General features: G+C 71.7%; 55 protein-coding genes, 1 pseudogene and 2 riboswitches (1 of these 58 only partly in view). Of the genes and pseudogenes, 28 read left to right on the forward strand and 28 right to left on the reverse strand.

The annotated features are described in order from the left end of the window. On the reverse strand, positions 1 to 1240 hold a 1240-nt coding region (locus tag ACYVPE_RS20235; RefSeq protein WP_461035059.1), incomplete at its 3' end, for a cellulose-binding domain-containing protein. Positions 1241 to 1634: 394 nt separating this feature from the next. On the opposite strand from ACYVPE_RS20235, the gene ACYVPE_RS20240 reads away from it, so the two are divergent. Beyond that, a complete protein-coding gene (locus ACYVPE_RS20240; protein ID WP_461035060.1) occupies positions 1635 to 3359 on the forward strand; it encodes a glycoside hydrolase family 6 protein in 1725 nt (574 codons plus the stop codon). Positions 3360 to 3425: 66 nt separating this feature from the next. On the opposite strand, the gene ACYVPE_RS20245 is transcribed toward ACYVPE_RS20240, so the two are convergent. The 4 genes from ACYVPE_RS20245 to ACYVPE_RS20260 all read right to left on the reverse strand — a co-directional run bounded on the left by ACYVPE_RS20245 (position 3426) and on the right by ACYVPE_RS20260 (position 6011). Beyond that, positions 3426 to 4283, reverse strand: coding sequence for a bifunctional 5,10-methylenetetrahydrofolate dehydrogenase/5,10-methenyltetrahydrofolate cyclohydrolase (locus ACYVPE_RS20245; protein WP_461035061.1), 858 nt, complete (start codon positions 4281 to 4283; stop codon positions 3426 to 3428). Positions 4284 to 4305: 22 nt separating this feature from the next. Continuing rightward, positions 4306 to 4390, reverse strand: a riboswitch (ZMP/ZTP riboswitch). Further along, positions 4391 to 4924 carry a 2'-5' RNA ligase family protein gene (locus tag ACYVPE_RS20250; protein ID WP_461035062.1) on the reverse strand — a complete coding sequence of 178 codons (534 nt, stop codon included), beginning with the start codon at positions 4922 to 4924 and terminating at the stop codon, positions 4391 to 4393. A 5-nt stretch (positions 4925 to 4929) separates the two neighbouring features. After that, on the reverse strand, positions 4930 to 5145 hold the full coding sequence (locus ACYVPE_RS20255) for a DUF397 domain-containing protein (protein WP_461035063.1): 216 nt from the start codon (positions 5143 to 5145) through the stop codon (positions 4930 to 4932). An 8-nt stretch (positions 5146 to 5153) separates the two neighbouring features. After that, positions 5154 to 6011 (reverse strand): helix-turn-helix domain-containing protein, encoded by an 858-nt coding sequence (locus ACYVPE_RS20260; protein WP_461035064.1) that lies wholly within the window; start codon positions 6009 to 6011, stop codon positions 5154 to 5156. Positions 6012 to 6159: 148 nt separating this feature from the next. On the opposite strand from ACYVPE_RS20260, the gene ACYVPE_RS20265 reads away from it, so the two are divergent. From ACYVPE_RS20265 to ACYVPE_RS20300, 8 genes are all read left to right on the forward strand, one after another. Next, complete coding sequence (locus tag ACYVPE_RS20265) at positions 6160 to 6531, forward strand: hypothetical protein (RefSeq protein ID WP_461035065.1); 372 nt, start codon at positions 6160 to 6162, stop codon at positions 6529 to 6531. A 98-nt stretch (positions 6532 to 6629) separates the two neighbouring features. Then, on the forward strand, positions 6630 to 6881 hold the full coding sequence (locus ACYVPE_RS20270) for a hypothetical protein (protein ID WP_461035109.1): 252 nt from the start codon (positions 6630 to 6632) through the stop codon (positions 6879 to 6881). Next, positions 6853 to 7374, forward strand: a complete 522-nt coding sequence (locus ACYVPE_RS20275; protein ID WP_461035066.1) for a DUF6879 family protein — start codon at positions 6853 to 6855, stop codon at positions 7372 to 7374. Before ACYVPE_RS20270 ends, ACYVPE_RS20275 begins: the two co-directional genes overlap by 29 nt. 27 nt (positions 7375 to 7401) lie before the next feature. Next, positions 7402 to 8250 (forward strand): helix-turn-helix domain-containing protein, encoded by an 849-nt coding sequence (locus ACYVPE_RS20280; RefSeq protein WP_461035067.1) that lies wholly within the window; start codon positions 7402 to 7404, stop codon positions 8248 to 8250. A gap of 63 nt (positions 8251 to 8313) precedes the next feature. Further along, positions 8314 to 8565 (forward strand): DUF397 domain-containing protein, encoded by a 252-nt coding sequence (locus ACYVPE_RS20285; protein WP_461035068.1) that lies wholly within the window; start codon positions 8314 to 8316, stop codon positions 8563 to 8565. Positions 8566 to 8573: 8 nt separating this feature from the next. Next, positions 8574 to 9044 carry a hypothetical protein gene (locus ACYVPE_RS20290; RefSeq protein WP_461035069.1) on the forward strand — a complete coding sequence of 157 codons (471 nt, stop codon included), beginning with the start codon at positions 8574 to 8576 and terminating at the stop codon, positions 9042 to 9044. Positions 9045 to 9047: 3 nt separating this feature from the next. After that, on the forward strand, positions 9048 to 9929 hold the full coding sequence (locus tag ACYVPE_RS20295; protein WP_461035070.1) for a JmjC domain-containing protein: 882 nt from the start codon (positions 9048 to 9050) through the stop codon (positions 9927 to 9929). A gap of 28 nt (positions 9930 to 9957) precedes the next feature. Beyond that, positions 9958 to 10785, forward strand: a complete 828-nt coding sequence (locus ACYVPE_RS20300; RefSeq protein WP_461035071.1) for an SOS response-associated peptidase — start codon at positions 9958 to 9960, stop codon at positions 10783 to 10785. Positions 10786 to 10807: 22 nt separating this feature from the next. Here the strand turns inward: ACYVPE_RS20300 and ACYVPE_RS20305 are convergent, their stop codons facing one another. Further along, a complete protein-coding gene (locus ACYVPE_RS20305) occupies positions 10808 to 11233 on the reverse strand; it encodes a hypothetical protein (protein ID WP_461035072.1) in 426 nt (141 codons plus the stop codon). Positions 11234 to 11551: 318 nt separating this feature from the next. Between ACYVPE_RS20305 and ACYVPE_RS20310 the strand changes: the two genes are divergently transcribed. From ACYVPE_RS20310 to ACYVPE_RS20330, 5 genes are all read left to right on the forward strand, one after another. Next, on the forward strand, positions 11552 to 12181 hold the full coding sequence (locus tag ACYVPE_RS20310) for a sigma-70 family RNA polymerase sigma factor (RefSeq protein ID WP_461035073.1): 630 nt from the start codon (positions 11552 to 11554) through the stop codon (positions 12179 to 12181). Continuing rightward, entirely contained in the window at positions 12178 to 12519 is a 342-nt protein-coding gene (rsrA, locus tag ACYVPE_RS20315) for a mycothiol system anti-sigma-R factor (protein WP_461035074.1), read from the forward strand. Before ACYVPE_RS20310 ends, rsrA begins: the two co-directional genes overlap by 4 nt. Before the next feature lie 279 nt (positions 12520 to 12798). Next, positions 12799 to 13791, forward strand: a complete 993-nt coding sequence (locus ACYVPE_RS20320) for a tetratricopeptide repeat protein (RefSeq protein WP_461035075.1) — start codon at positions 12799 to 12801, stop codon at positions 13789 to 13791. Between the two features lie 81 nt (positions 13792 to 13872). After that, positions 13873 to 14502, forward strand: coding sequence for a peptide deformylase (gene def / locus ACYVPE_RS20325; protein WP_461035076.1), 630 nt, complete (start codon positions 13873 to 13875; stop codon positions 14500 to 14502). Between the two features lie 101 nt (positions 14503 to 14603). Then, positions 14604 to 15338, forward strand: coding sequence for a D-Ala-D-Ala carboxypeptidase family metallohydrolase (locus ACYVPE_RS20330; RefSeq protein WP_461035077.1), 735 nt, complete (start codon positions 14604 to 14606; stop codon positions 15336 to 15338). A 38-nt stretch (positions 15339 to 15376) separates the two neighbouring features. On the opposite strand, the gene ACYVPE_RS20335 is transcribed toward ACYVPE_RS20330, so the two are convergent. The 4 genes and pseudogenes from ACYVPE_RS20335 to ACYVPE_RS20350 form a co-directional block, all read right to left on the reverse strand. Then, entirely contained in the window at positions 15377 to 16201 is an 825-nt protein-coding gene (locus tag ACYVPE_RS20335) for an intradiol ring-cleavage dioxygenase (protein ID WP_461035078.1), read from the reverse strand. A gap of 333 nt (positions 16202 to 16534) precedes the next feature. Further along, the gene (locus ACYVPE_RS20340) at positions 16535 to 16852 is read right to left on the reverse strand and encodes a helix-turn-helix domain-containing protein (protein WP_461035079.1); all 318 of its coding nucleotides are present in this window, start codon (positions 16850 to 16852) and stop codon (positions 16535 to 16537) included. Further along, positions 16849 to 17209 (reverse strand): annotated as a pseudogene (locus tag ACYVPE_RS20345) (type II toxin-antitoxin system RelE/ParE family toxin). Before ACYVPE_RS20345 ends, ACYVPE_RS20340 begins: the two are co-directional and overlap by 4 nt. Positions 17210 to 17270: 61 nt before the next feature. After that, the gene (locus ACYVPE_RS20350; RefSeq protein ID WP_461035080.1) at positions 17271 to 18164 is read right to left on the reverse strand and encodes an SDR family oxidoreductase; all 894 of its coding nucleotides are present in this window, start codon (positions 18162 to 18164) and stop codon (positions 17271 to 17273) included. Between the two features lie 99 nt (positions 18165 to 18263). Between ACYVPE_RS20350 and ACYVPE_RS20355 the strand changes: the two genes are divergently transcribed. Then, positions 18264 to 18842, forward strand: a complete 579-nt coding sequence (locus ACYVPE_RS20355; RefSeq protein WP_461035081.1) for a TetR/AcrR family transcriptional regulator — start codon at positions 18264 to 18266, stop codon at positions 18840 to 18842. Positions 18843 to 18917: 75 nt separating this feature from the next. On the opposite strand, the gene ACYVPE_RS20360 is transcribed toward ACYVPE_RS20355, so the two are convergent. From ACYVPE_RS20360 to ACYVPE_RS20390, 7 genes are all read right to left on the reverse strand, one after another. Further along, positions 18918 to 19874 (reverse strand): ribonucleotide-diphosphate reductase subunit beta, encoded by a 957-nt coding sequence (locus ACYVPE_RS20360; RefSeq protein ID WP_461035110.1) that lies wholly within the window; start codon positions 19872 to 19874, stop codon positions 18918 to 18920. A 65-nt stretch (positions 19875 to 19939) separates the two neighbouring features. Continuing rightward, on the reverse strand, positions 19940 to 22312 hold the full coding sequence (locus ACYVPE_RS20365; RefSeq protein WP_461035082.1) for a ribonucleoside-diphosphate reductase subunit alpha: 2373 nt from the start codon (positions 22310 to 22312) through the stop codon (positions 19940 to 19942). Positions 22313 to 22491: 179 nt separating this feature from the next. After that, positions 22492 to 22619, reverse strand: a riboswitch (cobalamin riboswitch). Between the two features lie 209 nt (positions 22620 to 22828). Continuing rightward, complete coding sequence (locus ACYVPE_RS20370; RefSeq protein ID WP_461035083.1) at positions 22829 to 24307, reverse strand: DUF2079 domain-containing protein; 1479 nt, start codon at positions 24305 to 24307, stop codon at positions 22829 to 22831. 156 nt (positions 24308 to 24463) lie between these two features. Further along, a complete protein-coding gene (locus ACYVPE_RS20375; protein ID WP_461035084.1) occupies positions 24464 to 24961 on the reverse strand; it encodes a GNAT family N-acetyltransferase in 498 nt (165 codons plus the stop codon). Between the two features lie 238 nt (positions 24962 to 25199). Beyond that, the gene (locus ACYVPE_RS20380; protein ID WP_461035085.1) at positions 25200 to 25391 is read right to left on the reverse strand and encodes a CstA-like transporter-associated (seleno)protein; all 192 of its coding nucleotides are present in this window, start codon (positions 25389 to 25391) and stop codon (positions 25200 to 25202) included. Further along, positions 25388 to 27520 carry a carbon starvation CstA family protein gene (locus ACYVPE_RS20385; protein WP_461035111.1) on the reverse strand — a complete coding sequence of 711 codons (2133 nt, stop codon included), beginning with the start codon at positions 27518 to 27520 and terminating at the stop codon, positions 25388 to 25390. The genes ACYVPE_RS20380 and ACYVPE_RS20385 overlap by 4 nt, the downstream gene beginning before the upstream one ends. Positions 27521 to 28281: 761 nt before the next feature. Beyond that, positions 28282 to 29064 (reverse strand): GntR family transcriptional regulator, encoded by a 783-nt coding sequence (locus tag ACYVPE_RS20390; RefSeq protein ID WP_461035086.1) that lies wholly within the window; start codon positions 29062 to 29064, stop codon positions 28282 to 28284. 270 nt (positions 29065 to 29334) lie between these two features. Here ACYVPE_RS20390 and ACYVPE_RS20395 point away from each other — a divergent pair, with 270 nt between their 5' ends. From ACYVPE_RS20395 to ACYVPE_RS20415, 5 genes are read left to right on the forward strand one after another with little or no spacing between them, the layout of a single operon-like run. Then, the gene (locus ACYVPE_RS20395) at positions 29335 to 30600 is read left to right on the forward strand and encodes an extracellular solute-binding protein (protein WP_461035087.1); all 1266 of its coding nucleotides are present in this window, start codon (positions 29335 to 29337) and stop codon (positions 30598 to 30600) included. A 22-nt stretch (positions 30601 to 30622) separates the two neighbouring features. Then, positions 30623 to 31612, forward strand: coding sequence for a carbohydrate ABC transporter permease (locus ACYVPE_RS20400; protein WP_461035088.1), 990 nt, complete (start codon positions 30623 to 30625; stop codon positions 31610 to 31612). After that, entirely contained in the window at positions 31609 to 32436 is an 828-nt protein-coding gene (locus ACYVPE_RS20405; protein WP_461035089.1) for a carbohydrate ABC transporter permease, read from the forward strand. Before ACYVPE_RS20400 ends, ACYVPE_RS20405 begins: the two co-directional genes overlap by 4 nt. 9 nt (positions 32437 to 32445) lie before the next feature. Continuing rightward, positions 32446 to 33999 (forward strand): glycoside hydrolase family 3 protein, encoded by a 1554-nt coding sequence (locus ACYVPE_RS20410; protein WP_461035090.1) that lies wholly within the window; start codon positions 32446 to 32448, stop codon positions 33997 to 33999. Between the two features lie 44 nt (positions 34000 to 34043). Beyond that, entirely contained in the window at positions 34044 to 35069 is a 1026-nt protein-coding gene (locus ACYVPE_RS20415; protein WP_461035112.1) for an SIS domain-containing protein, read from the forward strand. Positions 35070 to 35099: 30 nt separating this feature from the next. On the opposite strand, the gene ACYVPE_RS20420 is transcribed toward ACYVPE_RS20415, so the two are convergent. Continuing rightward, on the reverse strand, positions 35100 to 35858 hold the full coding sequence (locus ACYVPE_RS20420) for an SDR family oxidoreductase (protein WP_461035091.1): 759 nt from the start codon (positions 35856 to 35858) through the stop codon (positions 35100 to 35102). An 80-nt stretch (positions 35859 to 35938) separates the two neighbouring features. Here ACYVPE_RS20420 and ACYVPE_RS20425 point away from each other — a divergent pair, with 80 nt between their 5' ends. Together ACYVPE_RS20425 and ACYVPE_RS20430 are read left to right on the forward strand one after the other, a co-directional pair. After that, complete coding sequence (locus ACYVPE_RS20425) at positions 35939 to 36598, forward strand: TetR/AcrR family transcriptional regulator (protein WP_461035092.1); 660 nt, start codon at positions 35939 to 35941, stop codon at positions 36596 to 36598. 324 nt (positions 36599 to 36922) lie between these two features. Then, positions 36923 to 38422 (forward strand): sensor histidine kinase, encoded by a 1500-nt coding sequence (locus ACYVPE_RS20430; RefSeq protein ID WP_461035093.1) that lies wholly within the window; start codon positions 36923 to 36925, stop codon positions 38420 to 38422. 295 nt (positions 38423 to 38717) lie between these two features. Here ACYVPE_RS20430 and ACYVPE_RS20435 read toward each other — a convergent pair whose 3' ends face one another. Both ACYVPE_RS20435 and ACYVPE_RS20440 read right to left on the reverse strand, forming a co-directional pair. After that, positions 38718 to 38975, reverse strand: coding sequence for a WhiB family transcriptional regulator (locus ACYVPE_RS20435; protein ID WP_062206726.1), 258 nt, complete (start codon positions 38973 to 38975; stop codon positions 38718 to 38720). A gap of 340 nt (positions 38976 to 39315) precedes the next feature. Then, positions 39316 to 40287, reverse strand: coding sequence for a diacylglycerol/lipid kinase family protein (locus tag ACYVPE_RS20440; protein WP_461035094.1), 972 nt, complete (start codon positions 40285 to 40287; stop codon positions 39316 to 39318). A gap of 62 nt (positions 40288 to 40349) precedes the next feature. Between ACYVPE_RS20440 and ACYVPE_RS20445 the strand changes: the two genes are divergently transcribed. Continuing rightward, on the forward strand, positions 40350 to 40793 hold the full coding sequence (locus ACYVPE_RS20445) for a hypothetical protein (RefSeq protein ID WP_461035095.1): 444 nt from the start codon (positions 40350 to 40352) through the stop codon (positions 40791 to 40793). A gap of 47 nt (positions 40794 to 40840) precedes the next feature. Here ACYVPE_RS20445 and ACYVPE_RS20450 read toward each other — a convergent pair whose 3' ends face one another. The 4 genes from ACYVPE_RS20450 to ACYVPE_RS20465 form a co-directional block, all read right to left on the reverse strand. Further along, positions 40841 to 41842 (reverse strand): RNA polymerase sigma factor SigF, encoded by a 1002-nt coding sequence (locus tag ACYVPE_RS20450; protein ID WP_461035096.1) that lies wholly within the window; start codon positions 41840 to 41842, stop codon positions 40841 to 40843. Continuing rightward, positions 41731 to 42144 carry an ATP-binding protein gene (locus tag ACYVPE_RS20455; protein ID WP_311598832.1) on the reverse strand — a complete coding sequence of 138 codons (414 nt, stop codon included), beginning with the start codon at positions 42142 to 42144 and terminating at the stop codon, positions 41731 to 41733. The genes ACYVPE_RS20450 and ACYVPE_RS20455 overlap by 112 nt, the downstream gene beginning before the upstream one ends. 276 nt (positions 42145 to 42420) lie before the next feature. Beyond that, a complete protein-coding gene (locus ACYVPE_RS20460; protein WP_461035097.1) occupies positions 42421 to 42906 on the reverse strand; it encodes an NUDIX domain-containing protein in 486 nt (161 codons plus the stop codon). A gap of 10 nt (positions 42907 to 42916) precedes the next feature. Further along, on the reverse strand, positions 42917 to 43540 hold the full coding sequence (locus ACYVPE_RS20465; protein WP_461035098.1) for a TetR family transcriptional regulator: 624 nt from the start codon (positions 43538 to 43540) through the stop codon (positions 42917 to 42919). Between the two features lie 86 nt (positions 43541 to 43626). Here ACYVPE_RS20465 and ACYVPE_RS20470 point away from each other — a divergent pair, with 86 nt between their 5' ends. Both ACYVPE_RS20470 and ACYVPE_RS20475 read left to right on the forward strand, forming a co-directional pair. Then, positions 43627 to 44523: an SDR family NAD(P)-dependent oxidoreductase gene (locus tag ACYVPE_RS20470; protein WP_461035099.1), complete on the forward strand. Its 897-nt coding sequence runs from the start codon at positions 43627 to 43629 to the stop codon at positions 44521 to 44523. 150 nt (positions 44524 to 44673) lie between these two features. Further along, complete coding sequence (locus ACYVPE_RS20475; protein ID WP_461035100.1) at positions 44674 to 46932, forward strand: HelD family protein; 2259 nt, start codon at positions 44674 to 44676, stop codon at positions 46930 to 46932. A gap of 11 nt (positions 46933 to 46943) precedes the next feature. On the opposite strand, the gene ACYVPE_RS20480 is transcribed toward ACYVPE_RS20475, so the two are convergent. Then, positions 46944 to 49367: a SpoIIE family protein phosphatase gene (locus tag ACYVPE_RS20480; protein ID WP_461035101.1), complete on the reverse strand. Its 2424-nt coding sequence runs from the start codon at positions 49365 to 49367 to the stop codon at positions 46944 to 46946. Positions 49368 to 49642: 275 nt separating this feature from the next. Then, the gene (gene sodN, locus ACYVPE_RS20485; protein WP_461035102.1) at positions 49643 to 50038 is read right to left on the reverse strand and encodes a superoxide dismutase, Ni; all 396 of its coding nucleotides are present in this window, start codon (positions 50036 to 50038) and stop codon (positions 49643 to 49645) included. A 159-nt stretch (positions 50039 to 50197) separates the two neighbouring features. On the opposite strand from sodN, the gene sodX reads away from it, so the two are divergent. Continuing rightward, positions 50198 to 50581: a nickel-type superoxide dismutase maturation protease gene (gene sodX, locus ACYVPE_RS20490; protein WP_461035103.1), complete on the forward strand. Its 384-nt coding sequence runs from the start codon at positions 50198 to 50200 to the stop codon at positions 50579 to 50581. Here sodX and ACYVPE_RS20495 read toward each other — a convergent pair. After that, positions 50494 to 51114 (reverse strand): CGNR zinc finger domain-containing protein, encoded by a 621-nt coding sequence (locus tag ACYVPE_RS20495; RefSeq protein WP_461035104.1) that lies wholly within the window; start codon positions 51112 to 51114, stop codon positions 50494 to 50496. The genes sodX and ACYVPE_RS20495 overlap by 88 nt on opposite strands. 100 nt (positions 51115 to 51214) lie before the next feature. Here ACYVPE_RS20495 and ACYVPE_RS20500 point away from each other — a divergent pair, with 100 nt between their 5' ends. Next, complete coding sequence (locus ACYVPE_RS20500) at positions 51215 to 51988, forward strand: class I SAM-dependent methyltransferase (RefSeq protein ID WP_461035105.1); 774 nt, start codon at positions 51215 to 51217, stop codon at positions 51986 to 51988. 627 nt (positions 51989 to 52615) lie between these two features. On the opposite strand, the gene ACYVPE_RS20505 is transcribed toward ACYVPE_RS20500, so the two are convergent. After that, the gene (locus tag ACYVPE_RS20505) at positions 52616 to 53836 is read right to left on the reverse strand and encodes an NAD(P)-dependent malic enzyme (RefSeq protein WP_461035106.1); all 1221 of its coding nucleotides are present in this window, start codon (positions 53834 to 53836) and stop codon (positions 52616 to 52618) included. A gap of 545 nt (positions 53837 to 54381) precedes the next feature. Between ACYVPE_RS20505 and ACYVPE_RS20510 the strand changes: the two genes are divergently transcribed. Further along, positions 54382 to 55179, forward strand: the 5' portion of a protein-coding gene (locus tag ACYVPE_RS20510) for an ABC transporter substrate-binding protein (RefSeq protein WP_461035107.1). It continues 150 nt past the right edge of the window; the window shows 798 of its 948 coding nt (coding positions 1-798); the start codon lies at positions 54382 to 54384; the stop codon falls past the right edge of the window.

The raw sequence follows: 55179 nt of genomic DNA on the forward strand, positions 1-55179 counted from the left end.
CGTCCTGGATCCAGTGCATCCCGTAGATGTCACTCGTCCCGTACGCCGACCGCAACTCCGCCGCCAACGGGTCGGAGCCCACCGGGATGTTCGGGTCGAGGCGGGCCGGGTAGTTGGCCGGGTTGGTGGACTCGGGCGCGTACGTCGCCGGTGACGAGGCGTTGTAGAAGCTGTTCGTCGGCTGCTCACTCGCCTCGGGGATCATCCACTCCTCCATGATCCCCCAGGCCTGGTTGAACGGGCCCCAGTCGCTGGTCACCCGGCCGTACTGGGCCTCCAGCCAGATCAGGTAGGAGTACGCCTCGGACGTGGTCTCGTGACCGTGGTCCGGCGCCTCGACCAGCAGCGTCTCCACCGAGTGGTACGGGATCCCCTCGTCCGAGAAGTACCCGTTCGCCGGATCCTTGATCTCCCGGTAGAGGTCGAGGAACCGCTGCTCGTACTCGCCGTCCGCCTGGCCCAGTTGGGTCGCCGTGACGGTGGCCGCGGTGTGGCCGGGAGCCGAAGCCGTGAACACCGCGGAGCCGCTGCCGGTGGCCGCGGCGGCGATCGTGATGTTCTGCGTGATGCTCCAGTTGGCCGGCGTGAACGTCCTGGACGACGCGCCCGAGACGCTCAGCCCGGTGTTGCCGCTGGTCCTGGCGACGCTCACCGTGACGTTGGAGGTGGGCTGGGTGTTCAGCCGGATCCCGAAGCTCGCGGACTGGCCCGGCTGGATGGCCAGCGAGGCGGGCGTGGCGACGACCGCGGCCTGCCCGACCGGGTCCTCGCCGCACACCGTGCCGTTCAGCCGGAAGGTGGTCGGCGCGGTGTTGCTGCCCGAGTAGCTGAAGTTGGCGCCGGCCGAGGTCGAACCGCCGGCCGGGATGGTGCCGTTGAAGCTCTCGTTGGTCACCGTCACCGTCTGGCCCGACTGCGACCAGCGGCCGTTCCAGCCCTGCTGGAGTCGCTGGTTGCCGGAGTACTCGTACGACAGCGTCCAGCCGTTCATCGCCGCTGTCGTCTCGTTGTGGATGGTGACGTTGGCCGTGAAGCCCGAACCCCAGTCGTTGGCCGAGTAGTCGACGCTACAGGTGGCGGCCGCGGCCTGGACGTCGCCGCTGTTGCCGAGGCCGGCCGTCAAGGCCAGCGGCAGCGCCAGCGCGACCAGTGCCGCCAGGCGCCCGCGCCTGGCGGCACGCCGGCGTCGGACCTCGGATGGGGGCGACGCCCCCGCTGGTGCTCGTCTGCGAACCCGCATGACAGCGGTCCCTCCTTGCGGCTCGTCGGGGGGTGAGGAAGGTGCCTGGTGCCGGTGGTCGCGGTGTGGCGAGAGCGAAGCCGAGTGGCAGGCTCTGTGAACACGAAGAGTGGGAGCGCTCCCAAGAATGTGACTGCGACGAGTACGCGTCAAGACCTTTGACACCATGACGTGTGGAGGCGGTGACTTCCTTGTCTTTGCTGGGGACTCTGGTCATGAGCCCGACACATTTCTTGAACGGAACTATGGCGAACCGGTGAGTTGGCCGCTACCTTCCCTTCAAAGAGTGGGAGCGCTTCCAAGGGCCGGACGCCGCGGACGGGCGTCATACCGGTCGCTATGACACCCGGCACACGCGCGGCATCGGACACCTGCAACCACCGAAAGGAACTCCATGAGCCGCACCAACCCCCCACCCCGTCGCAGACGCGGCGCCCTGTTCACGGCGGGCGTGCTCGCCGCCACGGCGCTCGGCACCGGCGGCCTGATGCAGGGGACGGCGTCGGCCGCCGCCTTCGCCTGCTCCGTCAACTACTCCGCGAATGACTGGGGTTCTGGCTTCACGGCCAACGTCACCATCAACAACGTGGGGGACACCGCCACCACCAACTGGACCCTCGCCTACGCCTACTCGGGCAACCAGCGACTCCAGTCCGGCTGGAACGGCACCTGGTCGCAGTCCGGGCAGAACGTCACGGTCAGGGACGCGGGCTGGAACGCCCGCATCGCGGCCGGCAGCTCGGTGACGGCCTCCGCCAACTTCAGCTACTCGGGCACCAACGCGGCCCCGACGAGCTACTCCGTCAACGGCATCGCCTGCAACGGCACCCCCGGTGGCCCCGGCCCAGGGGACCCGGGCACGCCCGGCACGCGGGTGGACAACCCGTACGTCGGCGCCGACGTGTACGTGAACCCCGAGTGGTCGGCCCGCGCGGCCGCCGAGCCCGGCGGCAGCCGGATCGCCAACCAGCCCACCGGCGTCTGGATGGACCGGATCGCGGCCATCAACGGCGTCAACGGCGGCATGGGCCTCCGCGACCACCTGGACGAGGCCGTCGACCAGGCCGGCGGCGACGACTTCGTGTTCCAGGTCGTGATCTACAACCTGCCGGGCCGCGACTGCGCGGCGCTCGCCTCCAACGGCGAGCTCGGCCCGACGGAGATCAACCGCTACAAGAGCGCCTACATCGACCCGATCGCCGACATCCTCGCCGACCCGGCCTACGCCGACCTGCGGATCGTCACCGTGATCGAGATCGACTCGCTGCCGAACCTCATCACCAACGTCAGCCCGCGGGAGACCTACACCCCGCAGTGCGACACGATGAAGGCCAACGGCAACTACGTCGAGGGCGTCTCCTACGCGCTCTCGGAGCTGGGCAACATCCCGAACGTCTACAACTACATCGACGCCGGCCACTACGGCTGGATCGGCTGGGACGACAACTTCGGCGCCTCGGCCGACCTCTTCTACCAGACCGCCACCCACGGTCAGGCCACGGTCGACGACGTGCACGGCTTCATCGTCAACACGGCCAACTACGGCCCGACCACCGAGCCGTACTACACGATCAACGACTCGGTCAACGGGACGTCGGTCCGACAGTCGGACTGGGTGGACTGGAACCGCTACGTGGACAACCAGTCCTTCGCCCAGGGCTTCCGGCAGGAGCTGGTCGGCAACGGGTTCCGATCCGGGATCGGCATGCTGATCGACACCTCGCGCAACGGCTGGGGCGGCTCCGACCGGCCGTCCGGGCCCGGTCCGCGCACCGACGTGAACGCCTTCGTCGAGGGCAGCAGGCTCGACGGTCGCATCCAGGCCGGCAACTGGTGCAACCAGTCGGGTGCCGGTCTCGGCGCCCGACCCACGGCGGCTCCGGCCTCCGGGATCGACGCCTACGTCTGGATCAAGCCGCCGGGCGAGTCGGACGGTTCGAGCTCCGCCATCCCGAACGACGAGGGCAAGGGCTTCGACCGGATGTGCGACCCGACGTACCAGGGCAACCCCCGCAACAACAACAACCCGTCAGGCGCGCTGCCCAACGCGCCGCTCTCCGGCCACTGGTTCTCCGCCCAGTTCCAGCAGTTGATGACCAACGCCTACCCGCCCCTGTGATGCGGCGGCACGGCTGACGACCAACCCCTGAGAGGGGCTGGGGCACTCGCCCCGGCCCCTCACCCCTCACCCCGCGTGCTGCCGAGCGGCGGCGGAGACCGTCTGGGCCAGCAGCACCGCGATCGTCATGGGCCCGACGCCACCGGGCACCGGCGTGATCAGCCTGGCCCGGCCCATCGCCGCCTCGGTGTCGACGTCGCCGACGTTCCCCGGGCTGTAGCCGGCATCCACGACGACGGCCCCCGGCTTGATGTCCTGGCCGCCGATGAACCTGGCCCGCCCGACCGCCGCCACCAGCACGTCGGCCTCCCGGACCACCGAGGAAAGGTCCTCCGTGCGCGAGTGACAGTAGGTCACCGTGGCATCCCGGGCGAGCAGCAGCATGCCGACCGGCCGTCCCAGAATGGGGCTGCGCCCCACGACCACGGCGCGCTTCCCGGCGAGATCCACCCCGTACTCGTCCAGCAGCCGCATGATGCCGCCCGGGGTACACGAGACGAAGCCGGGCAGACCGAGGCTCATCACCGCGAAGGAGTGCGCCGTGACGCCGTCGACGTCCTTCTCGGGCGCGATCGCCTCGAACGCGGCCCGCTCGTCGATGCCAGGACCGACGGGATGTTGCAGCAGGATGCCGTGCACCTCGGGATCTCGCGACAGGTCGCCGATCGCCTCGACGAGCTCCGCCGTGGTGGTCGTGGCCGGCAGCCGCGTGTGCCGCGACCGGATGCCGACCTTGGCACACCTGGCCTGCTTCATCCGGACATAGGTCACGGAGGCGGGATCATCGCCCACCAACACCGTGGCCAGACAGGGCTCGACGCCCGTACGCCTGGCGAACTCCACGGCCCTGTTGGCGGTTTCCGCCAGAACGCGCCTGGCCAAACCGGTCCCGTCCATGAGACCTGCGGTATGAACGTGGGGCATGACGACCTCCCGAGCATCGCGACGACAACGCCCAGGCGCACGGCATGCGACTCCTCGGAGCCGCTCCCCGGTGGTGCTCCACCTCAGCGCCAGTCACGGCCCGCTCGTCACTGTAGCGGAGGTCCGCTCAGCGGGAACTCGGCCCGCTGGTGCCAACGGTCGCCGTCGCTCACCCACAGGCTCACGGCCTCGACGTCGGCGATCAACGGCAGTCGCGCGGTCAGTGTGGCCTCCACCTCGTCGAACACCACCCCCGACTGGCGCTGGGCGACGGTCAGGTGCGGGGTGACGTCCTCGAACAGCCCATCATACGGGGGCACTTCGGCCCACCGCGCCACGACGGCCTCGGTCAGCGCCCGAAAGGGCTGGTCGGGCCCCGGCACGAGGTACAGGATCTCCGGGAATCGCCGGCACTCCTCGAACCGGACGCTGAACGGCCGGTGCGCGCCGAACAGCGCCTCCAACTCCCCGAGCACGCCGGCATCGATCCGATCCACGCCGAGGAACGGCACGAGCACCGTCACATGCGCCGGAACCCCGGCCCCAGCCGAACGGTCAAACCGCCGCCGCCACTCGCCGACCAGCGGCTCGGCTTCCTTCACCACGACCAACAAGGCCGTCTCACCGACGCGGTACGGCATGCGACTCAAACCCCCCGGCCGAACGACCCCACCCGGGCCGCGCCGACGAACCCCCGCCAGGCGCCGGGCGTGAGGACCAGGGCTGCCCGGTCACGATCCTTGGTATCCCGGACCGCCTGGGTCCCGTCGGCCAACCTGCCATGCTCCAGGCAGTTGTTGCCGCTGTTGCTGTAACTGCTGACGTGCCACCGCGCGCCGGCCAGTTCGCGCTGTGCTGTCATCCTCGCCCCTATGCCTGCCTGTGGTATTCCTCCATGAGCGCTTCGATGTGCGTCCTGGAGTCCGCGGGCGACATTGCCGCAGCGGTGTGATCGTCCCACGCGCGCGAGTACCGGCGCACGTGATGCTCCTGCTCCAACAACGTACTCGCGGACAGGTGCTCGAGCCAGACATAGTCAGCCTGCGGTGCGCCTCTCATGCTGAGGATCGAATACGGCGTGTACTGGTCCGGAGGGAGGCTGCGTCGGAGTGGAAGCACTTGGATGTTCACGTTGCGGCGCCGGCTCAGCCCGAGCAGATGGTCAAGCTGGTCCGCCATCGTCCGTGCCGAACCAACCATGGAGTGCAACGCCGTGACGTCCAGTACCGCACGGAGCCGGACCTGACGGCTCTCCAGCAGCTCCTGACGCTTGCGGCGGGTCTCCCGCATCACCTTGGCGTCCGACTCGGTGCGCTGATGGCGGAAGATCTCGTCCATGTACTCCTCGGTCTGTAGCAGCCCGGGCACGAGTTGATTCTCGTAGGTGCGGATCAGCGAGCTGTCCGCCTCCAGCGTCAGGTAGTCCCTCAGGTCGTTGTGGAGCAGCGGGCCCTGCGATGTCCACCAGTCCCGCTGGCGCAGTTGCGCCGCGAGGCGTCTGAGGTTCTGGCGGTCCTTCGCCTCGTCGACGCCGTACAGCGTCATCAGGTGGTCGAGGTCGAGCGGGCGGACGCCCTGCTGACCGGCCTCGATCTTGCTGATCTTGGGCTGGCCGCTCTGTAGCTCGCGGGCCGCGTCTCCCATGGTCAGCCCGGCGGCTTCGCGTAGCCGTCGGAGTTCGTTCCCGAGTCGACGGCTGCGCATGGTGGGCATCTGGGTCTTGGCCATGGGGTTCATCATGGTCGCGAAATCCCGTGTTCAACAACGGGTGTTCAGGTGTTCGCTGGTTCGCTCGAATCTAAAAGGAATACTTGCGATTCGAATCAGGATCACGCCACGCTTGAGGCCGACAACCTCTGCGTAGGGGAGGACTCACGTGAACGAGAGGACGGCGGACGACGTGCGGGCGGAGCTTGGGCGCCTGCTGGCTAACGCCCGCATCGGACTGCCCGAGCTCGCGAAGGGCGGTGGCGGAGAGCCGGACGGATCGATCCACCTGGGCAGCTGCTCGCTGGCCTCGGCCCGTCGCCTGGCCGAACTGCTGCGTCGCGCACCGGCGGCGATGCCCGCCGAGGGGACCCTGGTCTTCGACGAGGACACCCGGATGGTCGCCGTCGTCGCCGAGTGCGTGACGCAGTATGTGTGGCTGCGGTTGCCCGACGCCGAGGAGTGCCGATGGCAGGCGGAACCAAGCCTCGTCCGGCTGATCGCCCCGAGCGAGATCCCGGGCCGTGGCCCGGCCCTCTGAACATGGCCGGATCACGCGCCGTCTGCGGCGTGGAGCGAGTACATAGAGAAGACATCAGTGTTGCAACCATGCGCAACCACATCACAGGGGAGGCAGTGATGGCACTGCTCTTCATCGGGATTGATCCGGAGACCGGCGGAGGGAACTGTCCGGCGGTCTGGGTGGACACGGTCAGGAAGGCTGAGCCGGAGCTCTTGTTCCAGGGCTGGCTGGCAGACGCCGCGACCGAGGCCGAGTGTCTGACGGACAGTCCCAGGCCCGATACCGAGGCCATCGTCCGACTTCCGGCCCGGATGGTGCCGCTCATCAGGGAGGCATGCGATGCCGCGGAACGTGCCTGGGTTCGATGAACTGCTCGACTCGGCGGTGCACATGGCCGCGCACCTGGAGCTGCGTGACCACTATGGCGTCGACGAGGAGCGGCAGGTGGTGTCCGCCTGGCGGGCCAATGACGTCGTGCCCGCCTACGACTCGGAGTTCTGGCGACCTTGGGTGCCGCTCATCGAGCGGACTGTGGCGCGCGGTGTCCAGGTGCGGCGAGCGCGGGTCGTGTCCGAACCGGTCACCGAGTACATCCGCTTCGAGCATGCCATCACCGAGGTGAATCTGCGAGCCGGAGAACAGGTGCGCTGGCTGCCGAGGCGGCTTGCGTCGGATCTGGCGCTTCCCGGGAACGACTTCTGGCTGATCGACGATACGATCGTGCGCTTCAACATCTTCTCTGGTGATGGGGTGGCCCTCGAACCCGAGATGTCCGAGGACACATCGGTGATCAAGCTCTGCGCCGATGCTTTCGACGTGGTGTGGGAGCGGGCTGTTCCGCACGCGGAGTTCACCGTCTGACACAGCACGCACCGGGATAGCCAGTCAATGACCGCTTCACCCTCGTCCGCAGCCCAGGCCGCACGTGAACGACTCGCGTCGCGGCTTGTCGATCTTCGGAAGACGGCGGGGCTCAAAGCGGTCGAGGTCGCTGCCCGGTGCGGTTGGCACAAGTCGAAGGTCTCCCGCATAGAGAACGGGCGGACGCTTCCCTCGGACTCGGACATCCGCGCCTGGTGCCGAGCGTGCGGCGCCGACGAACAGGTTCCCGAGCTCGTTGCCGCGTCCCGCACGGCGGATGAGATGTACGTCGAATGGAAGCGAATTCACCGCACCGGGATTCGGCGGCGCCAGGAGACAGACGTCCCGCTCTACGACCGGACCGAGCTCTTTCGCGTCTACTGCTCCAATGTCGTGCCAGGGCTTCTCCAGACACACGGGTATGCCGAGGCACTGCTCGGCACCATCAGTGAGTTCCAGGGGACTCCGAACGACGCGTCCGAGGCGGCGTCGGCGCGGTTGGCGCGTTCGCGGGTCATCTTCGAGGGGCGGCATCGCTTCGTCCTTCTCGTCGAGGAGCCGGTGTTGCGTTATCGGATCGGCAGCCCGGCAGTGGTGGCCGGTCAACTCGGTTACCTGCTGGAGGTCATGTCGCTGCCGGCCGTGGCGTTCGGCGTGATTCCGTTCAGTGCGCCGCGCACGCTGTGGCCCGTCGAGACCTTCATGATCTTCGACGACGAGCGCGTCCAGGTCGAGACGTTGTCCGCCGAGATCAACATCGCCTCGCCGGTCGAGATCGGGCTGTACGTCAAGGCATTCTCCGAGCTGCACCGGATGGCTGTGTACGGTCCCAGAGCCCGGTCCCTGGTCACGGCGGCGATTGACGCTCTCGGGTGACGTCGGCGCAACTTCATAGAACTTCGTTGAGGCCGGATTCGGCGCGCTTCTACCGTCGCTCGTATGAATCGAGACAAGCCGTCGAACCTCTACGAACTGCCCCTCCAAGAGCCTGAGTTCGTCGCCTTCTGCGGCGGCAACCTCGGCGGGGAGCACGAGACGTGTCTCGCCGTCGCCGAGATCCCCGGTGCGGCTGACGGCTACGTGCTGCGCGACACGAAGCGGGAGGGGTCCCGCCACGAGGTTCGGGCCACCGTCCAGGAACTTGACGCCTTCGCCCTCGGCTGGGCCCGGCGGAGGGGGCTGACGCTCTGAACCGGAACATGACCGGCGAACGTTGGCTGGGCCACTGGCACGGGTACGGCCCCTGGCTCGGCAGCGGCAGGGAGTACGGCGACGAGAGACTGCGCCGCCCTGGCCCATCCGCCGACGATGAACAGACTCGCCAGTTCCTCGACGCGACGGTGCCCCCCATGATGACCGGACACTGGCTGCTCCGCCGGCGACAGACCGCCGCCCACCGCACCTGGCCCACGGCATCCGGCGCTGTCGAGTGGCTGAGCGGGCGGTACGGGGTCAACCCACCGGCCGTTCGTGAGGACGGCCATCCCACTTGCTTCGGCCTGGCCGTCAAGGCCGCCCATGCGATCGATGCGCTGACCAGGGGGAATGACGTGGCCTGGGTGTACTGGACCACGACCGGATCCCTCACGGCCAGCTCCGTGGTGTCGTGCCCCAACCGTCACCACCCGAGGATCGCGTGCCCGCTTCCCCTGCGCACCATGGAGGAGTGAACGATGTCGCTTGATCTCCTGGTGCGCAACGGCTCCGAAGAACTGGTGGGTTCATGGCCCGCCGAACCCCGGCTGACCCGCAGGCCGAACACGCTTCTCGAACGCGCGGTCACCATGGCCCTCCTGGACACCTATATCGACCATGGCCTGTTGGCGCCGCAGCACGTTGCCGTGGTCAAGGATGGGCAGGCCGTTCACCCGGGGCGATACTCGCGGGACGGGGTGCTGCGGCCCGGGAAACTCCGCGCCCTGCTCGCCGAAGGATTCACGGTCAGCCTGCGCGAGATCCAACGGCGCGAGCCCTACCTGGCGGAGATGTCCGTGCGGATCAGGGATGAAACGGGTTATCCGAACCATGTCAGCGCGATCATCAGCCCGCCCGGGGGGCGAGGGCTGGCACACCACTGGGACCAGTTCACCGGAATCGTCACGCAACTCGCTGGCCGCAAACGCTGGCAGCTCTGGCGGCCCGTCGTGGAGTGCCCCACGGGGGAGTATCTGTCGTCGCCGGATCTTTGGAGCCCGGAGTTGCAGAAGCGCCTGGAGGATTCTCCGCCGGACGCCGAGTTCGAGTTGGTTCCTGGAGACACGCTGCTGCTTCCCAGAGGGTGGCTGCACAACCCGTTCTCGGTGGGCGCAGAGGCCAGCCTGCACCTGACGTTCGCCCTGAAGGAGCGGACGTGGTTGTGGCTGGCCCAGCAACTACTCGGCATGGCCATCCACGATGCGTCGTTTCGGGGCGAGGTGCCGCCAGGCACGCTCGGCGGCGAGCTGGACGGCGAGATCAGCACGGCGGCCGCGATGGCGATCGATCATCTGAACCGATTCGACCCGGTCGCGGCCGAGGAGTGGGTTCGTGCTCAGGCGGCGGCGGATGGTTCCTGATCGTGGGCAGCGACTACCCTGGGGTCGCATGTGCGGACGGTATGCGGCCAGTCGGCGGCCGGAGGATCTGGTCGGGGAGTTCGACGTCAAGCTGTGGGACCCCGCCTCGCCCCTCCCGGCGGACTGGAACGTCGCGCCGACCAAGGAGGTCTACGCCGTCCTCGACCGGCCGGTGCGGGACGCGGGGCCCGAGCCGGTGCGGCAGCTGCGGGTGGTGCGCTGGGGGCTCGTGCCGTCGTGGTCCAAGTCGCCGGAGAGCGCCGCGAAGATGATCAACGCGCGGATGGAGACGGCGCACGAGAAGCCGTCGTACCGGCGCCCCTTCGCCGCCCGCCGCTGCCTGCTCCCGGCCGATGGTTACTACGAGTGGGTGACCGGTGGCGAGGAGCGCAAGGAGGAGGAGAAGGGGAAGCGGAAGCGCCCCCGCAAGCAGCCGTACTTCGTGACGCCGGTCGACGGGGCGGTGATGGCGCTGGCCGGGCTCTACGAGTTCTGGCGGGACGCGACGCTGCCCGAGGACCACCCCCGCGCCTGGTGGGCCACCTGCACGGTGCTGACCACCGAGGCCGAGACCGTCGCGCTGCCCCAGCCGGCGGGGGCCGCCGCGGGGATCGCGGCGCCTAGGGCGCTGGTCGACATCCACCCCCGGATGCCGGTCGCGCTGCCGCAGGAGCGCTGGGACGCCTGGCTCGACCCGTCGCGCACCGACCCGGAGGCGATACGCCCGCTGCTCGAGGACCTGCCGACCGGCCGGTTCCGCGCCTACCCGGTGCCCACCGAGGTCAGCAACGTCCGCAACAACGGCCCGGACCTGCTGCGCGAACTCCCGGCGCCGGAGGAGGAGACGCTCTTCTGAGCGGCCGGCGCCGCGTCACGTTTCACGCGGGCAGGCCACGGCGCCGGTGCCGTTTCTCCTCGAACGACGGCTGGCCTGGCCAGGTTGCAAAGCGCAGATTCCCGGCCTCCTCCGGTGGCAGCAGGCCCGCAGCGATGCGCGCGGCCCGGCCCGCCTGGATCCCGGCGATTCGGTAGCCGCGCTCGGAGGAGTCCGTCTCATGGAACGCGCTGTCCTTGATCAGCGCGGCGGCCGTCACCTCGCCGAGCCCGTCCAGCAGGCCCGCACGCAGTGGGGGGAGGAATTCCCCGGGCAGTCGCTCCTCCGGTACGGCGCTGACCAGCTCCAGTACGTCGTCCGCCCGGGGCGGCTCGAAGTCCATGATCAGGTGCGCGAAGGGGCCACCACACGCGCCGAGGTACCGCACGCAGATGTGCACGTCGTGCACGGGAGTCGGCAGAGGAGTCATGCGCACCAACGTAGGGCGCCCGCGGTCTCGCCGGCCAGCGCTTTGGGCGCCGGGAATGCGGCGCGGAATGCGGCGGGGACCCGTGGCGTTGAGGGAGGCGTCATGACGCCACCGAGGGAGAGGGAGACCGCCTCCATGGGTTCCATCGCCTGCCCGCCACGCACCGAGAGTGTGCTCGTCCAGCGGGCCGCCGAGGTCGACTGGGCGACGCTCCGGCTGGCCGCCGAGCGATCGTCCCGACCGGCGCGCCCCACCCCCGGTCGTCTATCCTCCGAAGCGGGTGAGCCCGTACCCGGGCTCATGGCTTTCGCGGAGGAGGTGGGTCCGGTCACGGGCACGGAGGACGGCACGCACGAGGAGACCGACACCGAGCGTAACGCCCGGTTCGAGCGGGACGCCCTGGGCTACCTCGACCAGATGTACTCGGCCGCGCTGCGGATGACACGCAACCCGGCCGACGCCGAGGATCTGGTCCAGGAGACCTATGCCAAGGCGTACGGCTCGTTCCACCAGTTCCGGCAGGGCACCAACCTCAAGGCGTGGATGTACCGCATCCTCACCAACACCTTCATCAACTCGTACCGCAAGAAGCAGCGCGAGCCGCAGCGCAGCGCCGCCGAGGACATCGAGGACTGGCAGCTCGCGCGGGCCGAGTCGCACATGTCGACGGGGCTGCGCTCCGCCGAGTCGCAGGCGCTCGACCACCTGCCCGACTCGGACGTCAAGCAGGCCCTGCAGGCGATCCCCGAGGAGTTCCGCATCGCGGTGTACCTCGCCGACGTCGAGGGGTTTGCCTACAAGGAGATCGCCGACATCATGGGTACCCCCATCGGCACGGTGATGTCCCGACTGCACCGCGGCCGTCGTCAGCTGCGCGACATGCTCGAGGACTACGCGCGGGAGCGCGGTCTCGTCCCAGCAGGGGCTCAGGAAGGCGCTGGATCATGAGTGGCGAACGGTCGCACCCCACGGACTGCTCCGAGGTCCTGGACCGCATCTACGAGTATCTCGACCGTGAGATGCCGGACGGCGACTGCGCCAAGATCCAGGAGCACATGGACGAGTGCTCGCCTTGCCTGGAGAAGTACGGCCTCGAGGAGTCCGTGAAGAAGCTGGTCAAGCGCTGCTGCGGGCAGGACGACGTGCCGACCGATCTGCGGGCCAAGGTGCTCGGCCGGATCGATCTGATCAGGAACGAGGGGGCGGCCGACGCGTCGGGCGCCCCCGACCAGGCGGCCGGCGCTCCTGACCAGGCGGCCGGCGCCGCCGACCAGACCGCCGGCTGACCAGGCCCGCGTTCACCCGATCGGAGTCAGTGGGGAGAGCCGGCCCCACCGGCGCGCGGATCGTTCCGCGCGCCTGAATCTCGCGCCCGGCGGCCGCTCCGGCCGCCCGCGCCTTCCGCGCCCCCACCCCCACCACTTCGCCGTCTCGCGCGTCACCGCCCGCTGCCCCATGCTGTGAGCAGGCACCTGTCCTGCCCAACCCGCCCATGGTTGGATGCCCTCGGGTCAGGACAGGAAGATGTGAAGTACACGCTGTGAAGCGGGAATCAGGCGGGACATGTGAGGATCTTCGGCAGGGTCAGGCAGCGGCCGTCCACGGACTGGCGGCTCGCCACCGACCGGGCGTTCACCCTCATCGACGACGGCCGCTACGAGGACGCGGGCGCGCTGCTCACCCGTGCCGCCGATCTGGAGCCCTGGCTGTCGGAGTCCTGGTTCAACCTGGCCCTGCTGCACAAGTTCCGGCACGACTGGGAGCAGGCGCGGGCCGCCGGCCTGCGGGCCGTGGCGCTGCTCGAACGGGACACCGGCGCCCCCGACTGGTGGAACGTGGGCATCGCCGCCACCGCGCTCCAGGACTGGCCGCTGGCCCGCCGCGCCTGGCAGGCGTACGGGCTGCCGGTGCCGGACGCGGGCTCGGGCGGCGGTGAGCCGCTCGGCATGGATCTCGGCGGGGCCGCGGTGCGGCTCTCGCCTGAGGGCGAGGCCGAGGTGGTCTGGGGCCGGCGGCTCGACCCGGCCAGGATCGAGGTGCAGAACATCCCGCTGCCGTCCTCGGGGCGCCGCTGGGGCGAGGTGGTCCTGCACGACGGCGTGCCGCGCGGCGAACGCACGATGACGGCCGGCGGCGTCACCTCGGTCTACCCGGTCTTCGACGAGATCGAGCTGTGGGCGCCGTCCGCCGTGCCGACGTGGGTGGTGCTGATCGAGGCGGCCACCGAGGCCGACCGGGACGCGCTGGAGCGGCTGGCGGCGGACGCCGGCTTCGCCGCCGAGGACTGGTCGTCCTCGGTCCGGCTGCTGTGCCGGGCCTGTTCGGAGAGCCGGATGCCGAGCGAGCAGGGCGACGGCCTGGCCCAGCACGACCCGCACGACCACAGCGTGCCAGGCCGGCCAGGGCCGCTCGGCCACACCGGCGCCGGGGGGCTCTGGTCGCCGGAGCGCGAGTGCGGGCTCGCGGCGCCAGGGCCGCTGGTGCGCGGCCTGCTGGACGGCTGGGTGGCCGACAGCCAGGACACCAGGGACTGGCGGGACCTGGAAGAGGTCTGCTGAGCGATCGGCCGGGCGGGCCGCGCGGGCGCCGTAAGCTGTACGGGTTACCGCGAGGCGACCGAAAGGCATACGGCGGACACCATGGCGCAGCAAGACACCGATGAGCGGACCAACGACGAGTTCATCGTCGACACCGAGGACTGTGAGGAGCGGGAGACCGCGCACCGCGAGCGGGGCACGGTCCGGCCGATCACCGTCTTCGGGCACCCGCTGCTGCACCGCGAGGTGAGGGACGTCACCGAGTTCGGCGACGAGCTCGCCGCGCTGGTCGACGACATGTTCGCCAGCCAGCGGGCGGCCGAGGGCGTCGGCCTCGCGGCCAACCAGATCGGCGTCGACCTGAAGGTCTTCGTCTACGACTGCGCCGACGACGACGGGGTGCGGCACGTGGGCGTGGTCTGCAACCCGGTCCTCGACGAACTGCCCGCCGAGGAGCGGGTGTTGGACGACAACAACGAGGGCTGCCTGTCCGTGCCGACGGCGTACGCCGAGCTGGCGCGCCCCGATGTCGCGGTGGTGCGCGGCCACGACGCGGCGGGCAACCCGATCGCGGTGCGCGGCACCGGCTACTTCGCGCGCTGCCTCCAGCACGAGACGGACCACCTGTACGGCCGGCTCTACATCGACCGGCTCTCCAAGCGCGAGCGCAAGCAGGCCCTGAAGATGATGGACGAGGGCACGCCGCGCTACGACACGGTGCCGAACGACTGAACGAACGACCTAACGTGGTGTCCGCGCGGGGCCCTTCGCGGCTCCGCGCGGCCAACGTCCCCGTGGTTGACGCGCGTTGACTGCTCGGTCAGGCTGTCCGCATGCTCAGACACGCGGTGCGTCTCCTCCTGTCACTTGTCATGATCGCTTCAGCGGTACTGGTCGGCGGAGTCCTCACGGCCGGCACGGCCCAGGCCGACTCCTGCTACACCTGGAACCGCACGCTCAGCCAGGGCGCCTCGGGCGAGGACGTCAGGCAGCTCCAGATCCGGGTCGCCGGCTACCCGGCCTACGGCGCGGTGCTCGCCATCGACGGGTCCTACGGCCCCGCGACCGCGGCCGCCGTGACCCGCTTCCAGCAGGCGTACGGCCTCAGCGCCGACGGCATCGCCGGCCAGCAGACGTTCAACCGGATCTACGCCCTCCAGGACGCCGACTGCACGCCCATCCACTTCAGCTACGCCGAGCTCAACCGCTGCAACTCCGACTGGTCGGGCGGCGCGGTCAGCGCGGCGACGGCCAGGTCCAACGCGCTGGTCAACATGTGGAAGCTGGAGGCCCTGCGGCACGCGCTCGGCGACCGTCCGATCACCGTCAGCAGCGGCTTCCGCTCCTACGCCTGCAACAACGCGGCCGGCGGCTCGGCCACCAGCCGGCACCTGTACGGCGACGGCGTCGACCTGACCGGCTCGCCCACGCTGTGCACGCTCGCGCAGCGCGCCCGCTACCACGGCTTCAACGAGATCCTGGGCCCCGGCTACCCGGGCCACAACGACCACACCCACGTCGGGAACAAGTCCTCCCGCACCTGGTCGGCCCCGACCTGCGGCATCTGACGCCGACCGCGGGCGGGGCGCCCGGCGCCCCGCCCTCCCTACACGCCGAGTTGGAGCGAGGCGACATAGCCCTGGCTCACATCCCCGGTCACCGTGGCGAGTTGGAGCGACGAGCCGTCGCTGAACACGTTGTCCGTGTCGAGGGAGACCCGGGCGAAGGACTGGACGCTGCGGCTGTAGCCGTCGCTGTCGTAGACCGTGTCGCAGACGTCCTCGGGCAGCGCGAGCTGCGAGGTCTTGATCGCGTTGCCGGCGGCGGTGGCCTGGTCGAGGCCCTGGTAGACCTCGAAGTGGATGTGCGGCCAGCGGCCTTCGTAGCAGGCGGGGAAGACGCTGGTGAACGTCACCTTGCCCGACGCGTCCGTCTCCTGGACGCCGCGCAGGTAGTTCTCGTTCTCGATGCCCTGGGAGTAGAGCGAGTAGTCGCCGTCCCGGTCGCAGTGCCACAGGTACACCGCGGCGCCCTCGAGCCCGGCGCCGCAGCCGCTCGCCGCGTCCACCACGGTGAGCTCGATGGTCAACGGCACGCCCTCGGCCACGCCGCTGGCCGAACCGAAGCTGGACGTGATGTCGCTGCGGACGATCCCGCTCTCGGTGAGCACGTTCACCCCGTTCGACCCGTCCGCCGGGTACGGCCCGCCGGTCTCGTCCGGTATCGCGGCGCACGCGGCGTCCGTCTCCGTCTCCGTGGCTGCGGCGCTCGGCGAGGACGACGCGCCCCCGCCGTTGCTGTTCGCCTCGGCGGCACACCCCGCCACGGCGAGCAGCCCGCCACCCCCCAACACCAACATCCGGCGCCGCGCGAGAGTCGGCAGGTCGAAGGAGAGGCCCCTGTCGTGGTCGTGCAGTTCTTCTTCGCTCATGCCGACATCACAGCGGGGCCGGATGAGGAGTCCATGAGAATCCCCTGATCAGCCCGCTCAGAGTTGCGATGCGGAACGGGGAGAGCGCGGCGCGCGGCCGACCGATACGCTTCGACCGTGCCGCGGCCATCCAGGGAATCCAGGCGAGGCGACGGGGGCGATCCCGAGCCGGACGAGAGCGAGATCAACCGCATCGTTGACGAGCGCATGGCGAAGCCAGGGGTTGGTGTCCCGATCGAGGTTGTCCTGCGGGAGACGTTGGCGCGTGGCGACGGCGGCGCAGAGTGGTCGGCGCCGAGGGCCATCTGACCACATACTCGCCGATGGCCGGTGCTAGGCGATGGCGGCGATGTCGCCGTTGTCGAAGTAGATCGCCTGGTGCAGACGCCCGCCGAGGGCGGCGACGTACCGGGCGAGCACCTCCTGGCCGGAGATCCTGCCCTGCTCGATCTGCGAGACGCGCCCCTTGGTGACCTCCATGCGCGCGGCCACCTGTTCCTGGGTCAGCCCTCGAGCGCGCCGGATTTCTGCCAGCCGATACCCCAGAATCTCTCCCAGTAGCTCCTGCTTGCCCTGTGCGATGACTTCCTCGCCGCCCGCACGCTCGACGAACTCCGCGCGGATGTCCTGCCAGCGTGTGTAACCGTTCACGGTGCGCTCTCCTCCTCGGTGCGGATCTTCACGTAGTGCGCGTAGCGCTGTTCCGCCAGCGGGATCGACTCTTCGTACCACTCCTGCCAACGCCCTCGCTTGTCGCCAGCGACCAGCAGGATGGTGGACCGCCATGGATCGAAAGCGAACAGGATCCGTACGGTGCCCGGTCGCAGCTCCTTGAGGTTCTTTCAACGTTGCCCCATTGATCGTATCGACCAAGGGGCGCCCAAGGCCGGGCCCGCTATCGGCAAGTATGTCGAGTGCCTGAACCACTCGGGTTTGGGCCGCCTGGTCAAGCCGCTCGATCCACTCTCGAACCTCATCGACTACGAAGATCGCCCATTCACGTTGCACCACACGGTGAGTATAGCTCTTGGTATACCCACACCCGGGGGTGCCATATCCGCGTGGTGGGTCACGGCGCGAAGTAGTGCCCTTCCTCCAGGTCATCGACGAGGCCGAGGCCGGTCGGGTGCCAGTCGAGGAGGTCGCGGGTCAGGGCGTTGGTGGCGCGGATGTCGAGGGCGAAGAAGCGGCCGAGCCAGCCGAAGTGTTCGGTCGCCTTCTCGGCCGGTACCGAGGCGGTCGGGAGGCCGAGGTGGCGGCCGATGATCTCGGCGATGGTGCGGGTGGGGACGCCCTCCTCCGCGACGCCGTGCAGGACCGAGCCCGCCGGGGCGCGCTCGACGGCCAGGCGGAAGAGGCGGGCGGCGTCCAGCCGGTGGACGGCGGCCCAGTGGTTGGCTCCTTCGCCGTCGTCGACGTAGCCGGCGACGCCCCGGTCGCGGGCGATGCCGATCAGGGCGCGGACGAAGCCGTGGTCGCCCGGGCCGTGCACGGTGGGCGAGAGCCGTAGTACGACGGAGCGGACGTCGCGCTCGGCCAGCGCGAGCGTGTTGCGCGCGGCGGCGGCGCGCGGGGCGTCCTCGGCCGGCATGTCCCGCTCGGTCAGGGGGTGGCCCGGCGGGTGCCCGGCGAGCCCCGAGGCGATGACCAGCGGCTTCCCCGAGCCGGCCAGCGTCTCGCCGAAGGCGTCGATGGCGGCCAGGTCGGCGCGTTGCGCGCTCTCGTAGTCGGAGAAGTCGTGGATGAACGCGAGGTGGATGACGCCGTCGGCGGCGGCCGCGCCGGCGCGCAGGCTGTCGAGGTCGTCGAGCGCGCCGCGGTGCGGCTCCGCGCCGGCGGCGGCGACGGCCTCGGCCGAGGCGTCGGAGCGGGCGAGGCCGATGACCTGGTGGCCGGCGGCGATGAGCTCGGGAACGACGGCCGAGCCGACGAAGCCGGACGCGCCGGTGACGAACACGCGCATGAGTACTCCCTTGCCGCCCGGACGGGCGGGTCGATGTCAGCGACTGACATCAACGGTAGCAGGTGATGTCAGTCGCTGTCATCGCATAGAATCGACCGCATGGGGCGATGGGAGCCGAACGCGCGTGGCCGACTGCAACAGGCGGCGCTTGATCTCTATGTCGAGCGCGGCTACGAACAGACCACGGTCGCCGAGATCGCCCGGCGGGCCGCACTGACCGAGCGCACCTTCTTCCGGCACTTCGCCGACAAGCGGGAAGTGCTGTTCGCCGGCTCGGAGACGCTTCAGGAGTGCGCCGTGGGCGCGCTCGACGCCGTCCCGGCCGCCGCCTCGCCGATCGACGCGGTTTCCGCCGCGTTGGAGGGGGCGTCCGCGATGTTCCAGGAGCGCCGGGCGTACGCCACGAAGCGGCATGCCGTCATCGCCGCCAACGCGGAGCTGCGGGAGCGCGAGCTCATCAAGCTCGCCGGGCTGGCCACCGGGCTGGCCGAGGCGCTGCGGCGGCGCGGCGTCGGCGAGCCGGCCGCGAGCCTCGCCGCCGAGGCCGGCATAGCCGTGTTCAAGGTGGCCTTCGAACAGTGGATCGGCGAGGCCGACGAGCGGGAACTCGCCGAGGTCGTCAGGGAGTCGCTCGGCGAGCTCAGGGCCGTGACCGGCGGCGGCCAGGTCTCCCGGTAGCCGGCGGTGAAGCGGGGCCGGCCCGCCGCGCGGGGCGCGGCGGGCCGGTGAGGGGAAGGGGCGAGCGAGCGGGGATCAGAACTCGTCGTCGAAGGAGACGTTGCCCTCGACCGCCACCTGGTAGGCGGACGGGCGGCGCTCGAAGAAGTTCGTCAGCTCCTGGACGTTCTGCAGCTCCATGAACGCGAACGGGTTGCGGGAGCCGTAGATCGGCTTCAGGCCGAGCCTGACCAGCCGCTGGTCGGCGACGCACTCCAGGTACTCGCGCATCGACTCGGTGTTCATGCCGGCCAGGCCGTCACCGCACAGGTCGCGGGCGAACTGGAGCTCGGCCTCGACGGCCTCCCGCAGCATCTCCGTGACCTCGCGCTCCATCTCCTCGTCGAACAGGTCCGGCTCCTCCGCGCGGACCGTGTCGACCACGTGGAAGGCGAAGTCCATGTGGCAGCTCTCGTCCCGGAACACCCAGTTGGTGCCGGTGGCCAGGCCGTGCAGCAGGCCGCGGGACCGGAACCAGTAGACGTAGGCGAAGGCGCCGTAGAAGAACAGGCCCTCGATGCAGGCCGCGAAGCAGATCAGGTTCAGCAGGAACCGGCGACGGTCCTCGCGGGTCTGGAGGCTCGACAGGTCGTCGACCGAGTCGATCCAGCGGAAGCAGAACTGCGCCTTCTCCCGGATCGACGGGATGTTCTCCACCGCCGCGAAGGCCGCCGTGCGCTCGTCCGGGTCGGGGAGGTAGGTGTCCAGCAGCGTCAGGTAGAACTGGACGTGCACGGCCTCCTCGAACAGCTGCCGCGACAGGTAGAGCCTGGCCTCGGGGGAGTTGATGTGCTTGTAGAGCGTGAGCACCAGGTTGTTGGCGACGATCGAGTCGCCGGTGGCGAAGAACGCCACAAGACGGCCGATCAGGTGCTGCTCGCCAGGCGAGAGCTTGGCCAGGTCGGCCACGTCCGAGTGGAGGTCGACCTCCTCGACCGTCCAGGTGTTCTTGATGGCGTCCCGGTACCGCTCGTAGAACGCCGGGTAGCGCATCGGGCGGAGCGTCAGCTCGAAGCCCGGGTCCAGCAGGTTCTTGACGGTGGTCTTGGGCGTGGTGGTCACTGGCAGGCCTCGCAGGACTCGGGGTTCTCCAGGGAGCAGGCGACGGCCTGTTCGGGGACGGAAGCGGAGACGGGGACGGCGACGGGCGCGGCGGCGCGGGCGGCCTGGGCGATCCGGGTGGCCGGGCGCGAGCGCAGGTAGTAGGTGGTCTTGAGGCCCTTCTTCCAGGCGTAGGCGTACATCGAGCTGAGCTTGCCGATGGTGGGCGCCGCCATGAACAGGTTCAGCGACTGGCTCTGGTCGAGGTACGGGGTGCGGGCCGCGGCCATGTCGATCAGGGCACGCTGCGGCAGCTCCCAGGCCGTCCGGTACAGCTGCTTCAACTCGTCGGGCAGGCCGGGGAGTTCGGCGACCGAGCCGTTGGCCTCGCGCAGCGCCTCGCGGGTGGCGTCGTGCCAGAGCCCGAGCCGCTTGAGCTCGCCGATCAGGTACGAGTTGACCTGGAGGAACTCGCCGCTCAGCGTCTCCCGCTTGAAGAGGTTGGAGACCTGCGGCTCGATGCACTCGTAGACGCCGGCGATCGAGGCGATGGTGGCGGTGGGCGCGATGGCGAGCAGCAGCGAGTTCCGCATCCCCGTCGTGGCGACGCGCTCGCGCAGCGCGGCCCAGCGCTCGGGCCAGGTGGCGGTGGCCTCCGGGTAGTGGTCCGGGTGCAGCACGCCGTCCGCGGTGCGGGTCTCGGCCCAGCCGCGGTGCCGGCCGTTCCGCTCGGCGAGGTCGGCCGAGGTCTCGTAGGCCGTGAGCATGATGCGCTCGGCGATCCTGGTGGACAGCTCGCGGGCGGCGGGGGAGTCGAACGGCAGCCGGAGCCTGAAGAACACGTCCTGCAGGCCCATCACGCCCAACGCCACCGGGCGCCAGCGGGAGTTGGAGGCGTCGGCCTGGGGGGTCGGGTAGAAGTTCAGGTCGATGACCCGGTCGAGGAACGTGACGGCGGTCCGCACGGTGGCGTCAAGACGCTCCCAGTCCATCTCGCCGTCGTCGCCCAGGTGGGCGGCCAGGTTGACGGAGCCCAGGTTGCAGACGGCCGTCTCGCCGTCGTTCGTGACCTCCAGGATCTCGGTGCAGAGGTTCGAGGAGTGCACGATGCTGCCGGGCCGCGCGGTCTGGTTGGCGGTGCGGTTGGCGGCGTCCTTGAACGTCATCCAGCCGTTGCCGGTCTGGGCCAGGGTGCGCATCATCCGGGCGTAGAGCTGGCGGGCCGGGATGGTGCGCTGGGCCAGGCCGGCCTGCTCGGCGCGGCGGTAGGCGGCGTCGAACTCGTCGCCCCACAGGTCGACGAGCTCGGGCACGTCGGCCGGCGAGAACAGCGACCAGTCGCCGTCGGAGTCGACGCGCCGCATGAACTCGTCGGGGATCCAGTGCGCGATGTTCAGGTTGTGGGTGCGCCGCGCCTCCTCGCCCGTGTTGTCGCGGAGTTCGAGGAACTCCTCGATGTCCGCGTGCCACGTCTCCAGGTAGACGCAGGCCGCGCCCTTGCGGCGGCCGCCCTGGTTGACCGCGGCCACCGAGGAGTCCAGGGTGCGGAGGAACGGCACGATGCCGTTGGACTTGCCGTTGGTGCCGCGGATCAGTGAACCGCGGGCGCGGATGCGGGAGTACGAGAGGCCGATGCCGCCGGCGTGCTTGGAGAGCCGGGCGATCTGGTGGTAGCGCTCGTAGATGGAGTCCAGCTCGTCGGCGGGGGAGTCCAGCAGGTAGCAGGACGACATCTGCGGGTGGCGGGTGCCCGAGTTGAACAGGGTGGGCGAGGACGGCAGGTAGGCGAGCGAGCTGGTGAGCCGGTAGAGCTCGGCCACGTCCTTCAGGGCCCGCTCCGACTCGTCCTCGGCCAGGCCGCAGGCGACGCGCAGCAGGAAGTGCTGCGGGGTCTCGATCACCCGGCGGGTGGTGGGGTGGCGCAGCAGGTAGCGGGACTCGACGGTGCGCAGCCCGAAGTACTCGAAGCGGTCGTCGGCGCCGGTCGTGACGGCGTGTTCGACGAGCGCGTCGAGCCGGGAGGCGTGGCGGCGGACGAACCCGGCGGTGCGGTCGCCGATCAGGCCCTCGCGGTGGCCCACGGCGATGGAGGCGGAGAACGAGTCGGCGCCCTGTCCGGCGGCCTCCTCGCGGATGGCGAGGGTGAGGAGCCGGGCCGCGAGCCGCGAGTACTCGGGCTCCTCGGCGATCAGGCCGGCGGCGGCCTCGATGGCCAGCGAGCGCAACTCGGCCTCGTCGGAGCCGGCATGCCGGCCGCGCGCCACGGCCGCCCCGACCCGGGCGGGGTCGGTGGCGGACAGGTCGGCGGTGAGCTCGGCAAGCGTCAGCGACAGCGTGGTGGGCTGCGCGGCGGTAACCGGCTCCGCGGGTGCGACGGGTGCGATGGTCACTCGATGCTCTCCCTCAATCGAATCGGATCGAATCGATCGCGGGGCGCCGCACGGGACGGGGTCGCGCGCGGCGTCTCGCGGTGAGCACCCGGGGCCGGGCACGACGGCGCACGCGAGCATGCGTGTGGTAGGGCAAAGGCATGCGCGCTGCGTCCGTCGGCCCAGTCCCCGAGGCCCGGACGTCTGTAGGGCTGCCGCCAGGTGGTCGGACTTCACGATGAACCGAACGAATCCGGCTATCGCATACCGTTGCGGGACAGTTCCGGACTCTCACCGGATTCCCCTGGGCGACAACGAGGACGAGCATACATCTTGTGCTGCCCCAACCACGCACCCCTATATGTTGTGTTCCGTGTCTCCTTGGTGACGGAGCGAGGGGAGCGAACATGCGAATGCCGAGGCGCGTGGCGGGCGACGGGCGCCCCGGCCGTTCACCTGGCGCCCGAGGGCGCGCGGCGGTGGCGCGACGTCAACCCCGAACCTTCGCTCGTGTGCGATAGCGAATGTGCGGGTGGGTCAGTCGCGGCGCAGCACCCAGAATCCGGCCTCACTCGCCGTCACCCGGTAGGCCGCCTCCGGATACAGCTGTCGGGCGTACGCCACCATGCCGGCCGCGTCCCGCGCGGGATCGTAGTAGGCGATGTACTCGGGCGCCGACCCCTCGGTGTCGCCGATCCAGAACACCCGGCAGCGCTGGGTGAGATGGGAGATCGGCCGGACGTTGGCCGCGACGTCCGCCCCGTCGGGGACGGCGGCCAGCACGCGCTCGCCGGCCTCGGCCGCGGTGCCCGGCCGGTAGGTGTCGGCGTGGGTGAGGGTGGCGATCGGCTGGTAGGCGCTGAGAGCCAGCGCGGCGGCCAGCGCGGCGGCCGGCAACTGGCGGGCGTAGCCGCGCAGCCAGGGGCGCCGTGAGGCGCCCGAGCGGGCGATCGCGTCGGCCAGCGCGAGCGCCGTGACGGGCATCAGCACGGCGCTGTAGTGGAAGTCGATGCCCCAGTAGTTCGGCTCCTGGGAGACGAACCGCCAGGCGATGGTGGGCACCACGACGAGCAGCAGCGGCGAGCGGAGGGCCAGCAGGCCCGTGGTGGGCACCAGGATCCACAGCAGGGTGCGGACCTTCTGGTCGACATCCGTGAACAGCGCGTCGAGCGGGCCGCCGCCCTCGTCCACCTTGGCCCAGTAGTCGTAGTCGCCGCCGGCGTTGAAGGCCGGTATCACCACGGCAATCACCAGGGCGCAGGCCAGCACCGCGAGGCCGGCCACCGCGAGCGCGGCGCGCGGCGCGCGGACGTGCCCGGCCTGCTGCGCCCGCCACGCCACCACCAGAGCGATGACGGCGACCGTCATCCCCAGGTCCTCCTTGACCAGCAGCAGCGGCAACGCCCAGCAGAGCGCGGCGCGCCAGCGCTCGCGGACCACGGCCTCCAGCGAGAACGCGATCAGCGGGACGGCGAAGCAGATCTCGTGGAAGTCGAAGTCGACCGCCTGTTGCATCCCCCAGGAGAGCCCGAAGGCCGCCCCCACGGCCGCCCCGGCCGGCCGGCCGAGCAGGAACGCGGCGCCGCGGGTGACCGGCAGCACCGCGAGCGCGAAGAGCGCGGCCTGGACGACGAGGAGGGTGACGGGCGTCGGGAAGACCCGGTAGAACGGCGCGATCAGCGCGGTGATCGGGCTGAAGTGGTCGCCCAGTATCGGGAACCCGGGACCCTTGAGGTCGGCGACCGGCTCCTCGAGCCGGGCGTAGGCGCTGATGGCCTGCTCGAAGATGCCGAGGTCCCAGGACCGGTTCTCGTAGCGCAGGTAGCGGGTGACGGACAGCAGCGCGTAGACGACGAAGAACCCGAGCGCCAGCAGCACGCCGTCCGAGGGCGGGCGGAACCGGGACCGCGCCGGGCGCAGGCCGGTGCCGGTGCCGGCGGCCGGCTCCTGGCGGTCGCCGCCACCGCTCTCCGTGCTGGAGTTCGAGGTCGAGGTCGTCGAGGTGGTGCTGGTCATCGGGACACCGCTGCGGTCACGAGGGTCGGGGCGCGAGGGCGGCGTGGTACGAGGGCCCAGCCCCACCCCGCCGCAGGAATGACGTCCGAGCGGCCCCGACGGTTCCCGACCCGCCCTCGATCGTGGCGTGGGGCGGCGTGGGGGCGCGTGGCGCCGCTAGCGCAGCGGCAACGTGGCGTGCACCGCGACGCCGTCAGGGTGGCGGCACAGCGTCGCGCCGAGCCGCCGGAGAATCGCCACCGCCGCCCCGTTGTCGGCCGTGGTGTCGGCCACCAGCAGCCGGCCGCCGGCGCGCCGCGCCTCCGCGCACAGCAGCCGCAGGGCCGCAGTGCCGATCCCGCGCCCGCGCCGGGAGCGCCCCAACCAGATGCCGGTCTCCAGCACGTCGGGGCCGCCGGCCCTGGCCAGCCGCACGGAGCCGACGACCAGCCCGCCGTCCGCCACGGCGTAGGCGGCCTCGCCGGCCGGCCCGTCGAGCCCGGCCAGGCGGGCGCGGTGCCAGGCCAGGAACGCCTCCCGGCGGTCGGCCGTCCACCCGGCGGGGCCGGCCACCGGCGGCATCACGTCCTCCGGGGGCGCGTCCGCGACGGCCGTCGCGAGCAGCGCGGCCAGGTTCTCCTCGTCCATCGGGCGCAGCGCCACCCGCTCGTCCATGTCCCGCCCTCTCGCCCGGTGCCGTCCCGCCCCGATTCTCGGGATGCGGGACACCACCACGCCAACGGTTTCGCCCTCGCCCACGCCCTCCCGGCCCATGCCCTCCCGGCCCGTGGCCTCTCGGGCCGGGGCGGATGGCCGACCGCCGGCCCGCCGCGTGGTCCGGCGGTCGGGGTGCCCTCCCACCCGGACGGGTGGGAGGGCGGGGAGGTCTCCGCCGAGCCCGCCCGGCAAGGGGCTAGCAGCAGACGCCGCCCCCGTTCCGCGGGTCGCCGTAGCGCCGTTCCATCCGTTCCCTTTCGAACGCGCGACGGGAGGGGACGGGCGCCGCCGCGTCGGCCTCGCGTACCCGCGCGACATGGCGGGCGTAGGCGTTCTCGCCGGTCAGCTCGGTGACGTACCAACGCAGCCAGGCCACCGCGCGTCTCATTCGCCGGCCTCCGCCTTCGCCGTGGCCCGTGGACCGGTGGACTGCTCGGGGATGCCACCGCCCGGGCCGAGCCCGGCGGCGACCAGTTCGGCGCGTTCCTCCCTGGTGGGGATCAGGCCGGCCGGGGCGACCAGCTTCGAGGGGACGTGCGGGGACTCCGCCAGCCGGACGGAGTCCGGGTTCCGCACCGCCCGCACGCACACCCGCAGGGCGTCGGCGAACACGATCAGCACCAGCGTCGCGAGCACGGCGGAGATCACGGCGTCGACCGTGGCGTTGGTGACGATCGTCCGCATGTCGGCCATGTCCGCGGCGCCGGGCAGCAGTTGGTCGGCGTCGATGCCGTCCTGGTACTGGTTGCGCCGGGCCCAGAAGCCGACGGCCGGGTCGCCGGAGAACACCTTCTGCCAGCTCGCGGTGAAGGTGACCACGGCGAGCCAGGTCAGCGGCACCAGCGTCACCCAGACGTGCCGCAGCCGCCCGGACTTCACCAGCAGCACCGTGCAGACGGCCAGCGCCACCGCCGCGAGGAGCTGGTTGGAGATGCCGAACACCGGGAACAGCGTGTTGATGCCGCCGAGTGGATCGTTGACGCCGACCCACAGCAGATAGCCCCAGAGGGCGACGACGACGGCGCTGCTGAACGCGATCCCCGGTAGCCAGTTCGTCGCGCGCATCCGGTCGAACCTGGGGTGGATGGAGGCCACCGCGTCCTGGACGATGAAGCGGCCGACCCGGGTGCCGGCGTCGATCGCGGTCAGGATGAACAGCGCTTCGAACATGATCGCGAAGTGGTACCAGAAGCTCATCATCGCGTCGCCGCCGAGGATGTCGGCGAGGATCGCCGCCAGGCCGAGGGCGAGCGTCGGGGCGCCACCGGTCCTGGAGAGCAGCGACTCCTCCTCGACGGACTCGGCGGCGGCCGCGAGTTGGTCGGGGGTGACCGTGAAGCCCCAGGACGAGATGGTCTCCGAGGCCGACTGGAGGGTGTCGCCGATCACCGCGGGCGAGACGTTCATCGCGAAGTAGACGCCGGGGTCGAGCACACAGGCCGCGGTGATCGCCATGATGGCGACCCCGGACTCCATCAGCATCGCGCCGTAGCCGATGGTGCGGACCTGGGTCTCCTTCTGGATCATCTTGGGCGTGGTGCCGGACGAGATCAGCGCGTGGAAGCCGGAGACCGCGCCGCAGGCGATCGTGATGAACACGAACGGGAAGAGCGAACCGGCGAAGACCGGCCCCTCGCCGTTGCCCGCGAAGTCGGTGACCGCCTCCATCTGGAGCCCCGGCAGGGTGACCACCAGCGCGAAGGCGAGCAGCACGATGGTGCCGATCTTCATGAACGTCGACAGGTAGTCACGCGGCACCAGCAGCAGCCACACCGGGGCGACGGAGGCCGCGAAGCCGTAGATCACCAGGCAGATGACGAGGGTGCGGGGTGAGAGCGTGAAGGTGTCGGCCAGGCCGGAGTTGGCGACCCAGCGGCCGGAGGCGATGGCGAGCAGCAGCAGCGCGACGCCGATGACCGTCACCTCCGCGACCCGGCCGGGGCGCAGATAGCGCAGGTAGACGCCCATGAAGAGGGCGATCGGAATGGTCAGGCCGACCGAGAACGTGCCCCAGGGCGACTCGGCGAGCGCGTTGACGACCACCAGGGCCAGCACCGCGAGCAGGATGATCATGATGGCGAAGACGGCGACCACGGCGGCGATGCCGCCGACCGGGCCGATCTCCTCGCGGGCGATCTGGCCGAGCGACTTGCCGTCGCGACGGGTGGAGAAGAAGAGCACCACCATGTCCTGGACGGCACCGGCGAAGATGACGCCGACGATGATCCAGATGGTGCCCGGCAGATAGCCCATCTGGGCGGCGAGCACGGGGCCGACGAGCGGGCCGGCGCCCGAGATGCCGGCGAAGTGGTGGCCGAGCAGCACCCGGCGGTCGGTGGGGTGGAAGTCCACGCCGTCGTTGACGCGTTCGGCCGGCGTGGCGCGGGTGGGGTCGGCGCGCAGGACGCGGGTCTGGATGTAACGGGCGTAGAAGCGGTACCCGATGGCGTACGAGCCGAGCGCGGCCGCCACCATCCAGGCCGCGGACACCTCCTCGTCGCGGTAGAGCGCCAGCATGGACCAGCCGACGGCGCCGATGAGGGCGACCGCTGTCCAGATGGCAATGGAGCGTGGTCGTGCGTGCGTGGGGAATTGCACGGTGGTCTCCCGCCTGTCCTCCTTGACTGACTGGCCGGAATCTAGGCCAGCGCGCGGCCGTTGACCAGGGGCGGACCGCACGTTGCCGCGCCACCGTCCTCGAAGAGGGGCCGGGCCGTTGCCGTTGCCGCGTCCGGTGAGGGCGGGGGCCGGCAGCGCGTCGGCGGGCGTGGACGGCCGACGCCGTGCGCCAGCGAGGTGACGGCGCCGGTCCCATGCGGCAGAGCCGCCCCAACGCCCCGGCGGGCCCTGCCGGTTGGCACGAGCCGCCGGGCCCCCGGCTCGGCCGCCTGGCCGGTCAGGTGCCGGCGGCGGGCGGCAGGTGTGGACGGCTGACGCCGTGGGGCGGGCGGGAAGCCGCCGCAGGCCGGTCGCCTGCGGCGGAGCCCAACGCCCCGTCCGGCACCGCCGGTTGGGCCCAGACGGCTGGCGCCGGCCCCCGGCTCGGCCGGGAGTTGGCCGCGCTCCCCGGCACCGGCCGCCGGGCCGGGGACAGGTACCGGCAGCGGCCGGACGTCTCCCGCCCCGTTGCCGCCGGCTACGGCCGGTCTCGTGAGCCCTGGCTCGTGCCGGCTCGGGCCTCTGGCCACGGCCTTGGCCGTGTCCCGTTGATCGGGCCGCTGGGAACGTGACCCGGCGGAGGCCGCTGGTCAGGCCGGGCCGGGCCGGGCCGGCAAGGCTCAGGCCAGGCCCGGCCTGGCGAGGTTGGCGACGAACTTGTAGCGGTCGCCGCGGTAGACGGAACGGACCCATTCGACGGGTTCGCCGGCCGTGTCGCGGGAGTGGCGGGAGAGCATCAGCATCGGGAGGCCGACGTCCGTGCCGAGGAGGCCGGCCTCGCGGGGGTTGGCGAGCGAGGTCTCGATGGTCTCCTCGGCGCTGGCCAGGTGGACGTCGTAGACCTCGGCGAGCGCCGTGTAGAGCGAGGTGTAGCGGACCAGGCTGCGCCGGAGGGCGGGGAAGCGCTCCTGGGACAGGTGGGTGGTCTCTATCGCCATCGGTTCGCCGCTCGCCAGACGCAGCCGCTCGATGCGCAACACCCGGCCGCCCTGGGCGAGGTCGAGCAGGCGGCTGAGGCGTTCGTCGGCGGTGATGTAGCCGATCTCCAGCAGCTGGGAGGTGGGTTCGAGGCCCTGGGCTCGCATGTCCTCGGTGTACGAGGTGAGTTGGAGGGCCTGGGAGACCTTCGGCTTGGCGACGAACGTGCCCTTGCCCTGGATGCGTTCGAGGCGGCCCTCGACGACGAGTTCCTGGAGGGCCTGCCTGACGGTGGTGCGCGAGGTGTCGAACTCGGTGGCCAGGGAGCGCTCCGGCGGCACCGGGGTGCCGGGCGGGAGGGTCTCGGTCATCTGCTGGAGGTGGCGCTTGAGGCGGTAGTACTTCGGGACCCGCGCGGTGCGGCTGCGGTCCGGTCCTTCCGTGCCGGTGGGTGAGCCCGTGACCGTCGCACCGTCCCTCGCCATACCACGCCTTCCCGAGTCGTTCTTCCGCGCAGTGCGCCCCTTGGCGGGTTCCGCGTTCTCAGCCGTCACCGGCTCCTCCGAGACTTCGCAGTTCACATCGTGGCATGGGCCCGAGTTCGGTGCTGCTCCCGAACAGATGTCGGTCCGGTAACGGACAGCATGCACCGCTCGTGGACTCTTGACACCCCGACTTGGTCTAGTCCAAGCTCCCGGGCAACTGGTCTACACCTCTTGTATCTCCACCATTAAACGTTACGGAGGCTCGGGATCGTGAAGCGCAAGCTGGTCGCCGCCGCCGGCATGATGACCCTGACGGTCACTCTGGCGGCCTGTGGCGACGACGGCAGCAGCGGCGCCGGGGGTGGCGGGAGCTCGGACTCCATCACCGTCTGGCTCATGGACGGCTCGGCGCCCGACACCTGGGTCTCCGAGCTCAACGCGGCCTTCGAGGCCGAGCACGGCGTCGAGGTCAACGTCGAGATCCAGCAGTGGGACGGCGTCCAGGACCGGGTCACCACGGCCCTGTCCGAGGACGGCACCGTCGACGTGCTGGAGATCGGCAACACCCAGACCGTGGGGTACGCCAACACCGGAGGCCTCGCCGACCTCGGCGACTTCGCCGACGAACCCTGGAACGAGGCCATGCTCGGCTCGGCCAGCGTGGACGACACCCTGTACGCCGTGCCCTGGTACGGCGCCAACCGCGTCGTCATCTACGACCGGGGCATCTGGGAGGAGGCCGGCGCCGAGGTGCCGACCACCAGGGACGAGTGGATCGCGGCGCTGGAGGCCATCGAGGCCAACACCGACGCCGAGCCCATCTACCTCCCGGGGCAGAGCTACTACGTGATGGGCGGCTTCGTCGCGGACGAGGGCGGCAACTTCGCCGTGGAGGACGGCGACAGCTGGGCCGGCGCGCTCAACACGCCGGCCGGCGAGGCCGGGATGGACTTCTACGGCCAGCTCCAGGCGTTCTCCAACTCGCCGACCGACATCGACGAGGCGTCCCCGCAGCAGTCCACCGAGGTGGTGCCGAGCGGGAACGTGGCCTCCTGGATCGGCCTCGGCTGGGAGGCGGCCGGCGCCATCGCCGCCATCGAGGAGCAGGGCGGCGAGGCCGACTTCGGCTACTTCCCCATCCCGGGCAAGACCGCCGACCAGCTCGGCCACGTCTTCCTCGGCGGCTCCAACCTGGCCGTCTCCGAACGGGCCGGCAACCGCGAACTCGCCGACGAGTGGCTGCGGATGGCCACCTCGCAGGAGTGGGCGCAGCGCTACGTGGACGCCAACGCCGGCGGCGTGGTGCCGAACCGCACCGACGTGACGGCCGAGCCCGAGCCCGGCAGCTTCGCGGAGGCCATGGTCGCCTCGGCCGACGTCGGCTTCCTGCCGCCGCTGACCACTGGCTGGGCCAATGTCGAGACCGAGCCCAACCCCATAAAGGAACTGATGACCAAGGCGCTCAACGGCGAGGACTACCAGGGCGCCGCCGAGGAGGCGGACGCGGAGATCAGCGACCGGATCAACCGCGAGTAGCGCTCCGCGAGGACAGAACCTGATGACAGTCGACATCGAGGAAGCCTCCCCCGCCCCGTCGCGCGGCACCCCGCGCGGCGGGCGGGCCGCGCCCGGGTCCGGCGGCCGCTGGCGGCCGCCGGGCGGCTGGGTGCCGTACCTGCTGGTCGCGCCCGCCGTGCTCGCGATGCTCGCGGTGCTGGGCTACGCCCTGGTCAGGAACCTGCTGATCTCGTTCCAGGCGTTCGGCCGCCGGCAGCTGATCTCCCGCACCACCGAGTGGACCGGGTTCGACAACTACCGGGCGGTGCTGGAGAACGACCGGTTCTGGGACTCCCTGATCCGCACCGTGGTCTTCATGGCCGTCAACGTGGTGCTGATCATGCTGATCGGCACCCTGATCGGGCTGCTGCTCAACCAACTCGGCCGGCGGATGCGGCTGCTGCTCGCCATCAGCCTGGTGGCGGCCTGGGCGATGCCGGTCATCGCCAGCACTACCGTCTTCCGCTGGCTGTTCGACACCCAGTTCGGCGTGGCCAACTGGGCGATGCGCGGCCTCGGCTTCGAGGGCTACGAGCAGCACAACTGGTTCGCCAGCGGCGCCTCGACGCTGGCCATCGTCACCGCGCTGATCGTCTGGGCCTCGGTGCCCTTCGTGGCACTCAACCTCTACGCCGGCCTCACCACCATCGGCGGCGAGATCTACGAGGCCGCCCGGATGGACGGCGCCAGCGGCTGGCGCGTCTTCTGGTCCATCGTGGCCCCCATCATGCGGCCGTTCTTCCTGATCACCACGTTCCTCGAGATCATCTGGGTGTTCAAGGCGTTCGTCCAGATCTACGCCCTCAACGGCGGCGGCCCCGACCGCGAGTCGGAGACCCTGCCGGTGATGGCCTACATCGAGGGCATGGGCCAGAACCAGTACGGCACCGGCGCGGCCATCTCCGTGCTCACGCTGCTGATCCTGCTGGTGGCCATGTCCTTCTACTTCCGCCTGATCCTGCGGCAGGAGAAGGAGACCGAGACCCCATGAACGCCCGCACCCTGGGACGGCTGTGGCGGAACGGCGTGGCCCTGCTGCTCGCCGCCGTGTTCCTGTTCCCCGTCTACTGGATGTTCTCCACCTCCTTCAAGAGCAACTCCCAGGTGCTCACGAGGGATCCGGTCTTCTTCTTCACCCCGACCTTCGAGCACTACTCCACCGCCACCGGCGTCGAGCTGTTCTGGACCTATGTGACCAACAGCGTGCTGGTGACCCTGGGGGCCGTGCTGTTGGCGCTCGTGGTGGCGCTCGCCGCCAGCTTCGCGCTGGCCCGGATGCGGTTCCGCGGGCGGCGGGGAATGGTACTGGCGGTGATGATGGCCCAGATGGCGCCCTGGGAGGTGCTGATCATCGTGGTCTACCTCAACGCCCGGGACCTCTCCATGCTCAACAGCCTGGGCACCCTCGTCCTCGTCTACTTCGTGATGGCCCTGCCCTTCACCATCTGGACGCTGCGCGGCTTCATCGCCGCGGTGCCGAGGGAGCTCGAGGAGGCCGCGCTGATCGACGGATGCGACCGGTTCCAGGCGTTCCGGCGGGTGATCTTTCCCCTGTTGGCCCCCGGCCTGATGGCCACCTCGCTGTTCGGGTTCATCATGGCGTGGAACGAATACGCCATGGTGCTGGTCATCAACAAGGCCCCGGACGCGGCCACCCTGCCGCTGTGGCTCACCCAGTTCCAGACGAACTTCGGCAACGACTGGGGTGCCACCATGGCCGCCTCCTCGCTGTTCACCGTTCCGGTGCTGATCGTCTTCCTCATCCTCCAGCGACGGGTCACCGGCGGCTTGGCCGCGGGGGCCGTGAAGGGATAACGCCCAGCGATGACCACCCTGGCACGCGACTCCGACACCCTGACCCGGGACGCCCTCGCCGTCCTCCAGCCCACCTTCGACGGCACCACCACCGCCCCCGACTGGCTGCTGCGCCAGCTGGAGAACGGCATGACGGGGGTGGGCCTGTTCGGCAGGAACGTGGTCTCCACCGCCCAACTGGCCGGCCTCACCGCCCAACTGCGGGCGGTCCGGCCCGACGTGCTGGTGGCGACGGACGAGGAGGCGGGCGACGTGACCCGCCTGGAACGGCTCGGCGGCTCCTCCTTCCCCGGCAACCTCGCCCTCGGCAGCGTCGACGACCCCGAGCTGACCCGCGCGGTGGCGGCCCAGGTCGGCCGGCGCCTCGCCGAGGCCGGCGTCTCCGTCAACTGGGCGCCCTCGGCCGACATCAACACGGACCCCGGGAACCCGGTGATCGGCGTCCGCTCCTTCGGGCAGGACCCGGAGCTCGTGGCCCGGCACACGGTCGCCTTCGTGACGGGGTTGCAGAGCGTCGGCGTCGCCGCCTGCGTGAAGCACTTCCCGGGCCACGGCAACACCAACGTGGACTCCCATCTCTCGCTCCCGCGCATCGACATCGACCTCGACACCCTCCACCAGCGCGAACTGGTGCCCTTCAAGGCGGCCATAGCCGCCGGAAGCCGCTGCGTGATGAGCGCGCACATCCTCATCCCCGCCCTCGACCCCGACCGGCCGGGCACCCTCAGCTCCACCGTGCTCACCGGACTGCTGCGCGCCCCGGTGGCCGACGGCGGCCTCGGCTACGACGGAGTGATCTACTCCGACGCCATCGAGATGAAGGCCATCGCCGACACCTACGGCCTGGACCGCGGCTGCGCCCTCGCCGTCGCCGCCGGGGCCGACGCCATCTGCGTCGGCGGCACCCCCTCCGACGAGGCCGAGGTGCTGCGGCTGCGCGACGCCATCGTGCGGGCCGTGCGCGACGGCGAACTGCCCGAGGAGCGGCTGCACGACGCGGCCGAGCGGGTCAGGGCACTGGCCCGCTGGACCACCGAGGCCCGCGCCCAGGCCCCGGCCGCCGAGGCGGACGGCGACGCCATCGGCCTCGACGCCGCCCGCCGCGCGGTGCGCCTCACCCCGGCGGCCGGCGGCGCCCCCTTCGAGCCGCTCGACCGGGCCCCCTACGTGGCCGCCTTCACCCCGGCGGCCAACGTCGCCGCGGGCACCCAGACCCCGTGGGGCGTGGCCGCCGAGCTGGACCGGCTGCTGCCCGGCACCAGCGCCGGCGACCACACCCACGCCGACGCCGAACGTGCCGGCACCGAGGGGCTGGTGGCCGAGGTGCTGGCCGCCGCCGCCGACCGCCCCGTCGTCGCCGTGGTCCGCGACGCCCACCGCCACCCCTGGATGGCGGACGCCCTGGCGGCCCTCCTCGCCGCCAGGCCAGAGACGGTGGTGGTCGAGATGGGCGTGCCGCACGCCCTCCCGGTCGGCGCCCTGCACGTCGCCACCCACGGCGCCGCGCGGGTCTGCGGCCGGGCCGCCGCCGAGGCCATCACCGGCCACGGGGCGGCGCGTTGACCGCCGGCCGGGCGGCCCCCGACGGGCACCTGCCGGGCAGTGTGATGGCGGCCGAGATGGCCGAACAGCCCGCCGTGCTGCGCCGGATCCTCACCGACGGGGCGGCGCCCATCCGCGCCGTCGCCGACCGGATCGCCGCCAGGAACCCGCGCTTCGTGCTGCTGACCGGCCGCGGCACCTCGGACAACGCCGCCCTCTACGCCAAGTACCTGCTGGAGATCCTGCTCGGCAAGCCCTGTGGCCTCACCTCCATGTCCACCACCACCGCCTACGGGGCCCGGCCCGACCTGACCGACTGCCTGGTGATCGCCGTCAGCCAGTCCGGCGGCTCACCCGACCTGGTGGCCTCCACCACCGCGGCCCGCGACGCCGGGGCGATCACCCTGGCCGTGACCAACAACCCCGGATCCCCGCTGGCCGCCGTCAGCGAGTTCCACATCGACGTGCTGGCCGGGCCCGAGAACGCGCTGCCGGCGACCAAGACCTACACCGCGGAGCTGCTGGCCCTCTACCTCCTGGCCGAGGCCCTGCGCGGCGGCGACGGCGCGGCCGCCGCCGGCCGGCTGCCCGAGCTCGCCGAGCGGATCCTCGACCGGCGGGACGAGGTGCGCGCCCTGGCCGGCCGCTACCGCTTCGCCGAACGCATGGTCATCACCTCCCGTGGCTACGGCTATCCCACCGCCCGTGAGGCGGCGCTCAAGCTGATGGAGACCAGCTACATCCCGGCCCTCGCCTACTCCGGCGCCGACCTGCTGCACGGACCGCTGGCCATGGTCGACAACGTGTCCCCGGTGATCGCCATCGTGCCCGCCGGCCGGGGCGGCCAGGCGCTGCGCCCCGTGCTCGACCGGCTGCGGGACCGGGGAGCCGACCTGGTCGTGGTCGGGCCCGCGCACCAGGCCGAGGCGGCCTCCGCCGGGTTCGCGCTGCCCGCCGAGGGGGTGCCCGAGGAACTCCAGCCGATCCTGGAGATCCTTCCGCTGCAGCGCCTCGCCTACGAGGTGACCCTGGCGCGCGGCCAGGACCCGGACGCGCCACGGGCACTGGCCAAGGTCACCGAGACCCGCTGACGGCGAGCCCGACGAGGACCACGGGGGGCGTCAGAGCAGGGCGCCCCCCGTGGCGTCTATCCACTGGCCGGTGATCCAGCGGCTGTCGCCCGAGGCCAGGAAGCCGGCGATGTCCGCCACATCGGCCGGCATCCCGACCCGGCCGAGCGGCGACTGCCGGGCCGTGGCCTCGCGGGCCACCGCGCTGGACCGCAGCCAGCTCGCGTTCATGTCCGTGTCGATGGCGCCGGGGGCCACCGCGTTGACCGTGATGCCGCGCGGGCCGAGCTCCTTGGCCAGCACCGTGGTGAGCTGGTCGAGAGCGCTCTTCGTCATCGTGTAGGCGACGAGCCCGGGGATCGAACCCGGCTGGTGCGTCAGCCCGGTGGACACGTTGATGATCCGGCCGCCGTCCCGCAGCCGGCTGAGGCCGCGCTGGATCACGAAGAACGGCGCCCTCGCGTTGACCGCGAACATCCGGTCGAACGCCGCGGGGCTGGTCTCCGCGAAGCCCTCCCGCGCCTCGACCACCCCCGCGTTGTTGACCAGGATGTCGACGCCTTCCGCATGGGCGTCGAACGCGGCCCACAGCGCCTCCGCGTCGCCCGGCTCGCCGAGCTCGGCCCGGATGGCGAAGGCGCTGCCGCCCGCGGCCTCCACGGCCGCCACCGCCTCCTTCGCCGCCACCTCGTTCGACCCGAAGTGGACGGCGACCCGGGCGCCCTCCCGCCCCAGCCGCTCGGCGATCGCCCGCCCGATGCCCCGGCTGCCGCCGGTGACCAGCGCCGTCTTCCCGCTGAGTGATCCCATCTCGCTCTCCGAATTAACTAGTGGTCGCTACAGAAGTGACCCTAGCAGCCATTCCCGAGCGATCGCTATAGAATTCCCCCGTGAGTGGGAGACAGCGCGGCAGACCACGGTCCTTCGATCGGGAGACGGCCCTGGAGAGGGCCATGCGGGCCTTCTGGGAGCACGGCTACGAGGGCACCTCGGTGGCCGACCTGACCCGGGCGATGGGCATCGGCGCGCCCAGCCTCTACGCGGCGTTCGGCGACAAGAAGACGCTCTTCGAGGAGGCCACCGAGTCCTACGTCCGGCAGTACGGCGGGTTCGTCGGCCGCGCGATGGTCGAGGAGCCCACGGCCAGGGCGGCGATCGGCCGTGCCCTGCGCGAGGCCGCCGTCGAGTACACGGAGCCCGGCAGGCCCACCGGCTGCCTGGTGATCTCAGCGCTCGTGACCTACTCGGAGTCCGCCGAGGAGGTGGCCGAGGGGTTGCGCGTGATGCGCGAGCACAACGTGGCCGCCTTCGAGCGGCGCGTCCGCCAGGACGTCGACGCCGGCCTGCTGCCCGAGTCCACCGACGCGACCGCGCTCGCCAGGTTCGCCGGCGCCGTGATGCAGGGCATGAGCCAGCAGTCGCGGGACGGCGCGAGCCGGGCGGAGTTGACGGCGGTGGCCGAGGCCGCGATGGGCTGCTGGCCGGCCGAGCGGGAAACCGAGCCGAAAGCCGAGCCGAAAGTCGAACCGGAACGGGCGCGGGAGCCCTGAGACACCCGCGGGCCGCGGCGCCGGCGAGGGACCCTCAACCCTCTCGGCACCGCAGCCCGGAGCGATACGGGCCCGTTGACGCCGTCAGGGCAGAGAGCGCCAGGGGCCTCGCTCTGCCCTCCTGTGCGGGGAGGGCAGAAGTCTCAGAAGCCTCATTGTCGAGTCCCCCCATTCTGAACCGCGCCCGCCGCGTGTGTCCATGCTCTGAAGGGACTTCCTGCCCACACCCGCCGCGCGCCATCGTTTCTTGAGCGCATCCACCGGCGCGCGCTCCCGGATGGCCGCCGCCCCGACCGCGGCGTGCGCCCCCGGTAAGCTCGCGGTGTGCCATCCATGAACGACCTCGTCCGCCAGCACACCGACCTCGGGGAGCGCGACCTCGAGTGGCTCCACCTGCTGGTCTCCGAGTGGCAGCTGCTCTCGGACCTGTCCTTCGCGGACCTGGTCCTGTGGCTGCCCACCCGGGACGGCACCCGCTACGTCTCGGTCGCCCAGATGCGGCCCAACACCGGCCCCACCTCCTACCAGGACGACATGGTCGGCCACCTGGTGCCCCGCGGCCGCCGCCCGCTGCTCGACGTCGCCCTCGACGAGGGCCGGATCGTGCGCGAGGGCGACCCGGAGTGGCGTGAGGAGGTGCCGGTGCGGGTGGAGTCCATCCCGGTGCGCCGGGAGGGCCGGGTGCTCGGCGTGATCGCGCGGAACACCAATCTGCTGACCGTGCGCACCCCGAGCCGCCTCGAACTCACCTATCTGCAGAGCGCGTCCGACCTGGCCCAGATGATCGCCGCCGGCAGCTTCCCGTTCCCCGGACAGCAGGTCGGCATGGACCGGGCCCCCCGGGTCGGCGACGGCTTCATCCGGCTCGACGCGGAGGGCGTCGTCCTCTACGCGAGCCCCAACGCGCTCTCCGCCTACCACCGGCTCGGCCTGGCCGCCGACCTCGTCGGGCTGCCGCTCGGGCCGACCACCGCCGACCTCGCGCCCACCCGGGGCGCGGTCGACGAGTCGCTGGTCAAGCTCGCCAGCGGCTGGGCCCCCCGGGAGGCCGAGATCGAGGGCAACGACTGCGTGATCCAGCTGCGCGCCATCCCGCTCAAACCCAAGGGGGAGCGCATCGGTTCGCTGATCCTGCTCCGCGACGTGACCGAGCTGCGGCGCCGCGAGCGGGAGTTGATCACCAAGGACGCCACCATCCGGGAGATCCATCACCGGGTGAAGAACAACCTGCAGACGGTGGCCGCCCTGTTGCGGCTCCAGTCCCGGCGGATCGGCGCCACCGGCGACAGCAGCGCCCAGGCCGCGCTCGACGAGGCGGTCCGCCGGGTCGGCTCGATCGCCATCGTCCACGAGACGCTCTCCCAGAACCTGGACGAGCGGGTGGAGTTCGACGAGATCGCCGACCGGGTGATCGCCATGGTCGCCGAACTCTCCCCGGACGGACGGGTGTCGGCTCGCCGCGCCGGGAAGTTCGGGATACTCGACGCCGAGACCGCGACGCCGCTCTCCATGGTGCTGACCGAGGTGCTGCAGAACGCGCTCGAGCACGCCTTCGGCCCCGACCAGCAGGGCACCATCGAGGTCGGCGCCACCCGCGGCGAGGTCAGGCGCGGGCGCGGCCGGCTGCTGGTCACCGTGCAGGACGACGGGCGCGGCCTGCCGGCCGGCTTCGATCCGCGCAGCGGCGGCAACCTCGGGCTGCAGATCGTCCGGACGCTGGTGGAGGGGGAGTTGGGCGGCCGCTTCGACATGGTGCCGGTCGGCGAGGGCACCAGCGGCACCCGGGTGGTGCTCGACATCCCGCTGGAGCAGCACAAGCGCTGACCGCACGGACACCGGGCGGGAGTTGGGCGAAGGCCAGGCGAAGGCACGGTCACAGGTGTGACCGGCGGTGCGGTCCCCGGAGATGTGGTCTCGATGGTGCGGACAAGCGAAAGCCCCGATCCGGCGTGGCCGTTGCCACGGGATCGGGGCTCAACGCTTGTTCGCGATCCGCACCCTGGGTGCTACGCGTGCTGCGACTCGGGGCAGCTGTGGGGGGCTCTCCCGGCGGCGCCGTCCACTTCTGGGACGTCAGCCACGAGAGGGGGGCGACCGTCAGCAGGTCATCGGACGGTGCTCAGGCCGTGGCCTTGCGCGCCCGGTTGCGAGCGGCGCGGCGCTTCATCGCACGGCGCTCGTCCTCGCTCATGCCGCCCCAGACACCGGAGTCCTGGCCGGACTCCAGAGCCCACTGCAGGCACTGCTCCATGACGGGGCAGCGGCGGCAGACGGCCTTGGCTTCCTCGATCTGCAGCAGCGCAGGACCGGTGTTGCCGATGGGGAAGAACAGCTCGGGGTCTTCCTCGCGGCAAACGGCGCTGTGACGCCAGTCCATGTCTGCTCCATCTCCTGCACGTTGCAGTTACATTGCTTGTGAATGTGAACGCTTTCACGAATCCCCCGACAAAAGACGACCGGTTGCTCGGATGGTCTTCTGACGGCGACCTGAGGAGGTCTGCAATCCCGCTGGGCGGAGAAGGGGGGTTCGGGCTCTCAAGGTGCCGATGGTTCGGCCGTCCCGATCGCCATGAAGAGGTTCGCAAACCTCGGCGGCGGATACAACCCCTTCCGGAAAGTTTTTTTTGAATCCTTGGTGTCGCCTTGCTCACAGCCCTACTTCCCTCGGGTGGGGTCTGCGCTAAACGTTCGAGTGCAAGGACTTTCCGCCGTTCTGCTCACACAATCACACGCAGTGCACGGCGCACGCCTGTGAACGAGACACTGGTTCGCAGCCCCAGGTGGTCACCATCAAGCTGAAACGGCTGTGGCGCCTGCGATTGCAAGGTGAAGCTCGTCTCATCGTGCAGGGACACGACATGCTTGCCGCTCATCCCGCGCTCCGGCGACGAGGACAGCAGCTGGGTGGTGAAACGGGCCAGCGCGGCGGATGACAGCCGGGTAACGGCCGTGAGGTCGAGCCCGGTGTCGAAGGAGGCCCGGGGCGCCGCGTAGATCGGTCGGTTGCCGAAGAAGGTCCACGGCGCGGTGTTGCACACTATCGTCAACACCAGCCCGTCCACCGGGGCTTGGCCGTCCCGCAGCAGGCTGATCGTGCCGTGGTGGCGCTGCTGCCGGTCGTCCGTGAAGTGCCGCACCGCCTGCCGCACATAGAGGGAGTGCGTGGAGCGCTTCCCACGCTCCCGATGGGACTCCACGCGCCCGATCACCCCGGCGTCGAAGCCGAAGCCGGCGCAGAAGGTGAACCAGCGCGCGGGGATCTCGGCGTCCGCCGAGCCGGGGGTGCCGGTGACCAGGCCGAGGCCGATCTCCCGGGAGCTGTCGTCCCGCAGCGCGCCGAGCAGCGCGCCCGTGGCCTCCACCGCGTCGTTGGGCAGGCCGAGCGCCCTGGCGAACACGTTGGTCGAGCCGCCGGGGACCACGGCGAGGCTCGGCAGCCGGCCGCCGTTGGGGCCGTGGTGCAGCAGCCCGTTGACCACCTCGTTGACCGTGCCGTCTCCGCCGAGGGCGATCACCAGGTCCGTGGTGCCCTGCTCGGCCGCCTGGCGGGCGAGCTCCCTGGCGTGACCGCGGTACTCCGTGGCGGCGACCTCCAGTTTGAGGTCGCTGGCGAGGGCGTGGGCCAGCACGTCACGGGTCCGCGCACTGGTGGTGGTGGCGACCGGGTTGACCACGAGAAGTGCGCGCATGAAGTGCAGAGTACCCAGGCCAGGGCGGTGGGGGCGGCGGCGCCCGGCGCTACCCTGGCCAGGTGAGCGAGAACGGCGGTGGGGGAGCGGCCCCCGAGATGATCGACCGGCCGCGCACGGTGAGCGTCGCGGCGCTGCTGTGCGGGCTGCAGGGCGTGGTGGTCGCGGGTCTCGGCGTGGTCCTGCTGGCGCTCGCGGTGCTCGACGAGCCGGCGGACATGGCGCAGGCGGTGACCGGCGCGCTGACGGTGTCGGCGCTCGCGGTGCTGCCGCTGGCCGCCGGTCACGGGCTGTGGCGGCTGCGTCGCTGGAGCCGCGGCCCCGCGGTGGTGATGCAGCTGCTCGCGCTGCCGGTGGCCTTCACGCTGCTGGGCAGCGGCCGGCTGTGGCCGCTGGCCGCGGCAGGGCTCGGGGTCTCGGCGGTGGCCGTGCTCGGCTGCCTCGTCAACCCGACCGCAACCGCGGCCCTCGGCGTCGGCCCGCCGGGGCCCGAGCGGGCCGGCTAGGCGGATCCGGCGGCCCCGACGCGCCGCCGCCCCCTACTCCCTCACCCCTACTCCTCGACGAGCAGCTTCTCGCGGAGCTGGGCGAGGGTTCTGGCCAGCAGCCGGGAGACGTGCATCTGGGAGATGCCGACCTCCTGGGCGATCTGCGACTGGGTCATGTTGCCGAAGAACCGCAGCAGCAGGATCTTCTTCTCCCGCGGCGGCAGCTCCTCCAACAGCGGCTTGAGGGACTCCCGGTACTCCACGCCCTCCAGCGCGTCGTCCTCGGCGCCCAACGTGTCGGCGACGGCGGGGGATTCGTCGTCGGTGTCCGGCACGTCGAGGGAGAGGGTGCTGTACGCGTTGGCCGACTCCAGGCCCTCCAGCACGTCCTCTTCCGAGATGTTCAGCCGGCGGGCCAGCTCGTGCACGGTGGGCGCGCGGCCGTGCTGCTGGGAGAGCTCGGCCGTGGCCTGGCCGAGCGAGAGCCGGAGCTCCTGCAACCGGCGCGGCACCCGGACCGCCCAGCCCTTGTCGCGGAAGTGCCGCTTGATCTCCCCGACCACGGTGGGTGTGGCGTAGGTGGAGAACTCGACGCCGCGCTCGGGGTCGAACCGGTCCACGGACTTGATCAGGCCGATGGTGGCGACCTGGGTCAGGTCGTCGAGCGGCTCGCCGCGGTTCCGGAAGCGCCTGGCGAGATGCTCCACCAGCGGCAGGTGCATCCTGACCAGGCTGTTGCGCAACTCGGCGCGCTCCGCCGACCCCTCGGGCAGACCGCGCAGCTCGATGAAGAGTTCGCGGGCGGCGGTCCGGTCGTGCGGATCCGGCACGACGCGGCGCGGCGCCGGCCGCACCGGCTCCGACTGCCCGGGGATCGCGGCCGCTGGCGCGGTCGCCGTCTGTTCCACCTCGTTCACCTCGGCCCCCTCATCGTGTGACGGGCCCCGATCGCCGGTCACGGCGCTCCGGGGGCGGCGCCGCGCTTCTTGTGCAGGCTGATGCTGACCGTCTTGTCCTCGCCGACGGCCGACTCGACCTCGCCGGCCAGCGCGGTCAGCACCGTCCACGCGAAGGTGTCGCGCTCCGGCGCGTGCCCCTCGGTGGTCGGCGCCGAGACGGTGACCCGCAACGCGTCGCCCACGAGCGTGAACACGCAGTCGAGGACGCTGCCTGGCTTGGCCTGTTGCAGCAGGATGGCGCACGCCTCGTCGACCGCGATGCGCAGGTCCTCGATCTCGTCGAGGGTGAAGTCCAGCCGGGCCGCGAGGCCGGCCGTGGCCGTGCGCAGCACCGACAGATAGGCGCCGGCGGCCGGCAGTCGGACTTCCACGAAGTCCTGCGATCCGGGCTCACCTGGGATTGGGGACACCCTCACCTCCACAGAGACTCACACTTATTGAGCGCTCCCTGGCACCTGCCGGATGCCCTGGTACGCCCTGTGACGCTACCGCGATCCCCGGCACGCTGTCGCCTGCCGTGAGCAGCGCCGGCGGACCCCGACCACCTCGACGGTATTACTCATCGTAATGCATCAGGTGCTTACTGTGGCCAGGGGTGCGGCGTCAATTCCTCGGCGACGACGCGGCGTTGCGGGGTGGGGCAGCGCCATGATCATTGATCGTACTGCGCCCGCGGCGCGGTGCCGTCAGGCCCAGCCGGGCAGGGTGATCTCGGGGACGCCCGACAGGCACCGCTGGATGACCCGCTCCTCGCCGAACACCAGCGGCTCCGGTATCGCGGTGACCGGCACCCACTCGACCCGGGAGTGCTTCTCCGGCTCCAGGTTCCGCAGGGTGCCGCTCCACCGGTGGGCCGTGAAGATCACCGTGACGAAACCGTTGGGCGACTCGACGCCGTGGGCGCCGTGCACCACGTGGGTCAGGCGCAGGTCGGCCGGGTCGACCACCAGATCCGTCTCCTCCCTGAGCTCGCGGACGGCGGTGACGGTGACCGGCTCTCCCGGATCGCTCTTGCCGACCGGCAGATCCCAGTGGCCGGGGGCGAACTTGGCCTTCGGGCCGCGCTGGAGCAGCACGACGCGCTCCGCCGCCAGGTCGTGCACCAGCACGGCGGCGGCCAACAGGGTCATCGAGCGGGTCGCGGGGGGCAGGGAAACCTCGGGTGGTGCCATGCCCGCCACCCTAGGACGTGCCACCGACAGCGCCGCCGGCGCCCGGGGGCTCCAGCAGCGCGAAGGCGCGCGCCAACAGCGCGGCCCGGTCGGCCTGCCCGCCGGTGCGCAACCACTCGTCCGCAGCGGCGTCCAGCGCCGTGGCGGCCGCGCCGGTGAGCAGATCGGCGGTGAACGCGTCGAGGCGCGCGCCGGGGCGTGTACGCAGCGCCTCGGCGACCAGCGCGCGCAACTCGTCCCGCTTCTGCGCGAGTCGGGCGCGCAGCGCCGGGGACGACTCGATCAGCCGGAGCCCGGGCAGCTCGCGCTGGGCGGCGTGGATCCGGTCCTGCCAGCCGGCCAGCGCCGTGGTCAGGCTCCGCCAGGGCGGCTCGTCGGCGGGGCGCGCGCGGATCTCCTCCGCGATCCGCGCCGCCATCAGCTCCAGCTCGCCGAAGACCACGTCCTCCTTGGTCGGGAAGTACCGGAAGAAGCTGCGCTTGGACATGCCGGCCGCCCGCGCCACGTCCTCGACGGTCGTCTCCTCGTAGCCCCGGGTCGTGAACAGGTCGAGCGCCAGCCCGGCCAGCTCGTCCCTGACCGCGCGCCGGGTGCGTTCGCGCAGGCCACCGGGCTCCTCCTCGTCGCTCCGCATCCCCCGAGTCTAGGGAGTCGGGGCGCGGTGGCTAACATGTCACCCGGTGACAATCGAGTCATCGCATGAAGAGTTCGGGGAGTGTGATGGGCGTGCGCGACAGGACGGTCCTGGTGACGGGGAGCACCGGCGGAATCGGCCGGGAGACGGCCCGGGGGCTCGCCGCCCTCGGCGCCCGGGTGGTCGTGGTGGGGCGGGACGGCGGCCGGGCCGAGGCGGTGGCCGCCGAGATCGGGCGCGCCACCGGCAACCCGGCGGTGTCGGCGTGCGCCGCCGACCTGACCCTGCTGGCGGACGTGCGCCGGCTGGCCGCCGAGGTGACCGAGCGGCACGGCCGGCTCGACGTGCTGGTCAACAACTTCGGGACGAACCCGGCGGACCGCACCCTCACCGCGGACGGCGTGGAGACCGCCTTCGCCGCCAACGTGCTGGCGCCCTACGTGCTCACCACCGGGCTGCTGCCGGCGCTCACCGCCGCCGGCGGCGGGGCCCGCGTGGTCAACGTCACCGGCGGCCTCCCCGACGGGCCGATCGACCCGGCCAACCTGCAGGGCGAACGGCGCTACCGCGGCTGGACGTTCAGCCACTACAACCACACCAAGACCGCGCTGATGGCCATGAGCCTCGCCCTCGCGGAGGAGTGGGCCGACGACGGCGTCACGGTGAACGTGGCCTACCCGGGCCACGCCTACACGCCGGGCAACCGGGCCACCCCGGCCCGCGCGTTCCCCTACGCCTACCGGCCGTTGGCCCCGCTGATCAGGCTCCTCGGCCCCGTGCTGCTCGGCGACCTGGCCCGGCCGGCCAGGTCGAGCGTGCGGCTGGCCAGCGACCCCGAGCTGGCGGGAGTCACCGGCGTCTACGTCAACAGCGAAGGAAGGCGGGCCCGTTGGCCGAGGAGCGTGCTGGACGAGGGGAACCGGGCCGCCGTGCTCGAACTCTGTGCCCGCCTGGCGGCGGTGCCGGGTGGTGCGGAGGGGTGATCGGCGGCGGGGGTGAAAAGCGGTGACAGAAAAAAACCGCCGCTCGCTGGCGGCGGTCGGAATTCCCCGCTATATTTCTTGGTTTGGCACGCTCGAAACGATATCAATGCGTAGCCATCCAGGGGAAATTCTAGCGAGGTGGAGTCGGGAATGTCAAGCGGCGAAATCGGCGACCAGGAACAGGAATACCTGACCCAACTCTACGGTCGGCTCGACGCCCTGCGCGGCGAGACCAGGGGCCGCCTCGACCAGGTCCTGGCCAGCACCGGCCTCGGCCACCAGGGCCTCGCCGAACGGGACGTCGCGGCGGCCGAGTTGGCCGGTCGGGTCGCCAGGCTCGACTCCGTCGAGAACGGCCTCTGCTTCGGCCGGCTCGATATGCGCGACGGCGAGCGCCGGCATATCGGCCGCATCGGAATCCTCGACGACACCGTCGACTACGAGCCGCTGTTGATCGACTGGCGCGCCCCCGCCGCCCGCCCGTTCTATGTCGCCACCGCCGTCTCCACGGAGAACGTCAGACGCCGGCGGCACATCAGGACCGAGGGCCGGACGGTCACCGGGGTGCGGGACGAGGAGTTCGACCACGGCGCGGCCGAACTCACCGGCGACTCGGCCCTGTTCGACGCGCTCAACGCCGCCAGGACGGGCCGGATGGCCGACATCGTGGCCACCATCCAGGCCGAACAGGACGAGATCATCCGCGCCCACCACGCGGGCGTCCTCGTCGTCCAGGGCGGTCCCGGCACCGGGAAGACCGCCGTCGCCCTGCACCGCGCCGCCTACCTCCTCTACACCCGCCGCGAACGGCTCGCCAGGAGCGTCGTGTTGGTCGTCGGCCCCAACGCCACCTTCCTGCGCTACATCGGCGACGTCCTGCCCTCGCTCGGCGAGACCGGGGTGCTGCTCGCCACCGTCGGCGAGCTCTTCCCCGGCGTGCGCGCCGACCTCGCCGAGCCGCCGGAGACGGCCGAGCTGAAGGGCCGGCTCGCCATGGCCGAGGTGATCGCCGCCGCCGTCCGCGACCGGCAGCGCGTCCCCGACGAGGGCGGCCACCTCGCGATCGAGCACGAGGGCGAGACCGTCTCCCTGGACCGCGCGACCTGCCTGCGGGTCCGCGCCCTGGCCCGGGAGACCGACCTCCCGCACAACGAGGCCCGCCCGCACTTCAGGCGCCTGCTGATCGAGGAGCTGGCCCGCGCCGCCGTCGCCCGCTACGGCACCGACCCGCTCTCCGGCGGTTCCCTGCTAGGCGAGGCCGACCTGGAGATCATCACCGCCGAACTCCGGGCCAACCCCGACGTCATGGCCGCCGCCGAGGCGATGTGGCCGCTCCTCACGCCCCGGCGGCTGCTCGCCGAGCTCTACGCCTCGCCCCGCCGGCTGGCCGCCGCCGCGCCCGACCTCACCCCGGCCGAGCGCGCCGCGCTGCTCCGCGGCGCGCACCGCGGCTGGAGCCCGGCCGACGTGCCGCTGCTCGACGAGGCCGCCGAGCTGCTCGGCGTCGACGACCGCGCGGAGCGCGCCGCCGCCGCGGCCGAGCACGAGGAACGGCTGGTCCTCGCCCAGGAGGCCCTGGACGTGGCCCACGGTTCGCGCTCCACCGACTTCGACGACGGCGAGGTGTCCGAACTCCTCACGGCCCGTGACCTGTTGGACGCCGAGGCGCTGGCCGGGCGGTACCAGGAGGCCGACCACCGCAGCCCGGCGGAACGGGCCGCCGCCGACCGCACCTGGGCCTTCGGCCACGTCGTGGTGGACGAGGCCCAGGAACTCTCCCCGATGGCCTGGCGGTTGCTGATGCGGCGCTGCCCTGCCCGGTCCATGACGATCGTCGGCGACATCGCCCAGACCGGCGAGCTGGGCGGCGCCCCCTCCTGGGAGCGGATGCTCGGCCCACACCTCGGGAACCGCTTCCGGCTCGCCGAGCTGACCGTCAACTACCGCCTGCCGGCCGAGATCGCCGAGCTGGCCGCCGCGGTGCTGCGCCGCATCGACGCCGGCCGGACCGCGCCGCGCGCCGTGCGGGCCGCCGGCGTCGCGCCCTGGCGGGCGCCCGTGCCGGCGGACGAACTGGCACTCGCCGCGGCCGGGTTGGCGGCCCGCGCGCGGGCCGGCGTCGGCGCCGGCCGGCTCGCGGTGATCGCGCCCACCTGGCGGCTCGCCGCGCTCGGCGCGACGGTGGGCGAGGCGGCGCGGGACCGCGTCGACGTGCTGGACCCGAGGTCGGCCAAGGGGCTCGAGTACGACACGGTGATCGTCGTCGACCCCGACGGCATCGTCGCCGAGTCGCCACGCGGCCTGAACGACCTCTACGTCGCCCTGACCCGCCCCACCCAGCGGCTCGCCGTCCTGCACGACGCCGCCCGCCGCCCCGCGCCGCCGCTCGACGCGCTGTCAGCCCCGTGAGCGCCGGGGCCTCAACCGAGCGACGGCACCGAAACCGAGTCCGCGACCGACTCCGACGCCGAGTCGGGCAGCGGCAGTTCGGCCCAGATGATCTTGCCGTTCGGCGTGTGGCGGCTGCCCCAGCGCCGGGCGAGCTGGGCGACCAGCATCAGGCCGCGCCCCGTCTCGTCGAGCGAGCGGGCGCGGCGCAGGTGCGGGGCCGTGCTGCTGGCGTCGCAGACCTCGCAGATCAGCGCCTTGTCCAGGATCAACCGCAGCCGGATCGGCGGGCTCGCGTGCCGGATCGCGTTGGTGACCAGCTCGCTGGTGATCAGCTCGCTGGTCAGGATCTCCGCCTCGTCCAACCCCCAGTCCTCGAGCCGCTGCCGCACCCGCCCCCGCACCTCGCCGACCGAGGCCGGGATGGCCGGCACGTCCCAGTACGCCGTCTGGTCCGCGCCGAGCGCGCGGGTGCGGGCCACCAGCAGCGCCACGTCGTCCAGCGCGCCGCCCGTCGGGAGCAGCGCGTCGAGCACCGTGTCGCAGAGCGATTCGAGCGGATCCCTCCGGTGGCCGTCGAGCACGTCGCGCAGCAGCGCGAACCCCGTGTCGATGTCCCGCTCGCGGCTCTCCAACAGGCCGTCCGTGCAGAGCGCCAGCAGGCTGTGCTCGGGCAACTCGCGCTCCACCGCCTCGAACGGCAGGCCGCCCACCCCGAGCGGCGGCCCCGCCGGCACCCGCAGCACCTCGGGCTCCCCGCCGGGCGGGAGCAGCACCGGCGGCGGGTGCCCGGCCCTGGCCAGCTGGCAGACCCGCGACACCGGGTCGTAGACCGCGTAGAGACAGGTCGCGCCGACGTCGCCGCCCGCCTCGAGGTCGCCGGTCTCCATGGCGAGCCTGACCACCAGGTCGTCGAGGTGGGTGAGCAGTTCGTCGGGCGGCAGGTCGACGTCCGCCAGCGTGCGGACCGCCGTGCGCAGCCGGCCCATGGTGGCCGACGCCTGGACCCCGTGCCCGACGACGTCGCCCACCACCAGCGCCACCCGGGCGCCGGAGAGCGGGATGACGTCGAACCAGTCGCCGCCCACCCCCGCGTGCGGCCCCGCCGGCTGGTAGCGGGAGGCGGTGGCCACCGCGGTCGGCTTCGGCAACACCCGGGGCAGCAGGTTGCGTTGCAGCGTCAGCGCCACCTCGCGCTCCCGGGTGTAGCGGCGGGCGTTGTCCACGCAGACGGCGGCCCTGGCAGCGATCTCCTCGGCCAGCAGCACGTCGTCGTGGACGAACGGCTCGGGGCGCCGGTGCCGTGCGAACATCGCCACCCCCAGGGTGATGCCGCGAGCGGTGATCGGCGCCAGCATCACCGAGTGGATACCGAAGCCGCGTACCCGGGCCAGCCGGTCGGGGCGCTCGGCGAACCAGGGGCCGAGCGCGGGGTCGTCGATGGCGTAGCGCAGCGAGCGGCCGCCGCGCAGCGCGTGGGACTGCGGCGCGTGCTCCGAGTAGCTCGTCACCGTGCCCGTCAGCACCAGCGCCTCGGGGCAGCCCGCCAGGACCGAGCGCTGGGCGGCCCGGCGCATCGTCTGGTGCCAGGGCTCCGTCGGGCGGCCGACGACCGGCTCCTCGAGCAGGTCGACGGTGATGAGGTCGGCCAGGAACGGGACGCAGACCTCCGCCAGCTCCTCTGCCGTTCGGGTGACGTCGAGCGAGCTGCCGATGCGCGCCGCGGCGTCGTTGAGGACGGCGAGCCGCTGCCTGGCCGCGTACTCCTCCGTGGTGTCGGTGGCGGTCAGACAGATGGCGCGCAGCCGCCCCGACCGGTCGCGGAGCGGGGTGAAGGCGGCGGACCAGGCGTGTTCCCGCCGCTCGCCGCCGGTGCGCAGGAAGGTGTTGAGGTCCTGGCGGCGGCCGGTGTCCCTGGCATGGGCCAGATACCGCTCCAGGTCCTGGCTCTGCGGCTTGCCGCCGATCTCGGAGAGCCGGAGCCCGCGCGCCTCGTCCTCGGTGAGCCCGACGGCGCGCGCCATCTCGCCGTTCCAGCGCCGCAGCCGCAGGTCCTCGTCGTAGATGGCCATCGCGGCCGCCGTCTGCTCGAACGCGAGCTCGGCCAGCTCCCGCTCGCCGGGGCGCGGTTCGCGGCCGGCCAGCGCGGTGACCACCAGCCAGCCGTCGCCGCCCTCCTCCGGCGTCCTGCGGTGGGCGATCAGGTGGGCCCGCACCTGGTGGCCGGCGCCGTGGCGCAACGCCAGGGCACCGTTCCAGCGGGAGCGGCCGGCCAGCGACTCGACGGCGCCCGGCGGCGGGTCCTCGGCGAGCAGTTCGGCCGCCGGCCGGCCCACCACGTCCTCGGCGGGGCGGCCGAGCAGCGCCTCCGCGCCTTCGTCCCAGGAGACGACCTTCCCCGAGCCGTCCACCACGGCGCTGGCGACCGCCGGCGGTGTCGGTTCCGAGTCGTCCATGGCTGCGCCGTCCCGTCTGGCCAGGTCACGGGCGGGTGCCCGTGTGATCAGGTTCGGGCACCGGGCGAGCGGCCTCAACCGAGGCGGGTCCCGGGCGGCCTGCGGGAACCCGGGGGCCGGCCGCGGACAGCGGAGGTCGAGGCCGGCACGGTCCTCGGCACCTCGGCAGTGCTGGAGCGGGCCGTGGTGGACGAGGTCGGCACCCGACCGTAGCTCGAACGGCGCATAGAAAAGCGCCCCGTTCCTTCGGGAACGGGGCGCCTTCGTACGACCGGTCAGGCCTTCTTGGTCTCCCAGAAGATCTTGTCGACCTGGGCGATGTAGTCGAGCGCCTTCTGGCCGGTGGCCGGGTCGGTGGACCCCTTGGCGGCACTGAGCGCCTTCAGCGTCTCGTTCACCAGCTGGTGCAGCTCCGGGTACTTCTCGAAGTGCGGGGGCTTGAAGTAGTCGCTCCAGAGCACCGAGATGTGGTGCTTGGCCAGCTCGGCCCGCTCCTCCTTGATGGTGGTGGCGCGGGCGCGGAAGTGCGGGTCCTCGTTGGCCTGGTACTTCTCCTGGATGGCCTTGACCGACTCGGCCTCGATGCGGGCCTGGGCCGGGTCGTAGACACCGCAGGGGAGGTCGCAGTGGGCGCTGACCTTCACCTTCGGGGCGAACAGGCGGGAGAGCATGGAGCTGTCCTTCCTCGTGATCGTCTTCTCTCCGGCGACATTACTCCGTGCAGGGCAGGTTTTCCCGGGCGGGCCGGGCGGTGCGGCCCGGCTTAGGCCAAAAGTCCAATGCGGGAGTGGGCCTGATGGCGGACCATGACGGTGGAGGAGTGGTGCGCGATGAAGCTGGGGCTTGCCGAGGTCTACAACCCCTCGATGCTGCCCACCCTGCGCCCCGGCGACCAGCTGCTGCTGGGGTACGGGGCCCGGGTGCGGCCGGGGGACGTGGTCGTGGTGCGGCACCCCTTCCAGCACGACCTGCTGATCGTCAAGCGCGCGGCGGAGCGGCGGAGCGGCGGCTGGTGGGTCGTCGGGGACAACCCGCTTGTCACCAACGACAGTCGGGAGTTCGGCGTGGTGCCCGACGGCCTCGTGGTGGCGCGCGCGGTGCTGCGGCTGCGCCCGCCGCTGCGGCATCAGCGTTCCGCGGTGTCGGTGCTCGGCTGGCTGCCGTCCTCGGTGCGGCCGCTCCGGGCCCGCTCGCGGCGCCTGCGGGCGCGGTAGGCGGCGACGTTGGCCCGGGTGGCGCAGCGGTCCGAGCAGTAGCGCTTGGAGCGGTTTGTCGACGTGTCGATATAGGCGTTGCGGCAGGGCGCGGCCTCGCAGACGCCGAGCCGGTCGACGCCGAGGTCGGTGAGCTGGAACGCCAGCCCCATGCAGGCGATCGCGGCGTAGCCGGCGGTGGCGTTGGACGGGTGCTCCGCCAGGTGCAGATGCCAGTTGGGGCGGCCGGAGACGGTGAGTTCGTCGTGCCCCGAGATCTGCGGGCTGGCCGGATACTCGAGCAGCAGCGCGTTCAGCAGGTCGACGGCCTGCGCCTCGTCGCCGGCCGCGGCCGCGGTGAAGACGGCGCGCAGCCTGCCGCGCACGCCGCGCAGCCGGGTCACGTCCGCGTCCCCCACCCGGCGGGCCGCGTGCCGGTGGCCGCCGAAGAGGGCGCGCACGGCCTCGACCGAGGTGAGGGTGTCGGTGCCGCGCAGCGGCTCCTCGGTGTTCACCAGCCGGACGGCGAAATCCGAGTAATAGGTCAGTTCCAATGGCGTTCCTTACCGCGGGCGGCCTCGGGTTCACAGGGTACCGGTAAGGGGTAAGGTTCGAGACCAACTATTACCTTGAATCGTCCCGGGAAGGGTTCGCATGGCGGACTGGCAGGCGTGGCAGGACAGTTGGGACCGGCAGCAGGAGTACTACCTGCCGGACCGCGAGGAGCGCTTCCGGGTGATGCTGGACGCCGTCGAGGCGCTGGTGGGCGACCGACCCCGCGTCCTCGACCTGGCCTGCGGCACCGGCACCATCACGGCCAGGCTGCTGCGGCGCTTCCCCGACGCGGTGACGACGGGCGTCGACCTCGACCCGGCGCTGCTGACCATCGCCCGCGGCCACTTCGCCGGCGACGAGCGGACGAGCTTCGTCACGGCCGACCTGACGGACCCGGAGTGGCCCGCGCTGCTGCCGTACGACTCCTACGACGCGGTGCTCACCGCGACCGCGCTCCACTGGCTCAGGCCGGACGCGCTGCGCGACCTGTACGGCCGCCTCTTCGGCCTCGTCAGGCCAGGCGGCGTGCTGCTCAACGCGGACCACATGCCCGACCCGTCGACACCGCGGATCAACGCGGCCGAGCGGGCCCTCACGGAGACCAGGCAGGCGGGCGAGCGCGCCGAGGGCGCCCAGGACTGGGCGGCCTGGTGGGCCGCGGCGGCGGCCGCGCCCGAACTGGCCGAGGCCGCGAGGGCGCGGTTCGCGATCCACGGCAACCCGGCCGACGAGACGCACGCCGCGGGCGACCACTCGGAAGAGGGAATCCGCCCGGCCACGTGGCATGTCTCGTCGCTGCGCGACGCGGGCTTCACGGAGGTACGGACCGCCTGGAGCTCCCTCACCGACGCGGTCATCCTGGCCCTCCACTAGGGTCCGGCCGGTCGTGGCCTGGCCGGCCCGGGCTTTCGTGGCGGGGCGGGTGGGTGGCGGCCCATCTGCCGCCCGCGGCCCGGACCTTCCGCTGTCCCGGCGGACGGGCGGCCCGCCGGCGGCTTGCGGCCGATCCGGCCTGCCGGCCGGTCCCGCCCTGGCGGGGCGGTCGTCGGCCCTCTGGGCCGGATGCCGTGACGCCGGGGGCGCCCGCCCAGGCCGCGCGGCGGCCGTTGGGGTCCGGGACCGGACGGCACACGGCTGCGGGGCAGCGGCCCGGGACGTTTCGGTGCCGACCGTGCGGCGCGGGTGACGGCCCAGCCGCCGGCCCGCCGGGCAGGCGGACGGCCCGGCCTACCGGCGGCTTGACCGACGGCGGCAGCTGCCGCCGTCCTGCCGGCCGGGTACCGCCGCGGCGAGGCGGGGCATGTCTCCATGCGCGCCGTCCGCAGGCTCCCCGGACGGTGCCCGGCTGGCGGAGCGGGGCTCCCGGCGTCCTGCCGGCCGGGACAGCTGGCGAGCGGACGCCAAGGCGCCTACCGAGGGCCCTCCGCCGTCAGGACGGGCGGCGGGCGGAGGGCCCTTCGAGCCGGTGGCGCCGGCAGGTGGCGCCGGCGCCGGCAGGCGTTACCTCGTGATGGCTTCCTTCTGGGCCGCCTCCGCGACCGCCGCCGAGACGGCGGGGGCGACGCGGGGGTCGAAGGGGGAGGGGATGACGTGGTCGGCGGAGAGTTCGTCCGCGACGACCGCGGCCAGCGCCTCCGCGGCGGCCAGCTTCATGGACTCGGTGATCCGCGTCGCGCCCACCCGCAGCGCGCCCGCGAAGATGCCGGGGAAGGCCAGCACGTTGTTGATCTGGTTCGGGAAGTCGCTGCGCCCCGTCGCGACCACCGACGCGTAGCGGGCGGCGACCTCGGGGTGGATCTCCGGGTCCGGGTTGGCCATCGCGAAGATGAACGCGCCGGGCGCCATCTTCGCCACCGCCGGCTCGGGGACCGTGCCGCCGCTGACGCCGACGAAGACGTCGGCGCCGGTCAGCGCCGTCTCCAGGGAGCCGGTGAGCCCGGTGCCGTTGGTCAGCTCGGCCAACTCCCGCTTCACCGACGTCAGATCGTCGCGGTCCGCGGAGACGATGCCGCGGCGGTCGCAGACCACCACGTCGCCGATGCCGGCGCCGAGCAGGATCTTGGCGATGGCCACCCCGGCCGCGCCGGCGCCGGAGATCACCACCCGCAGGTCGGCGAGCGCCCGGCCGGTCAGCCGTGCCGCGTTCCGCAGGGCGGCCAGCGTCACCACGGCCGTGCCGTGCTGGTCGTCGTGGAAGACCGGGATGTCGAGCCGCTCCTGGAGCTTCCGCTCGATCTCGAAGCAGCGCGGCGCCGCGATGTCCTCCAGGTTGATGCCGCCGAACGACGGGGCGAGCCTGGCCACCGTCTCCACGATCTCGTCGGGGTCCCGGCAGTCGAGCGCGATCGGCACCGCGTCCACGTCGCCGAACTGCTTGAAGAGGATCGCCTTGCCCTCCATCACCGGAAGTGACGCCTCAGGGCCGATGTTGCCGAGGCCGAGCACCGCGCTGCCGTCCGTGACGACGGCGACCACCTGGGACTTCCAGGTGTACTCGTGCACCAGCTCGGGCCGCTCCGCGATCGCCGCGCACACCCGGGCGACCCCGGGCGTGTAGGCGAGCGACAGGTCGTCGCGGTCGCGCACCGGCACCGTGGCCGTGACGGCCATCTTGCCGCCGCGGTGGAGAGCGAACACCGGGTCGAGCCCGTCGTCGAGCCCGTCGTCGAGCCGCGGGTCCGTGAGCTTGTCGTCGCTTGGATTGACGGTCTCCGAAGCCACTGGTCTTACCCCTTTACTGCGTCGCTGATTCGAGGGTGGCCGCTCCCCGATCGGGGAGCGGGCGGGCACCACGTCCGCGGGGGTGGCTGAGCGGACGCCGGACGCGCCGCACACGCGCCCAGGTCCCCGGGTGAGGGGTGTATCGCTTGGTTCTACCTGATCAAGCACTCGGGGCACGAGCGCAATCCGCCACCAGACCGACCCCGACCGTTTTGACGAGTGATCCTCTTGACAGGAGAGGGTGGCAGGCAAAGCATGCGGCCAGGGCACAAAGAGGGGCTACCCGCCCGTCTCGGCGGCCACGGGGGCGTGACGCATCTCTCACCGGCGCGCGGAGTGCGCCAAGGAGGTGAAGGTGCCCGGGAGTTCATCACTCCCGGTAACCGGTACGACGTGTCCGTTATCCGATCTTGACGTTCGCGGCGGCCGCATCCCACGGCCGGAGTGACAGGATGCCCTCCATCACATCACCAGCCCCGTCGTGTCACCCGAAGACGTGTGCCCGGCCCCCTCGGATACTCCGCGACCCCTGGAGGACCAACGCCATGAGCGCCAACCTCGTCCGTCGTCCCCGACGCCGCGCCGCGATCGGCGCCCTCGTCGCCGCCGGCGCGCTGTTGCTCGCCGCGTGCGGCGACCAGACCGACGACGGCGGAAGCGGCGGTGGCGACAACGGTGGTGAGACCCAGGACACCGGCTCCGAGGCGCCCCTCTTCGACCTGCTGCCCGAGGACATCCAGCAGGCGGGCGTGATCAACGTCGGTTCCGACATCGCCTACGCGCCCATCGAGTTCTACGACGAGAACGACGAGGTCGCCGGCATCGACCCGGACATAGCCGCGGCGCTCGGCGAGGCGCTGGGCGTGGAGCTCCGGTTCGAGAACGGCACCTTCGACGGCCTGATCCTCGGCATGAACAACGGCCGGCACGACATCATCATGTCGGCCATGACCGACACCGCCGACCGGCAGGCCGGCGTCAGCGAGGACGCCGAGGGCGGCGCCGACTTCGTCAACTACTTCCAGGCCGGCTCCGCGATCCTCGTCGCGGCCGGCAACCCCGAGGGCATCGCCTCCCTCGACGACCTGTGCGGGCTCACCGTCGCCGCCCAGCAGGGCACGGCCAACGAGGCCGTGATCGAGGCCCAGCAGGAGCAGTGCGACGCGCCGATCGACCCGATCATCAGCGAGGTCGACACCGACACCATCACCGCGCTGCAGAGCGGCCGCGCCGACGCGGCGATCACCGACTTCCCGGTGGCGCTCTACAACGAGCTGAACGCCGGCGGCGGCGAGCTGTTCGAGGTGGTCGGCGACCAGATCGACGCCGCCCCCTACGGCATC

The sequence above is a fragment of the Streptomyces mayteni genome (assembly GCF_054783955.1).

Coding starts and splice junctions, on each gene's coding strand:
- ACYVPE_RS20385 (WP_461035111.1), bottom strand. CDS start 27,520: ATGCTGGCGCTCTACCGCGACGAGGAGGTGTCCGCGGCCTGGATGGTG.
- rsrA (WP_461035074.1), top strand. CDS start 12,178: ATGAGTGGCGAACGGTCGCACCCCACGGACTGCTCCGAGGTCCTGGAC.
- ACYVPE_RS20285 (WP_461035068.1), top strand. CDS start 8,314: ATGAATCGAGACAAGCCGTCGAACCTCTACGAACTGCCCCTCCAAGAG.
- ACYVPE_RS20435 (WP_062206726.1), bottom strand. CDS start 38,975: ATGGACTGGCGTCACAGCGCCGTTTGCCGCGAGGAAGACCCCGAGCTG.
- ACYVPE_RS20470 (WP_461035099.1), top strand. CDS start 43,627: ATGGGCGTGCGCGACAGGACGGTCCTGGTGACGGGGAGCACCGGCGGA.
- ACYVPE_RS20410 (WP_461035090.1), top strand. CDS start 32,446: ATGACCACCCTGGCACGCGACTCCGACACCCTGACCCGGGACGCCCTC.
- ACYVPE_RS20465 (WP_461035098.1), bottom strand. CDS start 43,540: ATGCGGAGCGACGAGGAGGAGCCCGGTGGCCTGCGCGAACGCACCCGG.
- ACYVPE_RS20460 (WP_461035097.1), bottom strand. CDS start 42,906: ATGGCACCACCCGAGGTTTCCCTGCCCCCCGCGACCCGCTCGATGACC.
- ACYVPE_RS20295 (WP_461035070.1), top strand. CDS start 9,048: ATGTCGCTTGATCTCCTGGTGCGCAACGGCTCCGAAGAACTGGTGGGT.
- ACYVPE_RS20390 (WP_461035086.1), bottom strand. CDS start 29,064: ATGGCGAGGGACGGTGCGACGGTCACGGGCTCACCCACCGGCACGGAA.
- ACYVPE_RS20420 (WP_461035091.1), bottom strand. CDS start 35,858: ATGGGATCACTCAGCGGGAAGACGGCGCTGGTCACCGGCGGCAGCCGG.
- def (WP_461035076.1), top strand. CDS start 13,873: ATGGCGCAGCAAGACACCGATGAGCGGACCAACGACGAGTTCATCGTC.
- ACYVPE_RS20440 (WP_461035094.1), bottom strand. CDS start 40,287: ATGCGCGCACTTCTCGTGGTCAACCCGGTCGCCACCACCACCAGTGCG.
- ACYVPE_RS20270 (WP_461035109.1), top strand. CDS start 6,630: ATGGCACTGCTCTTCATCGGGATTGATCCGGAGACCGGCGGAGGGAAC.
- ACYVPE_RS20350 (WP_461035080.1), bottom strand. CDS start 18,164: ATGCGCGTGTTCGTCACCGGCGCGTCCGGCTTCGTCGGCTCGGCCGTC.
- ACYVPE_RS20370 (WP_461035083.1), bottom strand. CDS start 24,307: ATGACCAGCACCACCTCGACGACCTCGACCTCGAACTCCAGCACGGAG.
- ACYVPE_RS20380 (WP_461035085.1), bottom strand. CDS start 25,391: ATGAGACGCGCGGTGGCCTGGCTGCGTTGGTACGTCACCGAGCTGACC.
- ACYVPE_RS20260 (WP_461035064.1), bottom strand. CDS start 6,011: ATGGCCAAGACCCAGATGCCCACCATGCGCAGCCGTCGACTCGGGAAC.
- ACYVPE_RS20250 (WP_461035062.1), bottom strand. CDS start 4,924: ATGCCGTACCGCGTCGGTGAGACGGCCTTGTTGGTCGTGGTGAAGGAA.
- ACYVPE_RS20245 (WP_461035061.1), bottom strand. CDS start 4,283: ATGCCCCACGTTCATACCGCAGGTCTCATGGACGGGACCGGTTTGGCC.
- ACYVPE_RS20400 (WP_461035088.1), top strand. CDS start 30,623: ATGACAGTCGACATCGAGGAAGCCTCCCCCGCCCCGTCGCGCGGCACC.
- ACYVPE_RS20355 (WP_461035081.1), top strand. CDS start 18,264: ATGGGGCGATGGGAGCCGAACGCGCGTGGCCGACTGCAACAGGCGGCG.
- ACYVPE_RS20360 (WP_461035110.1), bottom strand. CDS start 19,874: ATGCGCTACCCGGCGTTCTACGAGCGGTACCGGGACGCCATCAAGAAC.
- ACYVPE_RS20255 (WP_461035063.1), bottom strand. CDS start 5,145: ATGACAGCACAGCGCGAACTGGCCGGCGCGCGGTGGCACGTCAGCAGT.
- ACYVPE_RS20375 (WP_461035084.1), bottom strand. CDS start 24,961: ATGGACGAGCGGGTGGCGCTGCGCCCGATGGACGAGGAGAACCTGGCC.
- ACYVPE_RS20415 (WP_461035112.1), top strand. CDS start 34,044: ATGGCGGCCGAGATGGCCGAACAGCCCGCCGTGCTGCGCCGGATCCTC.
- sodX (WP_461035103.1), top strand. CDS start 50,198: ATGAAGCTGGGGCTTGCCGAGGTCTACAACCCCTCGATGCTGCCCACC.
- ACYVPE_RS20405 (WP_461035089.1), top strand. CDS start 31,609: ATGAACGCCCGCACCCTGGGACGGCTGTGGCGGAACGGCGTGGCCCTG.
- sodN (WP_461035102.1), bottom strand. CDS start 50,038: ATGCTCTCCCGCCTGTTCGCCCCGAAGGTGAAGGTCAGCGCCCACTGC.
- ACYVPE_RS20290 (WP_461035069.1), top strand. CDS start 8,574: ATGACCGGCGAACGTTGGCTGGGCCACTGGCACGGGTACGGCCCCTGG.
- ACYVPE_RS20480 (WP_461035101.1), bottom strand. CDS start 49,367: ATGGACGACTCGGAACCGACACCGCCGGCGGTCGCCAGCGCCGTGGTG.
- ACYVPE_RS20275 (WP_461035066.1), top strand. CDS start 6,853: ATGCCGCGGAACGTGCCTGGGTTCGATGAACTGCTCGACTCGGCGGTG.
- ACYVPE_RS20300 (WP_461035071.1), top strand. CDS start 9,958: ATGTGCGGACGGTATGCGGCCAGTCGGCGGCCGGAGGATCTGGTCGGG.
- ACYVPE_RS20335 (WP_461035078.1), bottom strand. CDS start 16,201: ATGAGCGAAGAAGAACTGCACGACCACGACAGGGGCCTCTCCTTCGAC.
- ACYVPE_RS20500 (WP_461035105.1), top strand. CDS start 51,215: ATGGCGGACTGGCAGGCGTGGCAGGACAGTTGGGACCGGCAGCAGGAG.
- ACYVPE_RS20475 (WP_461035100.1), top strand. CDS start 44,674: ATGTCAAGCGGCGAAATCGGCGACCAGGAACAGGAATACCTGACCCAA.
- ACYVPE_RS20280 (WP_461035067.1), top strand. CDS start 7,402: ATGACCGCTTCACCCTCGTCCGCAGCCCAGGCCGCACGTGAACGACTC.
- ACYVPE_RS20330 (WP_461035077.1), top strand. CDS start 14,604: ATGCTCAGACACGCGGTGCGTCTCCTCCTGTCACTTGTCATGATCGCT.
- ACYVPE_RS20305 (WP_461035072.1), bottom strand. CDS start 11,233: ATGACTCCTCTGCCGACTCCCGTGCACGACGTGCACATCTGCGTGCGG.
- ACYVPE_RS20240 (WP_461035060.1), top strand. CDS start 1,635: ATGAGCCGCACCAACCCCCCACCCCGTCGCAGACGCGGCGCCCTGTTC.